General features: G+C 59.6%; 50 protein-coding genes and 1 pseudogene. 20 read left to right on the top strand and 31 right to left on the bottom strand.

Annotation, left to right across the window (positions count from 1 at the left end; genetic code table 11):
* The first annotated feature begins 133 nt into the window (after positions 1–133).
* The 6 genes from KHO33_RS36655 (at position 134) to KHO33_RS36630 (ending at position 4,630) form a co-directional block, all read left to right on the top strand.
* Positions 134–349 carry a hypothetical protein gene (locus tag KHO33_RS36655; protein ID WP_211629271.1) on the top strand — a complete coding sequence of 72 codons (216 nt, stop codon included), beginning with the start codon at positions 134–136 and terminating at the stop codon, positions 347–349.
* A gap of 67 nt (positions 350–416) precedes the next feature.
* A complete protein-coding gene (locus KHO33_RS36650; RefSeq protein WP_200567647.1) occupies positions 417–1,637 on the top strand; it encodes a DUF1173 family protein in 1,221 nt (406 codons plus the stop codon).
* 96 nt (positions 1,638–1,733) lie between these two features.
* Complete coding sequence (locus KHO33_RS36645) at positions 1,734–2,186, top strand: hypothetical protein (RefSeq protein WP_200567646.1); 453 nt, start codon at positions 1,734–1,736, stop codon at positions 2,184–2,186.
* Positions 2,187–2,199: 13 nt separating this feature from the next.
* Complete coding sequence (locus KHO33_RS36640) at positions 2,200–3,126, top strand: phage Gp37/Gp68 family protein (protein ID WP_200567645.1); 927 nt, start codon at positions 2,200–2,202, stop codon at positions 3,124–3,126.
* A gap of 84 nt (positions 3,127–3,210) precedes the next feature.
* Positions 3,211–3,882: a Lar family restriction alleviation protein gene (locus tag KHO33_RS36635; protein ID WP_200567644.1), complete on the top strand. Its 672-nt coding sequence runs from the start codon at positions 3,211–3,213 to the stop codon at positions 3,880–3,882.
* A 379-nt stretch (positions 3,883–4,261) separates the two neighbouring features.
* Entirely contained in the window at positions 4,262–4,630 is a 369-nt protein-coding gene (locus KHO33_RS36630; RefSeq protein WP_200567643.1) for a DUF2784 domain-containing protein, read from the top strand.
* A 321-nt stretch (positions 4,631–4,951) separates the two neighbouring features.
* On the opposite strand, the gene KHO33_RS36625 is transcribed toward KHO33_RS36630, so the two are convergent.
* Complete coding sequence (locus KHO33_RS36625) at positions 4,952–5,224, bottom strand: hypothetical protein (RefSeq protein ID WP_200567642.1); 273 nt, start codon at positions 5,222–5,224, stop codon at positions 4,952–4,954.
* Here KHO33_RS36625 and KHO33_RS36620 point away from each other — a divergent pair.
* Positions 5,223–5,882 carry a hypothetical protein gene (locus KHO33_RS36620; protein WP_200567641.1) on the top strand — a complete coding sequence of 220 codons (660 nt, stop codon included), beginning with the start codon at positions 5,223–5,225 and terminating at the stop codon, positions 5,880–5,882. The genes KHO33_RS36625 and KHO33_RS36620 overlap by 2 nt on opposite strands.
* A 570-nt stretch (positions 5,883–6,452) precedes the next feature.
* Here KHO33_RS36620 and KHO33_RS36615 read toward each other — a convergent pair.
* A complete protein-coding gene (locus KHO33_RS36615) occupies positions 6,453–7,619 on the bottom strand; it encodes an integrase domain-containing protein (RefSeq protein WP_200567640.1) in 1,167 nt (388 codons plus the stop codon).
* Between the two features lie 1,141 nt (positions 7,620–8,760).
* Between KHO33_RS36615 and KHO33_RS36610 the strand changes: the two genes are divergently transcribed.
* The 4 genes from KHO33_RS36610 (at position 8,761) to KHO33_RS36595 (ending at position 10,681) form a co-directional block, all read left to right on the top strand.
* Positions 8,761–9,777 (top strand): PRTRC system protein D, encoded by a 1,017-nt coding sequence (locus tag KHO33_RS36610; protein WP_200567639.1) that lies wholly within the window; start codon positions 8,761–8,763, stop codon positions 9,775–9,777.
* Positions 9,774–10,157 (top strand): hypothetical protein, encoded by a 384-nt coding sequence (locus tag KHO33_RS36605; RefSeq protein WP_200567638.1) that lies wholly within the window; start codon positions 9,774–9,776, stop codon positions 10,155–10,157. Before KHO33_RS36610 ends, KHO33_RS36605 begins: the two co-directional genes overlap by 4 nt.
* Before the next feature lie 112 nt (positions 10,158–10,269).
* The gene (locus tag KHO33_RS36600; protein WP_200567637.1) at positions 10,270–10,419 is read left to right on the top strand and encodes a hypothetical protein; all 150 of its coding nucleotides are present in this window, start codon (positions 10,270–10,272) and stop codon (positions 10,417–10,419) included.
* 1 nt (position 10,420) lies between these two features.
* Positions 10,421–10,681 carry a hypothetical protein gene (locus KHO33_RS36595; RefSeq protein WP_200567636.1) on the top strand — a complete coding sequence of 87 codons (261 nt, stop codon included), beginning with the start codon at positions 10,421–10,423 and terminating at the stop codon, positions 10,679–10,681.
* Between the two features lie 68 nt (positions 10,682–10,749).
* Here the strand turns inward: KHO33_RS36595 and KHO33_RS36590 are convergent, their stop codons facing one another.
* The 5 genes from KHO33_RS36590 to KHO33_RS36570 all read right to left on the bottom strand — a co-directional run bounded on the left by KHO33_RS36590 (position 10,750) and on the right by KHO33_RS36570 (position 14,253).
* Positions 10,750–10,974: a hypothetical protein gene (locus tag KHO33_RS36590; RefSeq protein ID WP_200567635.1), complete on the bottom strand. Its 225-nt coding sequence runs from the start codon at positions 10,972–10,974 to the stop codon at positions 10,750–10,752.
* A gap of 107 nt (positions 10,975–11,081) precedes the next feature.
* Positions 11,082–12,221: a primase-helicase zinc-binding domain-containing protein gene (locus KHO33_RS36585; RefSeq protein ID WP_200567634.1), complete on the bottom strand. Its 1,140-nt coding sequence runs from the start codon at positions 12,219–12,221 to the stop codon at positions 11,082–11,084.
* 254 nt (positions 12,222–12,475) lie between these two features.
* Positions 12,476–13,318, bottom strand: coding sequence for a hypothetical protein (locus KHO33_RS36580; protein WP_200567651.1), 843 nt, complete (start codon positions 13,316–13,318; stop codon positions 12,476–12,478).
* A 10-nt stretch (positions 13,319–13,328) separates the two neighbouring features.
* On the bottom strand, positions 13,329–13,757 hold the full coding sequence (locus KHO33_RS36575; protein WP_200567633.1) for a hypothetical protein: 429 nt from the start codon (positions 13,755–13,757) through the stop codon (positions 13,329–13,331).
* 130 nt (positions 13,758–13,887) lie between these two features.
* Entirely contained in the window at positions 13,888–14,253 is a 366-nt protein-coding gene (locus KHO33_RS36570; protein WP_200567632.1) for a hypothetical protein, read from the bottom strand.
* Between the two features lie 440 nt (positions 14,254–14,693).
* On the opposite strand from KHO33_RS36570, the gene KHO33_RS36565 reads away from it, so the two are divergent.
* The 6 genes from KHO33_RS36565 to KHO33_RS36540 all read left to right on the top strand — a co-directional run bounded on the left by KHO33_RS36565 (position 14,694) and on the right by KHO33_RS36540 (position 20,132).
* Positions 14,694–15,410, top strand: a complete 717-nt coding sequence (locus KHO33_RS36565; RefSeq protein ID WP_200567631.1) for a nuclease-related domain-containing protein — start codon at positions 14,694–14,696, stop codon at positions 15,408–15,410.
* Between the two features lie 384 nt (positions 15,411–15,794).
* The gene (locus KHO33_RS36560; protein ID WP_200567630.1) at positions 15,795–17,048 is read left to right on the top strand and encodes a hypothetical protein; all 1,254 of its coding nucleotides are present in this window, start codon (positions 15,795–15,797) and stop codon (positions 17,046–17,048) included.
* A 42-nt stretch (positions 17,049–17,090) separates the two neighbouring features.
* A complete protein-coding gene (locus KHO33_RS36555) occupies positions 17,091–18,278 on the top strand; it encodes a FlhC family transcriptional regulator (RefSeq protein ID WP_200567629.1) in 1,188 nt (395 codons plus the stop codon).
* Complete coding sequence (locus KHO33_RS36550; RefSeq protein WP_236074797.1) at positions 18,265–18,450, top strand: hypothetical protein; 186 nt, start codon at positions 18,265–18,267, stop codon at positions 18,448–18,450. The genes KHO33_RS36555 and KHO33_RS36550 overlap by 14 nt, the downstream gene beginning before the upstream one ends.
* A gap of 4 nt (positions 18,451–18,454) precedes the next feature.
* Positions 18,455–18,823, top strand: coding sequence for a hypothetical protein (locus tag KHO33_RS36545; protein WP_200567628.1), 369 nt, complete (start codon positions 18,455–18,457; stop codon positions 18,821–18,823).
* 412 nt (positions 18,824–19,235) lie between these two features.
* Positions 19,236–20,132 carry a spore germination YkwD domain-containing protein gene (locus KHO33_RS36540; protein WP_211629269.1) on the top strand — a complete coding sequence of 299 codons (897 nt, stop codon included), beginning with the start codon at positions 19,236–19,238 and terminating at the stop codon, positions 20,130–20,132.
* 792 nt (positions 20,133–20,924) lie between these two features.
* Here the strand turns inward: KHO33_RS36540 and KHO33_RS36535 are convergent.
* Genes KHO33_RS36535 through KHO33_RS36470 form a run of 14 tightly spaced genes read right to left on the bottom strand, consistent with a single transcriptional unit; the run spans position 20,925 to position 35,810 of the window.
* The gene (locus tag KHO33_RS36535; RefSeq protein WP_200567625.1) at positions 20,925–22,076 is read right to left on the bottom strand and encodes an ATP-binding protein; all 1,152 of its coding nucleotides are present in this window, start codon (positions 22,074–22,076) and stop codon (positions 20,925–20,927) included.
* A gap of 11 nt (positions 22,077–22,087) precedes the next feature.
* A complete protein-coding gene (locus tag KHO33_RS36530; RefSeq protein WP_200567624.1) occupies positions 22,088–22,726 on the bottom strand; it encodes a type 4 pilus major pilin in 639 nt (212 codons plus the stop codon).
* An 8-nt stretch (positions 22,727–22,734) separates the two neighbouring features.
* On the bottom strand, positions 22,735–23,865 hold the full coding sequence (locus tag KHO33_RS36525) for a type II secretion system protein (protein ID WP_200567623.1): 1,131 nt from the start codon (positions 23,863–23,865) through the stop codon (positions 22,735–22,737).
* The gene (locus tag KHO33_RS36520) at positions 23,862–26,108 is read right to left on the bottom strand and encodes an ATPase, T2SS/T4P/T4SS family (RefSeq protein WP_200567622.1); all 2,247 of its coding nucleotides are present in this window, start codon (positions 26,106–26,108) and stop codon (positions 23,862–23,864) included. The genes KHO33_RS36525 and KHO33_RS36520 overlap by 4 nt, the downstream gene beginning before the upstream one ends.
* A 16-nt stretch (positions 26,109–26,124) precedes the next feature.
* Positions 26,125–26,880 carry a hypothetical protein gene (locus tag KHO33_RS36515; RefSeq protein WP_200567621.1) on the bottom strand — a complete coding sequence of 252 codons (756 nt, stop codon included), beginning with the start codon at positions 26,878–26,880 and terminating at the stop codon, positions 26,125–26,127.
* Positions 26,867–28,195, bottom strand: a complete 1,329-nt coding sequence (locus tag KHO33_RS36510; RefSeq protein WP_200567620.1) for a hypothetical protein — start codon at positions 28,193–28,195, stop codon at positions 26,867–26,869. The genes KHO33_RS36515 and KHO33_RS36510 overlap by 14 nt, the downstream gene beginning before the upstream one ends.
* Positions 28,196–28,203: 8 nt before the next feature.
* Positions 28,204–29,832 (bottom strand): type II secretory pathway protein, encoded by a 1,629-nt coding sequence (locus KHO33_RS36505; protein WP_200567619.1) that lies wholly within the window; start codon positions 29,830–29,832, stop codon positions 28,204–28,206.
* 3 nt (positions 29,833–29,835) lie between these two features.
* Positions 29,836–30,396, bottom strand: coding sequence for a toxin co-regulated pilus biosynthesis Q family protein (locus KHO33_RS36500; protein ID WP_200567618.1), 561 nt, complete (start codon positions 30,394–30,396; stop codon positions 29,836–29,838).
* Positions 30,393–30,824 (bottom strand): lytic transglycosylase domain-containing protein, encoded by a 432-nt coding sequence (locus tag KHO33_RS36495; RefSeq protein ID WP_200567649.1) that lies wholly within the window; start codon positions 30,822–30,824, stop codon positions 30,393–30,395. The genes KHO33_RS36500 and KHO33_RS36495 overlap by 4 nt, the downstream gene beginning before the upstream one ends.
* Positions 30,824–32,110 (bottom strand): TrbG/VirB9 family P-type conjugative transfer protein, encoded by a 1,287-nt coding sequence (locus KHO33_RS36490; protein WP_200567617.1) that lies wholly within the window; start codon positions 32,108–32,110, stop codon positions 30,824–30,826. Before KHO33_RS36490 ends, KHO33_RS36495 begins: the two co-directional genes overlap by 1 nt.
* Positions 32,107–32,925: a transglycosylase SLT domain-containing protein gene (locus KHO33_RS36485; RefSeq protein ID WP_200567616.1), complete on the bottom strand. Its 819-nt coding sequence runs from the start codon at positions 32,923–32,925 to the stop codon at positions 32,107–32,109. The genes KHO33_RS36490 and KHO33_RS36485 overlap by 4 nt, the downstream gene beginning before the upstream one ends.
* Positions 32,918–34,225 (bottom strand): TrbI/VirB10 family protein, encoded by a 1,308-nt coding sequence (locus tag KHO33_RS36480; RefSeq protein ID WP_200567615.1) that lies wholly within the window; start codon positions 34,223–34,225, stop codon positions 32,918–32,920. The genes KHO33_RS36485 and KHO33_RS36480 overlap by 8 nt, the downstream gene beginning before the upstream one ends.
* A gap of 8 nt (positions 34,226–34,233) precedes the next feature.
* Complete coding sequence (locus tag KHO33_RS36475) at positions 34,234–35,112, bottom strand: TrbG/VirB9 family P-type conjugative transfer protein (protein WP_200567614.1); 879 nt, start codon at positions 35,110–35,112, stop codon at positions 34,234–34,236.
* Positions 35,109–35,810, bottom strand: coding sequence for a type IV secretion system protein (locus KHO33_RS36470; RefSeq protein ID WP_200567613.1), 702 nt, complete (start codon positions 35,808–35,810; stop codon positions 35,109–35,111). Before KHO33_RS36470 ends, KHO33_RS36475 begins: the two co-directional genes overlap by 4 nt.
* A 909-nt stretch (positions 35,811–36,719) precedes the next feature.
* Between KHO33_RS36470 and KHO33_RS36465 the strand changes: the two genes are divergently transcribed.
* Positions 36,720–37,190, top strand: a complete 471-nt coding sequence (locus tag KHO33_RS36465) for a hypothetical protein (RefSeq protein WP_200567612.1) — start codon at positions 36,720–36,722, stop codon at positions 37,188–37,190.
* A gap of 74 nt (positions 37,191–37,264) precedes the next feature.
* Here KHO33_RS36465 and KHO33_RS36460 read toward each other — a convergent pair whose 3' ends face one another.
* Together KHO33_RS36460 and KHO33_RS36455 are read right to left on the bottom strand one after the other, a co-directional pair.
* Positions 37,265–37,516, bottom strand: coding sequence for a hypothetical protein (locus tag KHO33_RS36460; RefSeq protein ID WP_200567611.1), 252 nt, complete (start codon positions 37,514–37,516; stop codon positions 37,265–37,267).
* Positions 37,517–37,719: 203 nt separating this feature from the next.
* Positions 37,720–39,117 carry a replication initiation protein gene (locus tag KHO33_RS36455; RefSeq protein ID WP_200567610.1) on the bottom strand — a complete coding sequence of 466 codons (1,398 nt, stop codon included), beginning with the start codon at positions 39,115–39,117 and terminating at the stop codon, positions 37,720–37,722.
* 1,122 nt (positions 39,118–40,239) lie between these two features.
* Here KHO33_RS36455 and KHO33_RS36450 point away from each other — a divergent pair.
* Positions 40,240–41,448 (top strand): ParA family protein, encoded by a 1,209-nt coding sequence (locus tag KHO33_RS36450; RefSeq protein WP_200567609.1) that lies wholly within the window; start codon positions 40,240–40,242, stop codon positions 41,446–41,448.
* Positions 41,445–42,422: a ParB/RepB/Spo0J family partition protein gene (locus KHO33_RS36445; RefSeq protein WP_234480837.1), complete on the top strand. Its 978-nt coding sequence runs from the start codon at positions 41,445–41,447 to the stop codon at positions 42,420–42,422. The genes KHO33_RS36450 and KHO33_RS36445 overlap by 4 nt, the downstream gene beginning before the upstream one ends.
* 3,840 nt (positions 42,423–46,262) lie before the next feature.
* On the opposite strand, the gene KHO33_RS36440 is transcribed toward KHO33_RS36445, so the two are convergent.
* From KHO33_RS36440 to KHO33_RS36405, 8 genes and pseudogenes are all read right to left on the bottom strand, one after another.
* A protein-coding gene (locus KHO33_RS36440; RefSeq protein WP_095422244.1) for an IS5-like element ISRme6 family transposase occupies positions 46,263–47,080 on the bottom strand; the annotation gives its coding sequence in 2 pieces (ribosomal slippage) (positions 46,263–46,732 and positions 46,732–47,080; 819 coding nt in all).
* A gap of 170 nt (positions 47,081–47,250) precedes the next feature.
* Entirely contained in the window at positions 47,251–47,694 is a 444-nt protein-coding gene (locus KHO33_RS36435; RefSeq protein ID WP_200567608.1) for a TetR family transcriptional regulator, read from the bottom strand.
* The gene (locus KHO33_RS36430; protein WP_200567607.1) at positions 47,672–49,516 is read right to left on the bottom strand and encodes a tyrosine-type recombinase/integrase; all 1,845 of its coding nucleotides are present in this window, start codon (positions 49,514–49,516) and stop codon (positions 47,672–47,674) included. Before KHO33_RS36430 ends, KHO33_RS36435 begins: the two co-directional genes overlap by 23 nt.
* Positions 49,509–51,149, bottom strand: coding sequence for a hypothetical protein (locus KHO33_RS36425; protein WP_200567606.1), 1,641 nt, complete (start codon positions 51,147–51,149; stop codon positions 49,509–49,511). Before KHO33_RS36425 ends, KHO33_RS36430 begins: the two co-directional genes overlap by 8 nt.
* Complete coding sequence (locus KHO33_RS36420) at positions 51,146–52,165, bottom strand: tyrosine-type recombinase/integrase (protein WP_200567605.1); 1,020 nt, start codon at positions 52,163–52,165, stop codon at positions 51,146–51,148. Before KHO33_RS36420 ends, KHO33_RS36425 begins: the two co-directional genes overlap by 4 nt.
* A 137-nt stretch (positions 52,166–52,302) precedes the next feature.
* A complete protein-coding gene (locus KHO33_RS36415) occupies positions 52,303–52,611 on the bottom strand; it encodes a hypothetical protein (protein WP_200567604.1) in 309 nt (102 codons plus the stop codon).
* Positions 52,612–52,713: 102 nt separating this feature from the next.
* Positions 52,714–53,574 (bottom strand): ATP-binding protein, encoded by an 861-nt coding sequence (locus KHO33_RS36410; RefSeq protein ID WP_234480836.1) that lies wholly within the window; start codon positions 53,572–53,574, stop codon positions 52,714–52,716.
* A gap of 28 nt (positions 53,575–53,602) precedes the next feature.
* Positions 53,603–55,057 (bottom strand): annotated as a pseudogene (locus KHO33_RS36405) (integrase); the annotation flags it as partial.
* Positions 55,058–55,168 lie beyond the last annotated feature (111 nt).

Genomic DNA, 55,168 nt, shown 5'->3' with positions numbered 1-55,168 from the left:
TTCTTTACGTCCGTCTCATCTCATGATGTTCAGGGTTAAGTTCCAAACTTCATCCTATTTGATACCGAGATAAACACCTCCGCTGGAACCCAGATATAGCGGGACGTAACAGTCATGGACGCCAACCGTGGTCATGGCAGCGGCCCTGTATGCGCTGGTGACCGTCCACCTCGTCGCCGGGCTCATTTCAACGATCCGGAAAAGCCGCGAAGAGCGGGAGCTGGCGATGATGGCCGCGCGCTATCCCCAGTGCAACGTCATACGGCTACGGTCCGGCGAATGGTTCCTGACCGACAAGACAACGGGACGAGAATATTCGCCCAGTGAAGTCCATGGCGGCCAGATGTGACCCGCGATTTGTACAACTCCTTCCACGGCCGCCGCGCGCGGCCTTTTTCTATGGTGCAGAGGCAACCATGTCCCAGGTATCTTTCGATGGCGGTGAGTTTCCGCTCAGTGACGTACAGGAAAATCCGGCCCGCTACGTGAAGCGCCTCGAGCGCGCAAAGGTCACGCCCGGCTACGCGGTCTGCCTCTGCGAGACCCACGCCGCGCCGCTGCAGCTCGTGATACGCCGTTACGGCTCGCTTCTTCACCTGGCCGGTTGGCCCGATGACGGCCACCGTCACAAGCGCGGCTGCGCATTTTTCAAGGATCCCGACGTCACGAAGCCGGCCAGCGGTGCGGACACGAAAGCCGCAATCTTCGCGACGCCCACCGGCCTGAATGTCAAACTCGACGCCTCGCTCACCCTGCGGGAAACCACCACAGGCTCACGCGGCTCGCCCGCGAAGCCGTCCAGCCGAGCCAGTCGCCGCTCAGCCAGCCTGCTTGCATTCCTGCAGACGCTCTGGGTCGAGGCTGGCCTTAACCAGTGGACTGGCACGAGCACGTCCCGGCACTGGGGGCAATGCAATGCCCAGCTCCTCGCCGAGGTCGGCACCGCGCTTATCAATGGCGCCGACGCGCAGGATGTCCTGCACATCATGCGTCGATTCGATGAAGCCGATCGCGTCGCGATCAATGCGGAATTCGATGCGTTCATTGGTCGCCTGACCGTCGAAGAAGGGACGACGAGGCGAGGACTGGTCATCGGTGAGATCAACGAGGTTTCGCCCACGCAGTATGGTCACGCGCTTAGCCTCAGACAGAGCGCACGTAAGTACTACGCTAGCACCAGCCTGATCGACCACGCTGCGCGAACCTATCCGCACGCATGGCGCGCGCTCGGCGATCGCGCCGCTCGGGTCATCGCCCTCCTTCTCGTTGAACGCACACCCAGAGGTCACCTGAAGCTCGTCGATCTAGCGGTGATGCTGTGCTCCCGCGCGCTCCTGCCATGCGATTCCATGCCCGAAGTTGCCATGGCCAACAGGCTGGTCATGGAGGGCCGGGATTTCCAGAAACCTGTTCGCATGAGCGACGGCGACGACATGCTGCCCGACTTCGTGTTGTGTGATACGGCCATTGACACCCACGTCGAGGTCTATGGAATGAATGGGGTCGACCACTACGAAGCTCGCAAGGAAGAAAAGCGCGCTCTGCGATCTGCACGGCAGATCCCGGTCGTCGAATGGAACGTGGATCGCGAGGTCCTGGATGCTGTCCGGCTGCCACCCGCCAGTAAACGTCGCTAGCCACAATGGCCAACGCCGGCCGCTTGACTTCCCTGTGAACGAGGCACACTCAGTGCATACCCGTCCCTGAGCGGGCGACATATCATCGGAGTTCGTATGCAAGGCAAGACGTTCTTTCTGGAACGCGCGATCTCGCGCTCGCTCGACTGGGTCGGTCGCTACCCGGCACTCAGCTGCGCATGTCATGATCCGCAGTCCATTTCCGGCGGTCGCCAGGTGGTGGTGGCATCTCTGTGCGGCGACGGTGTGCGCTGCGTCTTCTTCAGCGCCGTCGGCTCGGTGCTCGATTTCACGGCAACATGGTCTGAACTCGAGCGCGCAAAGACATGGTGGTACTTTGTCCAGCGCTGGTATTTCTGGATCGTTCCCGATCAAGAAACCATCGTCAGCATCAACCTGACGGCGGCACCCCTGGATCACGTCATCGCCCCTTTCGTCTCCGACCTGGCCAGCGACGATACGTACCTGCGGTGGCTCGACAGAATCGAGGCCCGCGCCCGGCAGTCTGGGACGCTCGCCGCCTCGGCGCTCGCCACTGAAGCAGTTTGACCGGGAGCGGACAATGGGCGCGAATACTGCAATTGAATGGACCGACATGACATGGAGCCCTTGGGAGGGTTGCCAGAAGGTCGGTCCGGGCTGCGACCACTGCTATGCCGAGTCCATGAACCGTTGGTTGCGCCATGGGGAAAACTGGGGACCGGGAGCCCCTCGCCGTGTCTACAGCGACGCGCATTGGGAAAAACCTGTGCGCTGGAACGATGCCGCGGCGAAGGCGGGCCAATACCGGAAGGTCTTCCCGAGCGTATGCGATCCGTTCGACAACGCCGCACCCGACGGTCAACGCGAACGCTTCGCCCGGCTCATTCGCGAGACGCCGCATCTCGTCTGGATGTTACTCACCAAGCGGATCGGGAATGCCGGCGCGATGCTCGCCGATATGTTTCCGCAAGGCACGCCGGAGAACGTCTGGCTCGGCGCGACCATCGTCAATCAGGAAGAAGCCGACCGCGATATTCGCAAACTCGTCGACGCACCGGCGAGCGTGCGCTTTCTGTCGATGGAGCCTCTACTCGGCCCGGTCAACCTTTACGACTGGATCGGTCCGTGGGGCAGCCCGGGCGAACTTCAGGCACCCCCGATGATCGACGGAATTTTCGTTGGGGGTGAAAGCGGCCGCGGTGCGCGGCCGATTCACCCTGCCTGGGTTCGGTCCCTGCGTGATCAATGTCACGCTGCTGGTGTCAATTTCCATTTCAAGCAATGGGGCGAGTGGGCACCGGGAAATAGTTGCGCAGGCAACGATCTGATTGAACGTGATCGTCGCAATATTCGCAGCGGGTTCTTTGACTACAACGACCACTGGAATGCTCACGGACCCAATCCCTTTCGCCAGACGATGGACCGGATCGGCAAGCGCAAGGCCGGGCGCGAGCTCGACGGGCAGTTGCACGACGACTTTCCTCCGATTATTGCAGTAAATGAATAATACCTTTCAGGTTGTAACTCCTGCTTTTCGCGCGTCCGATGTCCAACGATAATCACACTAGGTAATGACGCGCGAAAACCCAAAATGTACGAACAGCTCTATCCATGCGATCACTGCGGCGGACGCGGCACCGCTGGATTTTCACAACGTGTCGTCCCGGACATTGGCGAAGCCGGGTTTGACTACGGGCAATTCGGCCGCCAGGCTGGACCGCCCAAGATTGGCGACACGCTGGCTCGCCCGGCTTACGCCCCGAAAACCGAGAAGCTCGCGTGCATCTATTGCGCGGACTGTGGGATGAGCACGCCGTGGATCGCAGTCGGCAGCGACGAGCACGCGGCCCTTGATGAGTGTGGGAAGATCTGGAATCGTCGGCTCAATCGCCCGAAAGTGACGGCCGGCGACTTACGCCAGTTCATCGAGAAGGAAGTCGGTGCCTGCGACGCACAGATGATCATCAATCTGCTTGCGCGCAATGAAGAAGATTGGGAGACACGCGGCCCGATTTTCGCGATGCTCGCGCAGAGGCTTGTCGACGCTTCCATATCGACCAACGATTGCTGGCCGATCCAGCCACTTTTGAATGACGCTGCGCGCTGGCGCAAGCTGATGCAACTCGTAAAGTGGGTGGATATCGACGGCGAGCGCTATGCCCAGTTTCCGAGGATTCCCACGCCTTCCGGACATTCGGATCTGGTGTTCGAAGACCGCGTAGCACTCGCGGTCGATGCGATGCCCGATCGGGACCGTTGGTGAGACTTCCTCCGACGCCCGGCCGGACAAACGCGTGGACACCGGCCAGTCTCGCCACAGCGCCCGCAAATGCCAACGCCAGCGAACGACGTTGGCCCAATACTCCTCGAAACACACACCGTGGATCGCGGCACGGGTGTTGCGATTCTTTGATCCCCACCCAAAGGCTTCGGAGGCTTGCAACGGTGTATAGCTCTCGCTGAAGGCTTTAGTCGGCCAGGAACAGGCACTCGAGCGCCACGTGAGAATTGGCGACAATCTGGTGGAGTATGGGTACCTCGTTTCGCTCGAGGGTCTTTTATGCCGAATGATCGCTCTGAAACTACCGTAGGCGGTTCCGACATTGAGTCGGCGTTGGCGATATCGAACCGGACGCCGTATTATGAACTGGCTGGCCAATACCGTTCTGGTTTTGCACGCGCTGATCGTCCTGTTTATCGTCGGCGGGTTAACCGCTATCTGGACGGGCGCATGGTTGAAACGCGACTGGGTACGCAACCGCGTGTTCCGGATAGCGCATCTCACAGCGATAGGCGTCGTCGCGATTCTCGCTGTTCTTGACATACCGTGCCCGCTGACGGACCTCGAGGACTGGCTTCGTATCGGACGCGTCGGCCCGCAGGGGTTCGTGCAGCGCTGGGTAAGCTACTGGCTTTACTACAACTTACCGGGCTGGGTATTCGCGATGGCCTACGCGGTGTTCTTGCTGGTCGTAGCGGTCACGTGGTTTCGCGTCCCGCCGCGCTCATGAGGCGTCGGCATGGAGAGCGTTTCCGCTGTTGCGCCTTGGCCGCCCCACGTGCTGCTTGCCGATCTTCTCGCCGATCGTCACCACGATCCGCTTGCCTAAGGAACTTTGGTTTTCGATGAGGTCCGCGTTGTTTGCGCCAACCGCTACTTCCGGCTTCGGCCAAGTGCTGCCGTTCCTCTGCTAGCAACTTAGCCGTGCGACCGACTGCTATACCCAGAAAATGCGCCGGTGGCGGTGCCGCCACTCGCTAAGATAAATCGGCGCAGGTGCCTTTCACCCAACTATCTTCACTCAGCGCCTTTATGCGACGGCTTTGTCTGCTCACAATCGGCAACGGCCTGTTTGGGATATCGTTGCCTCATTGGAATAGGAGACGACATTCATGACTTCCGAGACGTCGCCGTCACATGGACCCAGCACTTCCCCGCCGCCCGGCCCGACGGCATCACCGACGTCAGCGAAAGCGCCAGGGCCGGCACCAATGCCGACGTCAGCGCCGACCGCGACGCCGACGCCCGCTCCGACACCAGCCTCAGTTTCTGCGCCTTCACCCTCGCCGAAGTCATCGATCAAGGGGAGGTTTTGGAACTTCATGTTTGGAAAGCCGAACCGCGAGACGTTTATTGCGATTGCCGCCGCGGCGTTCTCAGCCTGGTCCGCATATTCGGCGTACCAGGCCAACAAAATGAAGGATGACGCAATTTCCTACTCGGCCAAGGTGACGAACCAATGCCAATTCGAATACCACGGAGGCTCCCTCAACGGCATGGCGGCGTTGTGCTGGACCGTGACGATTTCGAACACCAGCGATCGCCGCCTATCTATCATTAGCGCAGACCTCGAAAATATGAACGGCGGTCAGCATACGCAAATCGGCGGCTTCGATACGTTGGAGACGATGGATGGGAAGAGCCTGGATCTTCCCATCAGCTTGGACAGTGGTGAAGCGAGGACAATTCTCGTCAAAGCGCCCATGCTGTTGGAGAAGGGGGTGAACGATGCGCTTCACAAGGCCGAGGACGATAAGCATCTCGATCTGTCGAAGATGAAGCTCAGCGAAGTCAACACCTTGTTGGGTGAGCAGAATACCGACCTGCTGGGCAACAAGGTGAAGCTGACGGTTTTCGATCAAAATACGTGGATGCGATCCATCTCCTCTCCGTTCAAGCGCGCCGAGAATATGCTGACCCTGACGACCGGGCGCGGGGTGAGGTTCACAATAAGGCTTGTCGACCCGCCCGACTTGCATTGAACGGCGAGGGCAAACATAGACCAGCTTTCCATAGAAGAGCTTTCCACGGCGTAGGGTTATGCGATTGTCTTTGTCAACGTGAAGGCGATGCAGGACAGAGGGATAGATGGCCAGTTGCGCTAACCAGGCTGGCTGGTGATCTTTTGGATGCGTCTCTATCGACGCCGCTGCCTATTCGGTGCGAAAGACGTTCGAGAACAAAGGGTTTTCGATCGGAATCGATCTTGCTCCGGCCGAGTATTCCATGGGCGGCGACGGAACACGTTCGCGACAGGTAATCGCCAATCCGATCTCGAACGTTGTCAAGATCACGGCCTCAGGCGGGATCATTCGCATGGATTGACAGGACCACCCTGAAAAGCTGCCGTCGAGTCCGTGGCGGCTGGAGCGGCGACTTTGGGTCGATTCCAGCCTTCAGGGCGCGGAACCGATAAAAAAATAGCCGGCTACAAGAGCCGGCTTTGAAAGGATTCTGGCGTTTTCCGAGGGCCATCACCAGAACCTGAGAGACAATTCATTGTGCCTGTTCCGCTCCTGCCGGGAGAGGCATGTGAGACGCTGTTTTGGGTGTCATTTGTCGGCGCGACCCGTGTCCTGTGGGGAAGATGCGTTTGCACCAAGGATCCGATACAGCGCCTGCCTTGAAATGCCCAGTGCCGTCGCAGCGTGACTCTTGTTACCGTTGCCGGTCGCCAACGCAGCGCGCACCTGCTCTACCGTTGGCAGCTTCTTTTGCAGGCGATCCTGCTTCGCGAAAGTGGACAGATACGCGTTCGCCTTGGTCACGCGGCTATGCCCGGCCGCTTCGACCACGCGCCGCATCGCTTCCAGGTGATCCTCGCGATCGGGTTTTTCGCCGGCGCGCTTCACAGGTGCTGGGACGCCAGCCACCCGCGCATAAAGCGATTGAAGAAACCCATGTCGCAGGCCGTGACTGGTAACACCGAGGCCCTTTCGCGTCACACCGTGCTTGTCCAGCACGTAGTAGTACCAGTCCCGCCACTGCTTGAGCGTCCGATCAGCCGGCACAGTTGAGCCAGTGAAGCCATTACTCAGACGCGCTGCTTCTTCCAGGATATCCAGCCTCGCCTCGATAGGCACTTCGCGCGGTCGACCGCCCTTCGTGCCGCGCGTGACAGCGAGTGTCTGCGGATTGCGAGCCGCCTCAGCGGGCCGGAGCATGAAACTTTCTTCAACCCGTAGACCAAACGCAGCCTGCAACTTCAGCTGAACCGCAGTGTACGGGCAGGTTCGCGCAATCTCCTCGATCTTTGCCACCGCATCAATGCCATGCGCTTCCCATGATTTGTCCTCGGTCGCGATATAGCTGCGCACGAGGCCGTGCTCGCGACGATCAACATAGTCCGCCAAGGTGCCGACGAGGTTCGGCTTGGCCATCCAGTTCGCGAGTGCACGTAGATACGTCAGCTTGTTTTCGATCGTGCCTCCGCTTTGCTTGCACGCCACCCAATGCGTGACGAGAAATCTGATGTGCTTGTGCTTCAGCGACCACGGCGTCTGCAACGCGTAGCCGTTCTCCCTGAGTTCCGTGAAAGCCTTGCACAGCGCTGTCGCTCTCCTCTCCTGCGTTTTGATCGACAACGCCTTGTTGCTAATCCGACTCGTGCTGTGGATTTCAGCGACATGCCTGTCGAACAGGCCCAGCAGTGCGTCCCGGAATTCCGGGGTGAACCGGTAAACGCTAACCACCGCACGTACATTCAGGATTGCTGCCATCGTTGACGCTCCGCGCGACGATACCGCCGCAATGTTGTTTATCGCCCCTGGAATCGCAGCATCCCTACCTGATGCCGTACTTCGATCCAGCGGCCATCCGTTTTTCCGCTCTGGCGGCTGCGCCTTAACCCCGGCGTGGGGTACTGCCTTCCTGACCTTTAGCGATTTCCACCGATCAGCCAGATGCATGGGAAGAACATGCGGTCCGACCGTCCAATCTGCTGCGTGCCGGCGTGAAGTGCGCTTCGCGCAACCCACCACCGAGCTATCGCGCCCGACCTCCCGGTCGTGGCGCTGCGAATCGCTTCGCGTGATGCAGCTTCGTGGCTACCCTGCCAGCGTGACGCATTGCGCGTGTGGGCCGCTCTCCGCTTCGCGGTAACGCACCCCCGCTATGTGCCGGGCAATACCTGATACGCGTTTGTGTACGGCCGCGCGCGCCGTGTCCTCTTCCGTCAGAGAATCGCGGTTCTCCGGTGTATTCCGGACCGCAGGAGTTCCCCCGCCCCCAAGCACGTTCATCTCTGCCGCGGTGTATCGGGCTTCGTGAACGTACCCAGCATTCGCTGAAAGGGCGTGTGCAGACGCTCATGAGCATGCGGAAAGTGTCCGGTGTCCGGTCTCTCCACATGTCCTCATTGCGTCACATCGCGGCAAACCGCCGCCGATCGTATGGATATCGCACTGTCCAGGGGTCCTCATGGTGGACCATCATGGACTTGATCTGATTCAGAAAAAGGCCGCATCACTGTGCGGCCCGGTCACTTGCTGTTTTTTGGCCCATTGCGAGCCCAAAGGTATGGACGTGCGAGTGCCCAGCACTCTGTATCGATGCGTCATGGACGCGGTAGGTATGCACAGGATACGACTGCGGCCGCCGGGTGTTCGACCAAAAGGTGGGCTGAACCTGCTGGCTTTCGTCGACTTGACTTCGCTGGGGGCTCGCTAGACTGGAAACCAGGCAGAACTGACAGAAAAGTGTCAGTTCGACCAGTAAACCCGTCGAACCATCCGACCTGACACTTATCTGTCAGATATCTGATAGTTCGGCGGCTTATGCCGATGTGAAGCTGCAAGCTGATACTTATCTGTCAGTTTTCTGTCACTTCGGCGCGGACCTCTCAAATCGAATGGAGTCATCTTGAAAACTTCCGTCTTCGCAGTCGACGTCGGCTATGGCAATACCAAGTACGCTCATCGCGCGGCGAGCGGCACCATCGCGACCGGCATGTTTCCCTCGCTCGCGCCGCTTGCGGCAAGCCGCGCGCTGTCTGGCTACGGCGACGGTGTCCTCGTCTCGCGCAAGGTCGCGACAGTTGTGATCGACCAGATAGAGTACGAAGTGGGTCCCGACGTATCGCTCACGGCGGCCTATGGCAACACCGGCCGCGCATTGTCGAATGACTTCGTTCTCTCCGACAACTATGCCGCCCTGCTGGCAGGTGCGATCCACTTCGCTGGCGTCACGCACATCGAGCGCCTCGTGCTCGGCCTGCCGGTCCATAACATGAAGAAGTACGGTACGGCGCTGCGGGACCGCTTTACCGGAGCGTTCGACTACGGCCCGGGTCGGGTCACCATCGAGAAGGTCGTTGTCATACCGCAGCCGCTCGGCTCCCTCGTCGCTGCGTCGGCCAACCGTCAGAGCGAGTTTGGCCGCGACAGCGCGCACCTGGTCATTGACGTGGGCTACTTCACGACCGACTGGGTATACGCGAATGGCTTCACGATGGACGACAAGCGTAGCGACGGCATTCCGGGCGGCGCATCACAGATCTACCAGCGCATTGCTGCGCTCATATCGCGCGACCAGGACGAACAGGTCGAAGATATCGAGCGCATCGACAAGGCCGTGCGCGAGCGCAAGCCTTTCTTCTTTTACGGCAACGATATCCATCTCGACCCCTATCTCGAACAGTCGCAGCCGGTGATCGCAGGGGTCGTGAAGGAAATGCAGAACAAGGTCGGGCAACTGACGAGCGTGCGATCGATCATCCTGTCCGGCGGCGGTGGCGCCCTGTACGCGCCCGCGATACGCAAGGCGTTCCCGCGCGTATCGCTCGAAGTCATCGACTCGCCGTGCATGGCCAACGCCAAGGGCTTCCTGATTGTCGGCGAAGCTGGCCTGACCCGCGAGCGTGCGACAGCAAAAGCATGAGCGAGAAGTTCGACATGAAGGTGGTCATCGATCCGGTGACCACGCCGCTTCTGCACGCGCGGCTGGCTCAGGCGAAGTCGTATCGCGAGCGTGCTGCCGTGTTGCGGCACCTCGCCGAAGCCGCGCTACGGGGTGTGCCGGCGCAGACCGCGAGCAGCATTGTCGAGACAGCGGCGACTGCTTCGACGGCTGCATCGACGCCCGCCATGTCATCGCCCTATACAACGTTACCGTTAACTGCCAGTAGGAATCGTCCGCCAGCGGAGCCGGCTGTGTCCATGTTGCCGGTCGCTGCCGGCGCCGAGCCCAGCAACGAGCAAGGGAGCCTCGATGGACACAACGTCGAGGCGCTCGCCGACGCCTTCGGGGGGTATTTTTGAACTGATGTCGGGAGTCGCTTGACTTCAGTTTGCAGATGGCAAGATAGGTCATGACTTCGGTGTTCATCGCACGACGTGCGGTGCACCGAGGCAAATATAAAAGGAGAATCACATGCTCGAACTGATCCAGATCATTCGCAATGGCCTGCCCCTGAACGAAGCCCACACGTGGCTCTTTTTCGCGACCGTGCTCGCCGCGGCCATTGCAGGTGCCTACGCCGGAGCGGCCGCGCACGCATCGTATGAAAAGAAGGGAGGCTGACATGACGCTGATGAACCGGGCTGCGGCGTGGTACGCGAAATTCAACGCCCTGTCCTTCTTCGCGCGCCGCGCGATCATCTTTTGCGCATCGCTCGCGCTGTGGTGGTTCGCTGCGATGTTGCAGAGCATGCACTTCGACAATGACCTGTGCGTCGTGATGCTGCTTGCTGGCGCGGCCGGCGTGCTGTGGTCAAGCGAGTTATGGCGACTGTGGAAGGTGTTTGCTGCGATCGTCGTCATCTGTCTTGCGATCATGCGATGAGCAGCGTCTCGGCGAACCAAAAAAAACGGCTCCCCCATCACTGGGGGAGCCGCTTTGCTTTCAGGGTTTCAGTGCGGCCGCGAGGCAGCAGTAACAAGTAGACGATGCGCGCAGAAATCCCACGCCTCCGAAAACGTCTGATCCCGGGCAGCGAACTGCGTGTTGCCCTGCGAACGACGGTCAATCACATCGAACGAAACGGCATCTGACTTGCCGACGGGTTGCCGGCCGCCACTTGCACCGTTCGTCGCGATGATCGAGTATTTACCCACGAGAATCTTGAACGAGGCCATTTTTCCACTCCAGAAAAAAGCCCGGCGAAATACTGCCCGGCGGGGAGTATCCCCACCGGGCGAGTTGATAGTCAGCGGCGCGATGCCGCGTTCAGGTTAAAGAGATATCAGGCGGTTGCTGCTAGCTGTGCAACGGTCCGGCTGGCCCCTTGCGTGGCCGATAACCGAACATTGATCCTGCAGCGCGTCATCCACTCGTCAGCGAAGTCGGTTCCCCGCAGACGCGGACGATGAACGATCGCGGTAAAGCCTTCTGCCCGCAAACGCTTCACCAGCTCGATCCCGCCAGCGACACCGACGGACTTGCCCGTACGGGCATCGACGGCGTCAAAGTCGACAAAGATGTGCACCACGCGAATGCCAAGGCCTTCCGGAACCACGAACTGCCGAAGCAGTCCGACGTTCATGCAATACCACATGGGTACGCCAGTCAGCATGTGCGCGGCGCACGCCGTTTCCAGTCCTTCGGCGACACCAATCTCTCCGTTCTTCGGCTCCATCAGACGGACAGCACCTCCCGCGAGCGGATTGAGCGTCATGTCGTTGAGCTTCGAATCGAGGATCTCGCCGTCGTCAGAAACGATCGCCGCCTTTGAAGGGCTCGAGCGCTCGAGAAAGGTCCGGTGCAGCGTGCCAAGGCTTCCGTTTGGCAACTCGTACCGCGCGAGAATGCCCGGCCAGCTGCCAATCACCTTCCTGTCGTGCCAGTACTCGAGCATGCCAAGGCGCAACGCCCGGGAGGGAGCCATACGCAATCCGGGCACCCGCGCAGTGAGATAGCGCATCGCAAGATCGTTACCAGACATCGGCGACGCCGCATCCCACATTAAGTTGAGGCGGTTCGAAATGAACTTCCGGTCAGGCTTGCGTTTGGGTTTCGGCGCTGAGCCTGCAACGGCCGGGCGCGCTGCGCGCGGTGCGGGGCCCCCATCCAGTTGACGCATCAGCCGGTACAGCCCCATCCGGTTCACTCGCGTGATCAGCTGAAGGCCGTCGCCAGCCATCGCCTCACCGTTATTGCATTTGCGGCAGATCCAGTTTCCCCGCCCACGCTTGTTATCGTAGGTGAAGCGATCGGTGCCACCGCAGACAGGACATGAACAGGCGTTCCCGGTGAGACGGTCCGCAGGCACGCCGTAGCTCACGAGGAGCGAAATCCATTGCTCCGGGGAGAGCGAAAATTCGCGAAGTTTTCGCTGAAGCCACTCGTACTGCTCGGGCGTCAGCTCTCTTGCTCTTACAGTCATGAATCACTCTCCTTGAAGTGAGTGGGTTTGGTCGGTGCCTGAGACAGGCGTGAAAACGCATGCTCAAAAAAACGGTCCGCGCGTGAGCGAACGGCTTTTTTCAGCAGACGTGCCTTTCAGAACAGGAGGGGACGGCGTATGAAAAGGGCGGAAGACCCGTCGCAACGACACACCCGGGGGGGTGCCGTGCAAAGGTGAGGGGTTACGGGAGAGGCATCAGGAAACGGTGAGACTTTCCGGGATGCCAGATTCCCTTATCGGGTAATAGACCAGAGCCACTTGTCCCACATGACCTGCTTTCCGTCGACGATCTTCGGCGAGCCGTCGGCCCGAATGGCAGGCACCTGGATCTTGCGCAGACGGCGAACTGAAACGACATCGCCAACCGAGCAACGGCACTCGGCAATCGCTTCCTTGAGACCTTCTCCCTGGAGCGTCCTTTCGCCGGTCGCGGTTTCGACATGGATCGCGAACGAATCGTAGAAGCGCCCGGGCCGCTTGCGATCCGGAAACTTCTCTTCGCCCCACGACACAATGCGCCCTCTGACGCTCGCCCCATCGTGCCCAGAAGAACGTCGCTCGCGCGAGGGCTTAACGCCGGATGCGTCGAAGGGCTCGTCGCTTTCGTTTGCCGCGACATGCAGCGCTGCGCTGCCTGCCTGCGGAGCGCTTGCAACAGGCTGGCTGGCACCTGTGCTGGTTCCACGGATCGCTGCGGCCAGTGCTTCCTTGAGCGCACAACGATGGATGCGAATCTGAAACCAGTGCGGGATCAGGTCCGGAACGATCTTCATGCCGAACTCGGTCTGTTCGGCGTGATTGTCAAAGGCCGGCGCGAACTCGACAATGTGATCGCCCTCATCGACAAAGAGATGCGGGACATCACCGATCGTCACGACGGTTTCATTCTGGGCGCCCTGCCCGACTACATGAGCAGGAGCGTTAGGGCGCGCCGCTGGAACCGATGCGTCGGGCGTTTCACGTGCCGCAGGATGCGGGTCCTGTTGCGGCTGGGAAGCGGCTTGATGGGAGGTGGCACTGTTGCCGGGGAACAGATCCGCGAGGACGCGGGAAAAAAGGGTTGCTGGATTCGGCATTGCGGTTCTCCTACAGCAACGTGCCGAAACACGTGCGTTGCAGCTCGCGCAGATCGCGTGCAAGCAACGGCGTACTGAGAATGACGTCCTGCAGCGTCTCGGGATCGACCCCGTTGACCTTGCACACGAAGACGTAAGGCAACGCACCGTCCCAGTACCCCATGATCCATCCGAGCGTCGCGCGGTAGTCGTCCACGTCGATCTTGCGGTTGCGCAGACGCTCCGAAAGGAAGTCGGCGCAGTCCATCAGCGACTCGGGCATGCTGTCCCCCCGGCGGCTATCGCTTGCAAGCGAAATCAATGCATCGACCATCCTGTCGCGCACCGCCTCGCTCCACAGGTGTGGATCGGGCAGAGGGTCGGGTCTGGCCGGGGTGATAACTATCGGCGAGGACTCGCCGAACATGTCGAGCTGCCATGCAGCTACCTGGGTTTCCATGGGATTGCTCCTCGATGCCGGCAATCTCATGGCCCATGCTCGGGAATGGGATTCCCGGCGGGGTTCAGGTGCCGTCACCTGGGCAATAAAGCCCCGGGTGACGGTAAGGACTGGCGATAGCCTGACGAGCTCAGGTACCGGTCTTGAAGGGGATAACGACGGCCGACTTCGCGTACTGCTTCGTCGACGCCGGTTTGACACTGCTGTCGTTCGATGCAGCCATACCCGTCATTGCAGCAGCCTGTGCCTTCGCCTGGGCAGCAACACGCGCGGACGCGGCGAGCTTCTCAGCTTCGACGCGCGCAGCTTCGGCTTCCGCTTCTGCTGCGAGGATGGCCTTGGCCTTTTTCTTCATTGCCGACGCGAGCCAGGCGCCGCCGAGCAGGAAGAGAAAGACCCCAATGACAAACGACTTCGATGCGAAGTACACGATGAGACACAGGGCGAGTAGCTTGCCCGGCGTTTTAGTCGCGTCTTTGAACAGGACTTGCACCATTTTTCTCTCCAGAAAAATTCAACAGGGAATGTCCGGACCAACGTCCGGTGGTTTCGATGCTCGATGAGCAAGGAAACACGGCGCGAAGCGCTTTCGTGCGGACCCGTTAAGGGCGCGCACGAAAGCACTGGCAGACCGGCATGAGGGGGAAGTTGAGAAACAGAAGGACGCGCGCGATCAATCGCGGCAGATCGATGCGTCAGTAGACGCCGTTGAACAGGATCAGATTAGCCGGATCGGCTTCAGCGGAGAGGCCAAATGCTTGCGAAAGTCGTGCAGCTTTGACGCGTGAGGGACCGCTCCGGCCCGCGTCGCCTTAGCCGGTTCAGACACCTAACCCGGAATGCTCGACAAAACCGTATAGCTTTCCGGGATTCCGGTGACTTGACTTCACCGCAATCCTGGCAGACTGAACCTGTTACTTCTTCAGGAGCAGGGACATGCACTGGATCATTCTTGCGGTGGCGGCTTATGTGGCGTGGTGTTTTGTGTCGAACAAAGCGGGCGCGCGCGTCGCGCGCCCTGCTTCCCTCTCCATTCCGAGCCTTCGGAGCGAGCAGAGCGGCGACGAAGGCGAGGCGAGGGTTCAGGCAGAGCTTCGCGCCGCGCTGTCGTGGCTGTGTGGAGATGACTTCTATCTCCATGACGGCCCCCTTCTTCTCAACCATGCGCCGGGCACGGAATTTCCGACAGCCGAGGTCGACCACCTTGTCATTACGCCATTCGGCATTTTTGTCGTCGAAACGAAGAACTGGACAGGCCGGATCATGCCCGGGCACGACGACTCTTCTGTCGAGCGTGTGAGCGCCGATGGACGTAGCGAGGCACGCCGTTCGCCACTCGCCCAGAACCGGTCGAAGGTCCGCTTTCTTCGCTCCATCCTGCCCGCTGTCTGGCCGGTCGAAAGCATCGCCGTCTTTCCCAACACGAACTGCGCCCTATCCCCGGAGCTGCCCGTCAACCTCATGCGCATTGACGATCTCCGGCAGTGGTTACGCACCCGCATGGCGTCCCACGAGCAGCGAAGCCGGGTTCGAATCAACGTAGTTTCGGCCCGCGCCGCTCTGTTGACGCTCGCGGAAACGGGGCCGGATGCCATACAGCGCCACCGGGATAAATTGAGGAAAACCCCTAGAAAAGTTACCGGCTCTTACTAAAGTTTCAGTAATTGTTGCCGTATCAAACTTTTGCGGATCGAAAATGGCCGGCCTCCCTAATCCCGGAAAGCTATACGAATCTGTGCTTCTTAGCGACTTTTCTACCTGAAAAGGACGCTTATCCTAGGGCGTGCGCGTGACGAAGACAGTTTCCTGCCAGTCGAATCCGCAACGCAGAGACCAGAGCGTGAACAAGAACCAAAACACGAAAGGAGTTCGTTGTATGAAAACTGTAGTGCAATCGAAGCTGTTGTGTAAGCGCTCTCACCGTGCGGGATCATCTACCCGCCTGGGCACCCGACTGAATCCGCGTGGCCTGCTCCCGTTGGCGCGGCGCTAATCGCGCCCTGGCGCTATCCCACGACAATTTTCTCCGAGAGCAACATGAGCAATCGCAACGACATTGCAACGGCAGCCGACGACGACTTCGATCCGACGCGCCCCGAGGGTAACGAAAACAATAGCGGCAACGACAGCAACCGGATCGAGCGGGTGCTTCCCCTCGCCTTCGCGCACGTTCCGTCCGAGATAGAAATCAGCCAGTTGGTCAAGCAATTCTTTGGCGGCGAGGAAATCGGCGATGCGCTGCGCGCTGCGATCGCCGAAGAGGCTGAGGAAGTCGCGCACTCCACTCGCAAGATCCTACTCGAGCACATGCGCATCGGCGGCTCGTTCTATCACATCCGGACTCGCGTCGAAGCCCACTTCGTGAACACTCTCGGCGACACCAAGCAGGTCCGGAACAAGGCGGCCGAACTGGTCTACAGTTTTCTCGAAGCGACCTTCCGCAAGAAGCGGGACTCCGTCTATCTGTATATCCGTTGCTACGAGCGGTTCAGCACGAACAGCGGCGCAGTCGAAATGCTCTCGATCAGCGATATGCAGTTGCTGGTCAACAAGGACGATGATGTCGTCGCGATGGTTATCGAAGCGAAGCGTGAAAATGCTGATCTGAGCAAGCGCGACGTCGCAAAACTAATTGCGCAGTTCGAGGATCGCCTTTCCGAAAAGGACAGCGCTCTCGCAACCGTGACGAGCCAGCTCGCCGAAATCTATGGCCAGCTTGACGACGCCAACAACGACAACGAACGCCTGACGGCCGAGGCCCGGCGTCTGACCCAGGAATTGCAGCAGGGCAAGGAGTCTTTGCGCAAGACGATGGTCGATCTGAACAATGCAGAACAGGCAACGAGCGGCCTTCAGAGTGAAATCGCGAAGCTTGAACGCGAAGTCACGAACAGGACGCGAGAACTTGCCGATGCGCACGCGAAGGTGCAGATCAAGGAAGTGCAGGTCGAAGTCACGCCTGAGGCCATCAGGAATCTGGAAAGCGCGACCGAAGACAAGCTCACGGAACTCAAACGGGTGACGGCCGAATGCGAAGCCGCAAAGGCGCGTCTTGCCGAACTCGCAGAACGCCGGGCGAAGGAGGAGTCCGACATCCAGCAGATGGAAGCCGTCGATAAGCGGGTATCGGGTCTGATCGAGAAGTTCGGCTCATTCATTCAGGACTACCACAGCGCACAGCTGGTGGTGACGGCCGACGGTTCGATCAAGCGCTACAAGGGCCTGCTAGGCGGCCTTGCCGATCTCGTTGGTAAGTTTCACGGGGAATTGGTGGCCGCCGTTCGCACCTGACGCCGCGGTCATTAAGTAAAGAGAGATAAAAAGGAAAAAGCGGTGAATAACAAAGAAAATTTTCGGGCAATCGACCGGCTCCACGTGCCTGATTGGCTCATCGACCAGATTCAGGTGGTCAACTTCAACCTGGTCGACCATCTGAAATGGATGCTCAAACACGACGGTCGCTTTAACGAGGTGTTCAACGTCGAGCGAAAGGAAATCGAGCAGCTGCAACTGAACCAGTCGTCCCTGCGAAGCCTGCTGCGCGCTCCATTCCTGATGGTCGAGCCGACCCTGCAGTCAGTCGAAGACTGGCGCTGCTTTGTGGACAGCACCGCGACCACCGTGGCCGTCGACGAACTGCGTCGCAAGACACCTCCATTGGATTCGTTGCTGGCCTACGCAGTGAACCAGCAGAACGTTGTCTTCGTGTCGTTGATGACGCAGGTACTGAGCGTGAGCGTCCTGAGCGCGCCTCTGCTCGGCATTTCCACGGAGTTGGCCAGGTATCTGATGTCGGTCCCGACTCATAAGCTCAACCTTGCCGTGACACGCATGAAGGAGCTTCCCCTCTTCCGCTGGCGCTTTGACAGCCCGACGTTCTGGTACGAGTTCACAGCTAGTACGTTGACGGACGAGATCGTCGCCCATCAGATCATGCTCACTTCGCCCTCCCGCGTGGGCAATCTGCCGTATGCGGCACAGTGGGGTGAACTGCGTCTTGGCCGATTGAGAAACGAAGCTCTCGCAAACGCGATGATGGCATACGGACTTCGGGCCTCCACGGCATCGAACCTGTTCAGTCTGAACCAGCACCAGATGCGTATCCGGTATTTCGAGATCAACGGCAAAAGCTCGCCCTGCGGCAACACGGCAACGTCGCTCTCATGGTTTGTCGAGTCGCCGGCCCACCGGCTACATGCGACCGTCTACGCGTGGCTGTATCGTTCGGCGACAGCCATGGGTGCCAATCCAGCTGAAGCCCTGCTCGCGACAAACGATGTCTATGACCGTCTATTTGGCGGCAACAGGCTCATCATGCCCGACCGCGGCTGGAACCTGATCCGCTCGATGGCCGCTGATACGCGCCTGACGGTCGCACCTTGCCGCGGATGTGGGACGCACTACGTCGTCTCGAACACCGACGCGAAAATAGAGATGCACAGCCGCTTCCACTGCCCTGCCTGTATGCAGCAACTCGGTGCGCGCAAGCGTGCTGCCCGGAGAAGCCGTGCTGACGCCTGACAAGAACAACGTCCGTGAACTGCCAGCAGGTCTGGTCGTTTTCGACACGGATGGACATGCGCAATTCGGGTGGCAGAACCCCGAGACCGGGGCCTACTACGCCGAAGCAGATGGAAGGATCATCGCCAATGCTGTTGGCGCGGTGGCCTGGCATGCCGGGCGTATTCACTAGGCATATGGACGACTTCGACTACATGGCGCCGGAGAGCAGCGCGGCGTGGCTTGAGGGACGCGGAGACGGTCGTTTTGAACAGTACGAACGCTTCTATCAGAGCGAGCGAGCCATCGATGCCGCGGCCTTCGACCTCGAAAAGACCAACGAGGGATATGGCAAGTGGGCGAGCGAGCAGAGCTCCCGCTTCGTCTCCATGCTTGCCCAGCCATGGGTCGGTCGCGTTGCCATTGCGCTTTTTACAATCTTCATGGCGGGGCGACTCGTGCCGGAACTCGCGCGAGTTCTCCCTGAAGCGACCGGCTTCGGGCTCGTCGTTGCATTCATCGGGCTGAGGGTTTTTCATCGACGGCGCAAGCGTAACCGTCGTTGACGACCCCGACCCCTCGGCATCTGTCGAGGGGTCTAATCTTCGGCTGGTTTTTGCCGTTATCAATAAAATGTCGACGCCGGTAAATGGGCTACCGGCAACAAGCCGTGACGGACCGAGAACACGGCGGTGAACGTCGACTTGACATCACTCAGCGCCAGATAAGATGAAATCAAGGTCGCGCAAAGGGCGCGGCCCAAAACAAAATCGAGGAAATTGAATGAAGAACAATAAGAAAGCACTCACCGCACTTTCGATCGCCGCTGCGTTCGCCCTGTCTGCGTGCGGCGGCGGTGGTGGTTCCAGCAGCTCCGGCTCCACGACCAATTCGAGCGGTTCTTCGACCGGTTCGTCGAGTTCGCCTGCGGCATCGGTGGTAACTTCGGTCGCGACGCCGACCTATACCAGTGGCACGATGCAAGCGGCAGCGTTCTCCCAGTTGAATGCCTACCGTCTTGCAATGGGCGTGGGTGAGCTTTCCCAGGACACGATTCTGGATACGTCGAGCGACAAGCACGCGCTCTACCTTGTTACGAATTTCGCAAACGGCAGCATCACGGCCGTCACGCACAACGAGATATCGACGAACGCTGACTACTATGAAGCGACACCTCTCAGCCGTGCCGATAAGGCGGGCGCCCCCGCAACGGAGTGGATCAGCGAAAATGCCGCCGTCGGCTTGACCCAAGCAACGTCTACCGCCTTCGCTTCCAATTGCCTCGGCCAGTTTCTGAATACGGTCTATCACTTGCAGGACGCAACCGAGGTGCAACAAACCATCGGGATTGGTTTTCAGCAAAACACCACGCAAGGCACTTATTCCTGCGTGTTGGACTTCGGCCAGACAACAGGTGTCAGCGGTACACCGACAGCTAATGGGTTCCTTCCCTCCGCCGGTCAGCAAATGGCGACGACGGCAATCGCACATGCGCCACTCGCCAACGAAACCGGCGTGGCACGCGCAATGACGGCGGAGACCCTAAATCCGGCACCGGATCTGGCTTCGCCTGGCCGGCCTGTCATGGTCCGCGTAACCGCCGCCAACGCCGGCGATGTTCTGACCGTGACAAGCTTCACGCTTACGCCATCAGGCGGCACGGCCGTGCCTGCTCGGATCATCGTTCCGTCCGCTGCGCTCACGGGTTCGACTTCGAGCGCCACGGCGGACGTGAACAGCGCGCTTGCTGCGGGTGTTGCCTTCCTGCTTCCTCTAGCTCCACTTGCGGCAAATACGACTTACACGGTGACATTCAACGGACAGCGGGACGGAACACCAATTAGTGCCACTTGGACGTTCACAACGGGTAGCTAGACATCACAGGCTACTAAACGAAAAAGGGAGCAACGCTCCCTTTTTTTGGCCTTCAATCAACCTCCATTGGTCTCGTATTGGAAGTTGTAGTATTGGACACCCAACACATTGGTTGTGCCCGGAGTCACCCAGCATGCCACGGTTCCACCATAAGAGTCGCCTCCAACCCACATGTCGACCATCGCCGTACCAGGGTTCGGCGTCCCTCCCGCCTGGTAGTTGATTTGTGCGATGTTCTGCCACGGGAACGAATTGAACCACGCCGAGTAGGTGTCGTTAACGGACCCGTACGTCGGGCCGCTCAACGAGCCAAATATGGTTTGCCCAGCCGCAAGATCACTCGACCAGTGCATAAACGAATTGTCCGGCGTACCCCAGGGATCAACCGTTGCCGCTGCGCCGAGACAAACCAGCGATTCCGGTGTGCCGGGTGGAATGCCCTGCGCTGGCGGCGGGACGGCGCACCCGATTCCGACCCAGTTTGATCCGTTCCATGTCGGCGCTGCAGTTTGTGTGAAGCCGGTGGGACAGGTTGGCGGTGCCTGATAATTACACTGTGGCGCGGAGTATTGCGACCCGATCCATTGCGCCGATGCGATGGTCGTCCAGCCTGGCTGGTTGGGGCACGTCGGCGCGGCTTGCCATGCCGTCGTCAGGTGGCCAACACACGTCGAATCCTGATTGTTCACGGAGCACCTTACCGGCCCCGCCATTGCGTCACTGCCGGCCAGAAACACGCCCACAACAAAGGCAATCCTCGCAAAGATGCTGACGAACCTCATTGCACTCCCCTCAATACGTACAGTAACTGACGGCGACGGCCGTCCCTTGTATGACGGACCCTGAGCCATCCGTTATATAGACGGTCCACGGCCCCGTGCCCGCCGTCGGATAACTGATCACGGCAGTTGGATCGGTGTACATGCTCTGGCCCGACACAACGAGTTGCGGCGTCCCGCCCGCAGGGCAGTTGGGGTTCGGCACAAACGTGCCGTTGCCATTCGGGATCTGCGTGTAGCCGTACCACAGCTTGGGGCCGCCTACCGGCATCCATTGCAGGACGCCCGACACGTTCTGACACGACAGCATGAGACCCGAGTTGTCGCTCGCCCCGGTCATCGCACTGACCTTCGGGCACGACACGCGGGGCCACCCGACGTTCCCCGTCGTAACAGTTGTGCCGGCGCTAACCGTCGTCCCGGCTGAAACCGCGCCGCTCGCGGCTACTGCTCCGGTCGCTCCGACGTTGGCGGCACTGACTGTTCCCTCGGCGTCGAGGTTATGGACGTTGTGGAGGCTGACGTGGTTGACGTTCTGGTCGCCGGTCCACGTCAGCGCGCCATCGCGCCGGATATAGACCGAGTTACCGTCCGAAGCCGGACCGTTCGTCGCGAGAACAGCGCCAGCCGGACTGCCAGGCAGCGGATTGGACGCATTCCACGACCCGTTAAGCCCCGTTATGGTCCCGGGATTCGGCATCTTGGAGAAGCCGAAAGCGTTGCCGCCCGCCTGCGCGATGATCGAAGCACCGATCACGTCAGGGTTGCCACCACGGGTTACCGGCATTGACGGATACAGGACGTAGGTGACATGGCAATCACCTGCGCTCACGGAACAGGTCGATGGACCGACGCTCATGCTGACGACGTACACACCGCCCCAGAACGGCCCGTTGGCGTGCGGCTGCTGGAGGTTGCCCTGCGTGAACAGCTGATTGAGCGTGGGCAGCTCCGTTGCAGGCACAACATCCACCGGGCCGTTCTGTGTGAGCGTCGCGTAGTTATTGGTGACCCACTGGCCAAGCGCAGCGTTGATGACCGCCTCATTCTGCCCTTCAGCCGTCAGCACCTGTGCCCGCCGCTTCGCGGCATCTTCCTTGATGCCGACGACCGTCATCAATGCGGCAGCAACCAGCACAACCACCATCTCGACGATGCTGAACATGCCCAGCGCCCTTAATTATTGTGGGTGGCGTACATGCCGATGCTGGCCGTCGCGCCCGCCGAACTGCACGTGGTGCCCGCTGTCGCCCCGTTGAATGCGGTGTTCGGGTCCGAGATGGTCGTCCCATTGACGGTTACCTTTGCGTAAGCGCCCGCGACCGCGCCAACCGAGAGCGAGCAGACCGTGCTCGGCACCGGATACGTCACAATCATCGCATCGTCAGTCGACGAGATTGTTCCGGGGACAGCGGTCACTGCCCCTCCAAAAATTCCCGTCAGCACGCCCGTCGACGTGTTCACGCGCGAATTCGCCGAGTCGAAAGCGTGGTTCTTCGCAAGGCTCTGCTGGGTCTCACCGGAGAAGTCCACGTCGCTCGACGTGGCGTCCTGGATGCCGCTGCGAAAGAGTTGCGCCTCGCTCTTGAACTGATGCGCGTGGATACGATCCATGACGAATCCGCGGCCCTGATACACGACGAGTGCGAGCAGCGCCGCACCCGCCATGACGGCCGCGCCTTCGATGAGCGACAGTTCACCCGACTGCCGGCGACGCCGTGCCATCGAAATGAGCGCCGACTGCCGGTCTGACGATGCCGGCAGGACCGCAGCCGTCGAAGAGTTGGTCTTGAGAATTGCGATGTTCTTGTTCATTTCTTTCCTCAGTAATTGGCGCCAGCAGACGATGACGAGTCGAAGCTGACAGCACCGGTCGCGACATACGACCCGATGCCGAAAACGAAAAACAGTGAGACGGCAAATCCCAACAGCACGTAATGCGTAATCCGGGCGTTGCGCCGGACAGTCGCCATCACGCGGTCAAGCGAATTGCGTCCCAGCGCCTTGATGGCCTCCACGAACTGGTCACGGCCCGCGGCGTCGGCGATGGTGTCCATCACCGTCTCAGAAAAGATTCCCGTGTCCAGCGCGCGCATCGTCTGGTCGGGATGCTGGGTGAGCCTGCGGCCCATCCGCTTTAGATGCCATTTGAGCCACGGATCTGCGGTCTTTGTGAGCCGGTCGAGCGACGCGCGCAGCGTCAGGTTCGAGTCGAAAAGGCCTGCGAGCGAGACAATCAGCAAAGCGGCGCGCAGATCACGACGATTGCGCCACATCAGCGGCATCGCATCGACCCTGTTGCGCAGATGGCCGGTCCAGCGCCTGAGCGTGTGGAAATACCCGAAGACAAGGCCTCCGACGATCGAACCGCTCAACCACCAGTAGTGGTAGGCGAACGAGTCGAACGCGTACAGGGCCTGCGCGAACGGAGACCATTCGGAGACAGGCTTTGTGTCGGCGACGGCGGGAAAGATGGTGCCGCCGAAGAGCATCGCGTACAGGTACATGTAGATAATGAGCAGCGCCGGATACGCCATCTGCAACGATGTTGTGGTCGCCAGCACAGCCTTTGCGTTGGCCGCCATCTCGGCGAGCTCGAGGCCTCGCACGGCCGCGTCCTGTTGGGTCGATGCGCCTGCGATTTCCAGCAGCGCGTATTCATCGGTCGGGATGTATGGTCTCATCGCATGGGCGAAGTTATCGCCCGCCACCATCCGTTTGCCGATCGCCTGGAAGACAGGCCACGCGAGTCCCTTGCGGTCGCGGTGACGCTTCTCGAGCGTCGTGAGCCGCTCCAGCAGCGTTTCCCGGTTGCGCAGCCCTTTCGCGGCCACATCGAGCCGCGTTTCACGATAGAAGCCTTCGCGCAGCTTGCTGAAGCGCCAGGTCGCCACGCGCATGCGTTCCTTCTGCGGCAGCATCATGAAGAGCGTATAAACGAGCCCCCTTATCACGACGGCATCCTCCCGTCACGGTCTGCGTAGATCCTGTATTCGTCGAACGAGCGCATCGCCGTATCGATGAAACGCGGGTCGATGATCCCCTGCGACGCCTTGTAGAGTGCGTGCTCGTAGATCGTCTTGCCCGTCATGTCGTCACTGTCAAAGCCGGCGACACGGCTCGTTCGCCACACCTTCTCTGCACCACGCCAGTCGCGCACCGCCACGAGGTCGAGGAACTCCAACGTCGGCCGGAAAATCTCCATCGCGAGCGTCTGCCCTTTCGTGCCTGCCGCCACCTTTCCCGCACGCGTGAAGAGGCCTTTCAGTCGGCAGTGTTCGCAACCAGCTTCATCGCGGCATGCCATCGTTGACGTGTCGAGCCCAAACTTCCCTTCCAGCGTCTGGACCTGCTGCGCCGTCAAGACGCCCCGCGCCGGCACCTTGCAGTGCGGGCACAGCAGCGGTATCAGCTTCTGGTTGGCCACAGCGTTCACGAACTTTTCCGACGACACCTCATCCATCGGCAACTGCAGACGCCCGCCGGCGAGCCGCATGAATGCGCCGATCGCGCTGTCAGCGTGCAAGGTCGTTCTGACCGGGTGACCGGTGAGTGCCAGCTCCGCCACCAGTGCCGCCATCACCCGGTCACGGATCTCATTGACCGTCAGGTCATCCGGGTCCATCCGCATCAGCGTGCGGATGACCTCGGCGCCTTTGCGGCTCGCGTCATCGTCCGATTCGTCCGGCCGGCGCGGTATCGAGATTTCCGAAAGCCACGGATGCGGGAACTCGGAGGGTTCGCTCACGACATACTGCTTGCGCAGATCGCGCGACGAGAGCATGTATGAAAGCGCGCGCAGCAGCGTCGATTTGGCTGACCCGGTTTCACCCGTGAAAATCGATACCCCGCCACTCACGTTGCACAATGAGCCGAGTATCTTCAACTGGCTGCGCGTGAGGCCCATCTGTTCCGGCATCAACAGTTTGAGGTTCCGGAAGTTGCCGTCAAGCAGGCGCAGAGCCACGTCAAAGCCGCCGACGAGCGGTGAACTCTGCCATCGGATATTCAGAATGTCCGTGTGCACAACGAGCGGGATCATGGCCGACTGCGGCGCGCTCGGCTGGAATGTCTCGCCCGAGTTTGTGTTGCGTGCGACTAGATCCTGATAGGAAGCAGACAGCGCGCGACGCACCAGCGACTTCGACAGTTTGCGATACGTGTACAGGTCACCGTTGACCCGGAAACGCACTTCGACGTCGTCGTTGAAGTCGCGGTACTCGTAGTGGATGTCGCCTGCGCCGTATTCGTGGGCAGCTTCTGCTACATCGCGAAACGTTCCGATCGCGCGCGACGTTTCCGGGACGATGGCCGCCGAGCGGTTGCGCTCGCGCGCGTAGATCGCGGATATGACGGCCTCGCCCGCGATCATCTCTTCATGCACCTTGATGTCGGCGCGCTCAAGATCCTTCAGATACGTCGGATAGAGCGCAGACTCATGAAACGATTGAGTGGTGAGGACAATCGCCATGCCCGCCTGGACCTCGACGGCCACGAACTCGCCGCGAGCTGCGTCAGTAATGCGCAGGGTTGCGTCGGCGCCGCGTTCGCTCAGGATTCGTTTGAACAGGAGAGCATCGGCCGAAGCTAGCTGAGGCAGTCCGGGGGCGAAATACTCTTCGCCCAGTTCCACGACCGGTGCGGCATCCGCGTGAGCCCCGTGAACTTCCCTGGCTGGCGACGCGGTGGCGTCCCCCACATCTGCTGCAGGCATTCGGGCGGCCGTGTCCTGTTCAGCGTGGGTAGCCACAGGGCGCTGCGCGTCCTCCGCTAATCCTGTCTCACCAGCAGCGGTTGATACCGACGCTGCCGATGCATTGACAGTTTCGGCCGTTTGCGCGCCAGCTTCGTTCGCCGCGTGTTCGCCCCGCACTTCGAACGCACTGACTTCCGGTACAGGCGGCCGACCATGCAACTCTTCATCATCGTGCACGTCGACGTCACTGATGTCCGCCGATCGCAGTCTCATGCCAAGGGTCATCGGCTGCCCGGGCTTTGTCTCGACCGGTTCGGCTTTTACCCTGGTGCTTTTGCCCGTGAAACGCGGCTCACGGTCGCCAGAGTCCAGTTTCTCCGAGCCCGCGATCGGCATGGACGACGCGGATTCTTCCGAGAAGCCAGCCCGGAACGCGCGCAAGCGCCCGAAGATGCCGCCGGTGGACGGCTCGTTCTTTTCTATGCCAGAAAACATACTCATGATTAGCGTCCCTGTGTTACCGGCCAACAGCGGAAAGAGGCATCGACGGAGGCAGCGGGCCCGAGAGATCGGGCAAACCACGACCTGCCAGCCCAATTACCGCCGGTTGCTGGGTGTCCTGCGCGGGCGTGCCGCCGCTGATCGTTTCCGTCCACGTGCGCGCGCCCTTGCCCGTCCCTTCCTCAACGGTCACAACGAATCCGTCGACACGCGTCACGGTCCAGCCGTTGAGCAACCTTGTGCCCACATGGGCGGGATACGATGCATTGCGGTATTCGTAGAGCACCGACTGTCCGCTCAGATCGCTGAACGCGCCTACGAAGCGCACCGGCTCCGAGCGCGGGCGCGAGGAAGCCGGGTGGATGGCCGCGGGTGCAGGGGCGTTCACAGGTGTCGTGACCGGGGGCGCGCTGTTGAGCGACAGAGCGCCGGGCTGCCCTCCGGGGTTGCCGGCGAGTTGACGTGCGATGGACGATCGCGCGATACGGTCCACATCCTCAATGGAAAGGCGGGGCTCCGACGGCGCGGGCGCAGCCGCAGCCGACCCAGGCAATGCGGCCGCGGTCTGTGAAGCTGCGGACTGTGCGACGACGCTCTTGCGGGCGGATGCGCCGCTGGCTGGCGATTCTGCGCCTAGGTCGAGGTCTGCCGAAGGCAGGTACGCATTGACCGTTTGCGTATGCGGCGCCGTCGTCTTCGGCTGGGCATGGGCCACGCCTGACGCAAGCATCAAGGCGCCCGCGAGCATCGGCAGGCCTTTAGTTGAGAACATAATATTTGCCCCTCGCTGTGAAATGGATACCGTTCTGTACGTCCGTCCCGCCGTTTTGCGATCTGCTGGCGCCAGGCTCTCCCAGCTTCAGCGCAACGGTCATCGTGTCCAGCGTCATGTTCGGCGGCAGCCTGGCCAGCAATGGCGACTGCCACCGCAAGCCGCTGATCGTCCATTCACCCACACGGATCATCTGCGCCGGGCGGGAATCGGTTGTGCCCATCGGGACCGCGAGAAGCGGCTTCGCAGGTTCCAGATGCACGGTGTAGCCGTAGCTGTCGAGTTCGAACGGTTTGGCGGAAAGCTTTTGTGGCGGTGTCTGCAAGGCGTCGATCAGCCCCTGCTCGGTGGGCCAGGTGCTCTGGTCTTTGTCTGCCACGAACGCGACAGCAGGAATCTGCGGACCGCGCGCGCCGGCATGCAGGCCGTCGGCATCAAAATGCAGCGGGCGCATCGCTTCAGGGGCCACCTGGCGAAGATCATCGAAGCTGCCGCCATACCGGCGCAGGATCTCGGCGCAATAGCCTTGTGTGCCGCACACCGCCTTCTCGAACACCCACCCTCCGACGACCGTTTCGCTGTTGCCGAGCGTCGCAAGCAGTGCCGGCGCAAGCAGATTCGCGCGCGGCATCTTTGCGGCGAAGGTCTGACGCACCAGCGCGGCGTACTTCTCCTCGAACGAGGGTTCTCGCGGTGCAGGCGGCGCAGGCGGATTGAGGACATCGGCCAGCTGCATGCCACCAAAAACGAGCGCGGCGCCGATGACGAAAATCGGCACAATCGACGGAACGCTGGCCGGCACCTTGCTGACCCGGGCGCTTCTACGCGCATCGAGTAGCGCTGCCGCACCAAAGCTCTCGTCCACGTCCCCTACTCCCGGCCCGGAGCCGAGCGTCGTGAGCGCCAGGTTCAGCTTCAGACATTCCTGCTCGATGGCGAGCTTTCTGTCCCGCGCCTGCAATACCGTGAGCACCTCATCGCTGCGCACGACACCGCGCACAACGAAGACCACGTGCACGCGCTGATCGTCCTGCAGCAGAACGACCACAGCGGCTTTGCCCTTCACGCGGTCATGCTGGGCGATGCGCGCGGCGCCCGAGTACAGTTTCGCGCCCTTGATCTCCGCCATCTCCGGCGCGCAGAAGCCACCGATGACGTCCTTGCCGATCCTGTATTCGACGTAATGGGTCGCGCCGAAATCATCGGCATAGCGACGGCGTTCGGCCCGCATCTGCCGAGATGGATAGGCGCGCCACTCCAGCCCGAAGACGAGACGCGCGTTCTTTTCGCGCGGCAGTGGATCGGTAATGTGCATGCTGGTGCTCACATCGACGGGACGACCGACGCCGTCAGCATGATTACCTGGAAGGTCTTCGCCTTGTTCCAGAGTCCCGTGATACCGGCGATGCCACCGTTGGTCGTGCTGTCAGCGTGGTCCGTCATCTCCCCGTACAGCACGACGGTCTGCCCGTCCGCGAGCGCGACGATCTGATCGTCCTTGCTGCCGACCGTGTGTGCGAGCTGAATCGTCTGCTGCGTCTGACCGGAGCCGACCGACTTCTCGGTAAAGGGGCCGTTCAGCTTTGAACTGTCGCTCCAGTAGGCAAGCACGATCTGGTTGTGATCGTTCACCGACGGCAGGATGTTGACGAAATCGCCAGTCGTCACGGTGCCCGGATTCAGGCCGGGAACGCCGCCCGAAGTTGCCGTCAGGCTGCCTGCGGAAGAAGTCGTCGATCGCAGGTAGTCGTCGCTCTGGAATGACGCGATCGATACAGGTAGACCGTTAAGCGTCAGCTTCGTCTGCGTGTTGTCCTGCACCGTCCGGCCGTACTGGTTAAGTGCATTGATAACGGCATTCGTTCCAGTGAACGGCGCATTCGGACGCAGCACCGACATGCCCAGCGTGCCACCTCCAGACGAGAGCGACGTGGGCGAGGCGAAGCTGATTGCGTACTTCGCAAGACCACCCTGGATGGCGTTGAAAACTACATCGGCGTTCGCGCCCGCCTGGCTGCCGCGATTCAGCGCAATCTGCAGGGTGCGCACGCGGATCGCGACCTGACGCGTCGATACCGCGTTTTCCTGTGCGAGCAGCTTGCCCATCGCATCGGCGGCTTCGCGTGTGTCGTGCACCATGACCAGTCGGCTCTGCGGATTGACGTTGACCCGGCCCATAGGCGTGCGCAATTTGTTCAGCGCATCCGTAATCGACTGGATCTGGTCGAACTCGCCTGCACGCCCCGTCGAGGTCTGCGCAGAGAAGGACCCCGTATCACCGCTTCCCCCACCGCCGCTGCCGTTCGCCTGATTGCCCGTGGAAGTGTCCATGCCCTTGGACATGGTCGACTTGATGGAGACCTTGCCCGGGATGGCGGCAATCTGGTACATACGCGTCACGAAGCGCGTGATATTGATCGTCGAACCATCGAACGACCAGTCGAGGCCAAGATCCTGCGTCATCCGGGTCAGGTATTCGCCCGCCGATCCGTCGAAGACCTGGGCATAGACCGGCTTCTCATAATTGCTGCCGCCTGCGCCGCCCGATGTGGTCGAAGCCTTGCCATCGGACGAGCCTCCCTCGCGCGGCACCAGTGAACTACGCGGCACAAAAACGTCCGGGCTCAGATGAACGGCATAGCCAGTCGCGCCGGAAACGAGATTGGCGATCTGGTTGATATCGAGGTTCGCCGGCATCGTGATGCGCTTCTCGCGAAACGTCGCCGGCAGCGTCGCTTCATAGGCGACCGGCACCAGGCGGTCCCCGAGGAACGCTGCCGGCACGTCTTCGACGAGCGCCATCGAGCCGGGCAGATTGCTCATAGCCGCGCTCGCCGCGCCATTCGCCGCGTCGTAGGCCGAGTTGACATCTCCCTGAGTGACAGCGCAGCCAGCAATGACGAGCGAACACGCACCAGCAATCGCAGTCTTTAAAATGGAAGCGTGGCGCATCGGTTACTCCTGACAGTTGGCCGCGCGTGCCAAGACGCGGATGACGTTGTTCGAATGACGGCATACGCGCGTAGGCACCCGCATATGGTTGGTGGCCCTCATCACCTGCGTGAGGACGGACGTGAAGTCGCCCGAGAACGTCGCATTGAATTCGAGCGGCAGGTCATCGTCGACCTTCCACGCGAGTTGCCAGCCCTGCGTCTGCAACCACCGGTCGAGCGCGTTGCGCAGATTGCGATCCGATGGCGATACGGAAAACGTGAGCACACCGCCGGAAGCTGCTGTTGCCGTCGGTAGAACAACCGGAGCCACGGCCATCGAGGCGGGTGCGGGGGAGAGCGGCAACGCCGAAGCACCCGCAGTTGCAACGGGCGGCTCTCCTGCCACATTGCCAACCGGAACACTGGAAAGGACCTGCCAGCCGTCGCCGGCGGGCGCGGCGACGCGCGACTGATTGAGGTCGGTCGCCGCGCGCGTCCATGCAGGCCCGGCCACGAATAGCATTGCTGCGAGAACATGCGCGATCACGCGCGCCCGGTCATTACGTTCGGTGGTCACATTCATTGTTGTTGCCCCAGCCGCTGCAGGCGGCGATTAATGGCGTTGGCGTAATTCAGCTGCTTCCACGGCGTTGATGCGTTGTAGGCTCCGACGGCTTTCCAGGTGGGGCCGAACCGCCTGATCTTTCGCGCAAGAATCCACGTGCCAACGTAGGCATTCACGCACGCGTCAAAGAGGTGTTCGCGACGAATTCCATACCGGGCAAGCCCCGGAAGTTCTCTCGAGTTCACCTGCATCAAACCGATGTCTTCAGTGCCGTCGCTGTTCATGTGAACCGCGTTGGCTCTCATCTGGGATTCATGCTGCGCAATCGCGCGCACGAGTTGACTGTTGATGTGCTGGTACGCCGCAGCGTCATCCAGGCAGTCTGCGTGCGCGAGCGACACGCAGACTGCAGCCACGGCACCAGCGAAGAAATGAATCGGGCGCATCACGATTTCGCCACCGCCGTTGTGGCGGACACTGTCGCCGGCGCGAGGCGCTCGAAATACTTCACGTCGTGACGCCGCGTGACATTGACGGTGGTGCCATCGGCCGTCACGATGAACTGGTCCGCCGTGCCGTTGAACATGTAGTAGCGGCCCTTCTGCTCGCCCGAGCCGAGGTGCTTCACATCGCTCACATGGACCTGCACGACCGAGTCGGCGAACTTGAAAAACGTCTGACCGTCGCGGTCGAACACCGCCTCCAGATGCGCAGCGCTGGCCGCGTCAAATTCGTACACCGTGCCCGAAGACCGGCCCAGCTCAACCGTGTGCGTACCGTCCGAAACCATCATGCATTCGGCGCGATCAACCGTCATGACACCAGTTTCGTTGTCCCACTTCGGATGCAGCGAGCGACCGTCCATTGTTCGGAAGGTCAGTTCGGTTACCGGCTTTGCCGCAAAGCGGATCTGCGTGTGCGTGTCGTCGCCATCGCGGATCGCCTGCGCGCCGAAGTACTGCGCGAGCAACGATGCTTGCGGCGCACCGCTTGCCGCGCCCTCCCTCGCTGCGACCGTCTGCGCGATCGCGTCCGGTTGCGATTTCTGGCCGGCAGCGTAGTTGAGTGCGCCCGACTTCGGCGCGTCGCGGTGTAGTCTGATATGACGCGTCGTGAAGTCCACGTCAGCGTAGAGACCGCATTGCGTCATCAGGCGATCAAGCGCCTGCATCCAGTTCTCGCCGGACCGCGTGGCGAAGCTGCTGCTTTCAGTCAGATCCACGTCTTTCTGCGCCGACCCTGTCCAGCCTTGCGGAGCCAACGCTTTCACGACTGCGGCTACAGGCATCGAGCCTTTGAGCACGCGCACGGGCTCAAGCGACTCGTGCGTGCCGATCAGGACCAGTCGATTCGTGAAACCGTCGAACGCGGATGGCTGGTCGTCGCGCAACGATTCGAGCGGGCCGCGCGCACCGGCACCGATAAACGCGTTTGCCTTCGTCCATCGAGCGCTCGCCGCGCGTCCGGCGACCGTATATGTGAGCGTTTCCGGTGTGCCGTCGACAACAACATACGGCCCTTCCTGATGACCGCCTGTGGCCGTGATGACCTGGCCGGCGCGTGGCTGGATGTACGTTTTGAATCCGTCGTTGAATATCAGCGCGGGGCGCTCCGCAATGCCACCCGCGATCTCGTAGTCAAAATCGAATGGATCGGTGTTCGCGGCGTGCGACGCCACGAACACAGACAGCGTGGCGCAGGCGAAAGCAATGCGGGAAACAGTGTGCTTCATAGTCCGGCCTGGATCTGGTTGAGGTGCCGCGCAAAGCGCGCGAGATACGCCTGGCCCGGGACCGGATTGGCGCTGTGGTAGTAGGCGATCGCCTTCGCAACCGAATGCGTCTTGCTGTAGTTCTCGTTGAGAATGTCTTCGGCGACATGGATGCTCGTGGCGGGCGCGAGCGCATCCCATGGCGAGGCAAACCGGTGGGCGTGGTACCCCCAATTTATCTGCATGATGCCGACGTCGAAGTCGCTGCGGCCGTGCGCGATCAGTGACTGCACCACGCGATAGGCGTCCTCGCGCGTACGAAAGAAAAAGCCCTGCCCTGCGATGTTCAACGTCCACGGCCAGGCGCGACCGTTGCGGCCCGACTCGTTCAGCGCGATGCCTGCCAGCACCTTCGCATCGACGGTCCTATGCATGAGGTCGAAGGGCGCGGTCACGCTCGCGCACGCCCATCCGCCGCGCCCTTCCGCGATCGCCGCCTGCGCTTCGTCATCGAGGGCTACCGGCTGCAGCCAGCCTTTCGACACAAGCAGACGCTCCAGCGGCACATCGCGGGCGTCGACCGTTACAGTGATGCCGGTGTCGGGGCTGCTCCCGACCGGCTGGCCAACAAGGGGCGCCGCCCACGACTCAAACGCGCGCAGGCCGCACCAGAACACGGGCTTACCGTCGAACGAGGCGAGCACGCGCGCGTTGCCGTGCGCGAGCACCACGTTCGTGGGACTGATAACCTCGGCGATCGTCGAAGCCGATGCGACGTTCGCGGTCGCGCACAGCAGCGTGCAGAGGAGAAGCCGCGCAACCAGTCGCTTATTCATCGCGGTACGGCTCCAGCACGATGTCACGATTGACCTTCAGCATGAAGCGGCGCTTGCCTGGATCGTCGGTGATCGTCGGTGGGATGTTCTTGTAACGCTCCAGGATTGATTGCGCGGTCTGTGCGGCGACCTGCCCGCCCGTGCTGCCCACCTGGGTGACACCAAGCGGGCCGGTCGTCGTGCTCGTGTCGCCGCCATCGTACTTACGCAGCAGGATCGCAACGAGAAACGAGGTCCCGAATATCTTGAAGAAGTGGTTGTTGACGTCGCCCGAGAAGCCCGCCGCGCCGTCACCGTCGGCGCCCTGCGCGCCATAGAGCGGCACGTGCTTGCCGTTGGGCAGACGCAGCTCGCTTGCAGCAACAAGAATGCTTTCCTGGCCGGGTTGGATGTCTGAACTGTACGGTGCGGTGATGAGACTACCCTTCGGGATCATCAGGCAGTCGCCCCGGACGCTGTCGTACACGTCGCGCTCGACAACGAGCGCAGCCGTACCCGGGCGGTCGGAATTCAGCTTCTCGGTGGCGAGCACGCCAATGTGGTGCGGCGGCGACAGCACGCAACCGCGCGCCTGACCCACAAAGCCGCCCCGAGGAAAATCGCGCCCGTTATCCGACTGCGCTGACACGTTCTTCATGAAGGCGCTGTCATGATCCTGCGCCGAATAGGACCGTGCTCCGCCCTGTTGACCACCGACTCCGGCAGCGGAAAGCGCGGCCGCGACGCGGTCACCTACCGAGCCAGCTGCGGCCTGCTGCGCGGCAGCCTGTTGCGCCGCGACCTGTGCCGGCGTGGGGATGCCAGCAAGCTGGTTCGGCTGCTGCGTGCCGGGGTCCTTAGCCTTCAGCCCTGCCTTGAAGATGGGAGACGCGTAGATTGCGTCCTCGTCAGATTGCGCCTTCATCGACTGCGTACGCTGATCGTTAAGAAAGCCGTCGGAAGTCAGCGACGGATCGCCGCCTGAACCCGGCGCAGAAGCCGGCGACTGGGCAGAAGCGCGCGCCGCGGCGGCCGCACGTGCTTCGGATGCAGCCATCTTGTGTGCGGCACTGAGCTGGTCCTCGATAGTCTTGTCGAGATCCTGCGTGCTGTTGGACCGGTCCACCACTTCGGCGGTCTTGGCCTTCTTCAGCAGTGCGGCTTCGTCGTCGGCCTTCGCGTTCTCCTTGACCTGGTAGTAGAAGCCAAGGGCGCCAATCATGAGCGACGTGATGAGGCCCGCCGCTATCAGCGCGTTCCGTGGCGACTTGCCCTTGAACAGGGCAGCCTGCACGCCCGATTGACCGTTCTGCTGGTTCATCGTCAGCCTCAGAAGCCGAACAGACCCGGACGGCGCCGCTTCACCGTCACTTCTTCGTTGGGCGCGCGCAGCACGATCTCGCTCGCCATCTCCTGCACAACGATGTACTGCCCGCGACGGATGAAGTTCGGGCTGACGGTGTCGCCGTGGTCCTTGACCAGCGGCACGGCAAACGGCGCTTCGGCGGGAAGACGCAGCCACACCGACTTGCCGTCGTCAAAGACAGTCTCAGGCCGGAACGACGCAGAGCCAGACACGGTGTAATCAAAATTGAGCTTGTCAGGCGAAACGCCGATCGGACCGGAATTGGTCCCCACGCTAACGTCGTCGCCACGCGAGCCACCGGCGTCGTTGGCCTGGTCGCGCGCGCGAACCTTGGCCATGACCGAGCCCGGGTAGTTGAAGCGCACCGTTTGATAGAACAGCCCCCCCATCGGAGACGACACGAGCGTCATGTCGTACTCGCGGAAATTCGTCGTCAGGTGCAGCGTATTGACGAGCCCGGGCTTGACCGGCTTCACGAAGATGTGGTTTTCACCATCGGTATCGATCACCCACTGGATTGAATCTCCCATAGCCGGATCTGTCGTGAGCTTCTCGCCCTTCGCCAGCTCTATCGTGGTGTTCTTCAGCGGCGCGGTCATGATCCGGTAGATCTGGTCGCGGCTGTACGGAAACACCGCCATCCGCGCGTCGCCAGGCATGGTCACCGGGTCCGAACCGGCGTTGTACGGATTAACGGGACTCATCGGATCGCTCATCGCCGTGGCGAGATCGAAAGATGCCGGCGAGCCCCCTTTCCTCGCAGCGAAGACGGGCGACGTGGCGGCGGCCGCGCACGCGAAGGCGGCGACCCACAGGGCGAGCGTGCGGGAGGCGATCATCATTGGGTCTTCTGGATGGAGAACAGCGGATAGAACAGGCCAAACGGGTTCGAGCCGAGCGCATCTTCGGATGCGGGCGGCACGATCTGATAGCGGAAGGTCAGCGCGTATTTCTGGACGACCGGCTTGTCCGTCGGCTGCTGGGTTGTGCTCGTGCTGAATTCGACGACCGCTGTTGAGTCTTCGAGCAGCGCGACGTTGGTCACGCGTGGCTCCCTCACGAGCTTGGGATTAAGCGTGATCGCCTGGAATGGCGCGTCGGCTTTGATCCAGTCTGCGAACTGGTTGCGCGCATTCCCAGTCATCATGGCCTTCACGCCGTTGATGTTGCGGGCCATGCGCGATGACTGGATGTCGTCGGTCAGCACCGGCTCGATCGTGAACCAGCGCTCGACGGTTTCACGCAGCGCCGTGCGAATCGCCTGATCGTCAGGCCTGTACGAGGTCAGCTGCGTGACGACAGGATGTCCATTGACGTCAGAGGACACGCCATACGATTTCACCACCGACGGCGCGGGATTGCGCGTGTAGACAGCCCCGCCCGCAACGAAGATCAGAAGGAAAGCGAACGTCTTCCAGTGATTCGCTTCGACACGCAGGCGCGTGCCCATGTCGAAGATGATCTTTTCGGGATCTTCTTCGGAATAACCGCCTGGTGCGGTGGAGAGAGCTACCTGTTTCTTGCTGCGGAATAAGCGCATGACGAACGATCCATTGAGGCCGACTCAATTGAATCAGTCCGGAGGGGAATCGGGTCATGCGAAAGATGAGCGTTTTACGTCCGCTTTCCACCATTCAAGGGGTTGGCAGCGCAACGGTTTAGCCGGTTCAGACACACTTCCCGCAAAGCTGCGGTATTTCGTCGGCTTTTAGGGGTCACTTCGCGGTGAGAGCCGTGTAAGGTCACTTGAGAGTGGTCCCGTTGAAAAATATTTTGCACGTGCAAAACTAGGGGAATTCGCGCCATCTTCGAGACGAAGACCAAGAGAAATTGTTGTGCATTCAAAGATTTAGTCCGCCCATTGGGTGCTGCGACGCCGGCGACGGGTGTCTGAACCGGTTCAGACTCCTTTTGCTGATTTTGCAATAAACGACCGCGGCATACCGACCCATTCGGGTCCGATTGTTACGAATCAATAGAGACAACAAGACTCGCCGAGTTACAAGGCGCCACAAAGGCCCGGCGCATGGGTGCCCCTCTGCATTCGGATGCACATCCGCGCCCTGATGTCTTGGCGTGGCCGTTCTGCTTTGTTGAGGCGAGGAGGATCTTAAGGCGGCGCAGATAAGCGGGAAGTCTGCAAGTTTAGAAACCTGACAGCGGATCGTGGAACAAGTAGTGGACGGACGCCGAGATTTCGCGCCCGCTTCTGCTTGGCACGGGGCGCCAGAAAGTAAGCACCGGCCAAGCGCTTTTATAATCCTCTGCAATTCGCGAAGGATTTCGACTCCGGCCAGCACCCGTGGCGCTGGCCCATATTTTTTAGTTGACACAGCAGCCAAGGCCTAAATTGGAAATAAATAATCTTCCACATCGTGACGTTCTGACTCGCCACACGGCGGCTGCGTATCATCGGCGGCTGAAGCAGGACAAGGCGCCCATCTTAGAAATGGGTCGATTCTATCTTTCCATGATTGAGCGAAATGTCTGGCCAAGCCAGACCGCTATGGCTTTGGAACTAGGCGTCTCGATATTCCAGATCTCGCGCAGGATTAGCGCGGCCCGCTTGCCTGAATCGGTACTCGCGTTGTTTGCCACAAAGACAGCCCTCTCGTTCTCGCATGTAGCGACACTGCAAAAGCTACTAAAAGAATTCGGAGAAGCCGAGATCGTTAATCGATCGAACTCGGTATCGTCGGGTGCCTCAACAAGCGAGATTTTGTCGATCCTTGCGACCGAAAAAGGATCTTCGCCCAACGGAGTCAGGATAAGCAGGGTCAAAGGCCAAAGTTATCTTCGACTTGACATCCCCAACGTGGCGGAGATCGCGCCATACCTGGAAAAAATCGAGCAGATGCTGAATCTCTTGCTGTCGGCCGGCGGAGCGAGCACTTGGGGACACAGGTCGAAACTCGGCTGAAGCGCCGGCGCTTCAGCGAGAACTGCCGGAAGCGAACGCAAAAGCCAGTAAGGCTAGTTAGTGCGCCTTTACGTCTACTTGCGTTGCACACGTCCGGCTTTTCTAAGTTCGCCGGCAACAAAGGAGCCAAAGGTATTGGCGATATCCGGAAAGGTCAGGATGTTCGCCTCTGTTACCTGGGCAGGTCCAAGCATCTGACGTTCAATCGCCCGGAGCAAGTGCACGGCAACCCTCTCACTTCGGAGAAAGGAAGAATTGCGTGGAAGTTGCGGACGCTCTTCGAGTGGCATCCGCAGCTGTTCCATGTACTGGCGGAACACCGCCATGGGCGCCCGGTCGCTGCCCCCGACAAAATAGAAAGGCAACCAAGGCGAACCACTCCACAGCTTGGGTCGGATGCTGAGGGTAGTTCATTCGATTCGAAACGCCCTTCAGATTCGTTCACTGCCGCCCTCGGCAATGCCCGCCGCGGCCACCTGCGCAACACGCCTGCTGGTGACCTGCCCCGCTCCCGTTGATTTTCGACCGGTTAGGCGCGCGTTCGAGCCGCCTTGGGTTTGTTGCGCAGGTACACAAAATGATAGAAGGCGAAGGAAAGATCCGCGTGGGTGAGCACGTCTGCTTCGCCAATGGTGGCTATGTTGAACTTGAGACGCTTGATGGCCAGCTTACCAGAGGGAGATGCAATGTACGCGCGCATGAAATCTTTCCTCGCGCGCGCGTCAGCTTGGTCGAACGCTTCGCGACCAGCGCGGACCTCGTCGGCTAATCGCAGCTTGGCTTCTTCCTCACGAGCTGCACTGTTCGCTTCAACGGCGATTCTCGTGTTGACTCTGGCAGTCACCTCTGCCTGTTCTTCCGTGGCTTTCTGGGCCAGTACCGTTTTCATCCGGCGCTCAGCCTCTGAAAGCTTGTAGCCCTCAGTGATGGCCTTCATCAGATAGCCGGAGGGACTCTTTGTCACCTTCGCGTCATCAATCTTCGCGCGGGTGTATTCGATTGCATCAAGGATGCGTTCATCGGACCAGATGGCGCGGTTCTGCGAGATAATATTGAACTGCTTTTCGGTGAAGCCAAATTCGGTTTTCAGCGTAGTGTAGGTTTCCTTCAACCCAATTAAGCTCGCGCGGACGGTGTCGGCCCCTTCCTTCCTGGAAAGCCTGAAGCGTATCCGGTCAATCTTCTTGGACTTGGGGCTTTCGGTGCGAGTCTCGTAGCTCAGCTCGATGTCAGAGACCTCGTTGATCTGCTTTACCGCAGGCTCGAGACTGTCCCGCTTGAAATATTTGAAGACCGTTGCGCTGGAGCCCGCTTTGCCTGGCCAGTTTCGGATCAAGTCAATTTCAAACCAATCCGTGATGCCGTCCGTCACGTATGCAATGACGTGGTCGTAGATTGCACGTGCGTAAGTAAGGGTGAAGGCCGACGTGATGCGAAGGCTCAACCAGTGAGACTTTTCCGGGTCCTTAATGTGGCGGATGAGCGGTTGCGGGACTTCAAATGTTATGCGTCCTTTGTCGATACCGACAATGCCGAGCAACTGCACGGAAACCCATTTTTCGTGTTCTGGCGAGGTGCTACCCTGCGGTGCCGCGGACACTTGGATGAGTGCCTTCTGTGCTTCGGATACGACTGCTCTCAGATGCTTGTAGTTGTAGCTGTCGTAACGCATGAGCCACCGGAAGTAGCTCAGTTCAACGTCGTAGTATTTGGGTGTTGTTGACTCCTGCGCCACGATGAAATGCGCTGCATCAAGCAAGCGACGCGCTGTGACTCCGACGTCCGCGACATCAACGAAAACGTTGTTCCGCTGATAGCCGATTTCCTTGGTTGACTTATGGATTGGCGTGTCGGTCGCCAACATCTCCTCAAACAGTTCGAGCGACATCTGGCGCGATGTGGCGCGAGCCGATACGTCAGTGGACATCGTGGCCCTCTTCTATTGGTTGCTAGCCGCGGGAGACTCTAACACGCGTAGGTGAGATGTCAAAACAAGAAGGCTCACCATGAAAACGCTGCTTCAACAATTCGGCTCACCCACCTTCGCAATCAGTCAAGTCGACATTTATGCTCACCATTGCGCCACGAGCATGCTAGCCACTTCATCGTCGAGCGGTTGGTTTTGTATTTTAAAGTCTTAGAAATAACGAACCCACGAACATACAGAGAAAATCAAACTCCCGAAAAAACAATGAGTTAACCCGAGAAAGGTGAGTGTTTTTGTTTCAGAGGTGAGCCCTTTTGCGGGCAAAGGTGAATGAAATTCACCTACGAGAGTGAAGTGTTTACCCGCGCAGGGTGAGGCTTCCTGTTGCCGTCGGCATGATGGTGAGATGAATTGTTGAAGCCTTCCTCGAAGCCGACAATGCGTTATGTGCCGGGGGATTCCAGCGATCATCCTTAGAAGGTGGTGAGATTCTTTGTTGATGACGGTGAGTAAATTTGTGTTGGCTAGGGCAACCCACGGTCGGACCAAGAGAAAAGCATTATTGCCTCGGTGGTTAGGGAGTATCCCCGGCTGTGCCCGATCTTCCGGCGTGGTGATCAGGAGAGTCGTGGGGGGCCGCCAAGTTGTGCTCTCCAGGCCACGTGGTGAGGGATTTTGCGTAATCGTCGCCGCCGCTGATCCATGGTGAGCTGAATTGCGAGGTGGGCCAGCGAGGCGAGTAATGGTGAGAAATCTTGTGGGACGTCTTGTCGTTCCGGCTGGTTTTGATGCACAGCAAGACTAATCGCGCCCTATCCATGTTTCGGCTCGGACTCGCTCGCCTCTTGTTGTACCGTTTTCAACAAAAGTTCTCACCCACCTTGCGGACCGGGACGCCACTGGTTCAACAATTTCCCTCACCATGACATTTCAAAACGCATGGATAGAACCCTCCAATATCGACACGAGATCTTCCCACATTATGAAATAAATAGACATTTTTGGTTTCAAGATAGCCACTTAGCTCAGTTTTCTAAGAACTGAGGTTAACTTAGTGGCACTGTTTTGTATTTTTCTAGTATTCTACGCTTTGTCTCGATTTCGGACTAAACCTTAAAAACCATGTCTAAAGCAGAATTCCCGGCAATAACGCGAAGAGTGACCTTGGGTGAACTTGCGGGCTTCGCGGAGACGCTTAACACGCTCACTGAGGACTTGCGCAACAGTATCCTGACGCCAAAACCTCGAAAAGCGGCCCCATCGTTCACTACGGCGGAGGTCGCCGAGCTTTGCGGATTGGATCGCACGAAGATTCATTACCAGGCCACAAGGGACGGGAGCACGTTGCCGGCGGGTGAGGCATCGGGTACTGGTCGTAGCCGCCATTTCACACTGGCCGAGGCACGGACTTACGTGCAGCAACTTTCCGAAATATACCAGTCGCCGCTGGTCACTGGGTCGCGCGGTGCGGACGGAAAGGTCATTCTCGTGGCCAACTTCAAAGGCGGTTCGACCAAAACAACGACGTCTATGTGTCTTGCGCAAGGATTGTCGCTCCGCGGTCGGAGGGTGCTCGCCATTGATCTGGATCCGCAGGCATCACTTTCCGAGCTTTGCGGACTGTATGCAGAGAAGGAGGTTGATGAGGATTCGACGGTTTTACCGTTCATCTACGACCAGACCATCGAAGGCGGACTGTCATCATTCGTCAAGCAGACCTACTGGGACGGTTTGGATGTCATCGCAGCACACCCCTCATTGTTCAGTGCGGAGTTCTACATCCCATCGATGCTCAAGACCAAGCCCAGCTTTCAATTCTGGGCAATCCTGCGGGAAGGTCTCGCGCCGCTTCGCAGCCAATACGACTACATCATCCTCGATACGGCGCCTTCATTGTCCTACCTGACGCTCAATGCGCTGATGGCTGCCGATTCGATGGTCATGCCGCTGGTTCCGGAAAGCCTCGACTTCATCAGTTCGGTGTCGTTCTGGGGGCTGTTCTCCGACATCGCGCGTAACTTCATGGAGAAGGAGGCCAACAAGGCCTACGACTTCATTTCTGTCATCCTTTCAAAGGTCGATAACAGCCCGACTTCGTCGGCATCTGTGGTTCGTCCATGGACTCAACGGGCATACGGTGATTGGCTGTCGACAACCGAAATTCCGGCAAGCTCGGCGATGAGTAGCGGCGCGCTTGCACTGTCGACGGTGTTTGACCTGAGCAAGAAGGACGCGAGTTCGAAAACAGTCGAGCGGGTTCGCCATCCGCTCAGGGAATACTGCAAGTGGATTGACGACATGTACGTCGAACAGTGGAGGCTCGGCAAATGAACATCCGTGCTCGAATGGCCGAGCAGACCGCCAACCTGCGGGCTGCTTCAGATATCCCGAAGGACGAGGTCACTGCCTCCAAGCCAACAAACGATAAACCGAAGACCGGGCCAGGGATGGCTGCCGCCTTGGCCGCGGCCAATATTAAGATTCAGGAGTTGGAGACGCGCGGTGCGCAATCTGTGCTGCCCGTATCAGAGATAGTGCCGAATCCGTGGCAGCCTCGGAGGGTTTTCAACGAGGCGAAACTATCTGAACTTGCAGAGTCCATTCGCGAGGTCGGGCTGCTACAACCAATCGTCGTTCGCCGTGCAGAGTCTGCCTATCAGATTGTTGCGGGCGAACGGCGCTGGCGCGCACACAAACTAGTCGGACTTGAGGAAATCAAAGTCCTGGTTGTTGATTGCACGGATCAGGATATGGCCGTGCTGGCGCTGGTGGAGAACATCGGTCGGGATGACTTGGCCGACTATGAGATTTCCATCTCCATTCGCCGTACCGCAAAAGAATTTCCGAATCGCACACGCTTGGCCGAAGCAGTCGGCATGAGCCGGCGAGGGCTTTACCGATACCTCGCATTCGACGGCCTACCCGCGTTCATGACGAACGATCTCGATATCAATCCCACGCTCATTGGTGGCAATGCCGCCGATGCGATTTCGAATGTCATCAAGAAACATGGTGAGAATGCAGTCGCTGCTGCCCGCGAGCTTTGGCCGGATGTTGTATCGGGAAGTCTGGACCAAGGTAAGTATGCGCCGGCAATTGCTGCGTTGCTCGGCCGTCGTGCATCTAGCACAACGGCTCGCGAGCGTTCAATTGAGAAGTTCTTTGCGGGAAATACTCACGCCGGCAGCATTACCAAGGACGTGAACAGCTTCACCGTAAAAATCAAAACGGGCGTCCTCTCAGATACACAGGAGACCCGGATTCGTCAGGTCATCAGCGAGTTGTTTAACGGCGATCCCTCTTGAGTGAAGTCATCGCCAATGGATCTGGAGCCCGCCTCGATGCGGGTTTTTTTTCGGCTGCTTGATTCCGCATGCTATATCGCGGCCGCTTTACGCGACGGGGATTCAGCGCGCGGTTTCTTGAGTGGTCGGCCACAAATCCTGGCGTATCGGCGGCGCATGGTGGTGAACGAGAGTGTGCTACTAGGCACACTTTTCGGATGAGCCTTAACTTGCGAGGCGACCCGAATCGGCTGACCAGCCGTAAATTCGCCAGGTCCGCACGACGTTAGCCACCCCGCTCCATCAGCTGCGGGGCGACGAAAGAGTGTGCTACTAGGCACACTCTTCGGCGGAGGCCTGTTTGCGAGGTAACCCATGTCGGCCGCCCATGCGCAAATCCTCCGCAGGTGCGTTCCACAAAGCGACAGGCCCAAACATAACCCTCATATTCGGCTATGCGGCCATTCATATCTAATGCTGTAGGGGAGTAGAAACGCTCAAACTCGCTCGCCATGGATCGTTTTTTAGCCTACACATAAATGAAAGTCTTCTGGACACGAGCATGCTGCAGCGCTCTGAATCACATTGCTCGGAACTCCTTCGGCCGCAGCCTGAAGGTACAAACGTGCTGGAATGAGTGTCGGAAAACTTCGTGTAGCGACATCCGGTCAGCTCCGTAACGGCCGTCTATACCGACCAGCACCCAGTTATCGCCCAGTCAACCAGACGCAATGCCGCGCGCTGAATATCTGTCTCGGCCACCGACGGCATACATTCCGTCTGCCATTTTTGTACGGAGCGCAAAAAACGGAGCAAGAAGGGGCGCAGCGGACGCTTGGATAGAACTGCAATCGAACTCCCGGTGCCCCAATGCGACCGGATGGCTGGCACGTAGCAAGGCTCATTGGAATCATATGTTCCCTTTTGCGCGCCTCCCTCCCCCGGTCCACCGCAAGAACGGAAGATCGGTTCAGTGCCTGTGCCGTGCATTGAAATCTGAAATTTGCCGTGTATCGCGCCCGAGGCATCTTCTCGCCACAGACTTGAGACATCGGTAAGCAGTATTAACTCGCGGGTTACTTGCCATTGCTTTGTTGCAGCCTGCCCACATCCGAGATCCAAGAAGCTCTGGACTGTTTCCCATAGGCCACCTGACAATGCGTCGCACATTTTTTTTAGTTCATCGCGCTCGAGAATTATTGGGTCCATCGCAGCCTTCCATGGGTTGGCCGCCATCAAGCCTAGGTGCGTCCAGCTCCCGACCCAACGAAGGAAGCGCCTCAACTCTTTTGTGTGGGTACGCAACGATGCGCCGGGTCTATCCAATGCCAATGCGCGGCGTCGAGCGTCGAAGTCCCTCCTGCCTTCATCCCGCGTTGAGACCAGCGGCCGAACCCACATGCCGACTCTCCGATTCCTTTGGGCCGGGTTGCGACCAGCGCCGCAGTCTGGTCGACCAGTTGACGCTGACCTTCGTCAGCCGCGCGGCTCCGAGCGTCTAAGCCGAGAACGGATGAGCCATGCTTGACCTCCAGTTTGACCAAGGCGGCCAGCATGCGGCAGAGGCTTGGATCAACCCATATAGGCGTCGGATCGTCGCAGCCCTCGGTTTTTGCGAAGTAAAACCGCGCGATAGTCGGCGCCGGCGCGCGGGCAAAATGGGGCAATGCTGCGAAGTCGCTATCGACGATAGATGCGAATTCGCGAGATGGTATGAGTATGGTTCGCTAAGGCCACTACCTATCATTCGGAAGTTCCAAAAGCCGCCTGAGGCGTGCGAGTGGACGCAGCGGCGTGAAGGACTGCATGACAGCAGATCTTCCAATCGTCCACGACGTGAGGCTGATTTCCCCAAAGGGTTGAAAAGCTGATGTGAAAAGCCAAACTCAAGGAGGCATATCGTCGCGGGCCCTCATTGAACCGCGGCGATGATCCTTTCCTGAATGTTCTTCCTTGACTGTTTGTCGTGCAGGGTTGCCATCTCTCTCCGCTGGATTATGCGATGGACCCTCCAGCGGTCAATCCAAGGCTCCTCGCTTGGAGAGTCTGAGACCCTGTCAGAATTCAACAAGGCTTCGAAGACGTATGACGTCTGCTGGCCACGGGCCATCGCGGATTTCTGAAAATATTCCGAATGATGGTCCCTCTAGTCGAATGCTCGCCGGGACTCTCAGTAAGAACGGGCGACATTGAAACCCAACCGTTGAGCAACTGGGTGACCGTCATGTTCGTATCAGAAAAGATCTTGTTGAGCCTTGGATTGTAGTAACAGCCACGCGTCATGATCCGCAAATAGTCTTCGGGTTTGGATGGCCGATCAACAAAATATCTCCGTCGTTGGTTAGCCGGTTCGTGGTGGGGTACTCTGAATGCCGCGAAATGGAAAGAAGCCTCCATATGCCCCGCAATTTATGGCAGCTGTCGGATAGCGTGGAATGGAAAGAAGCCTTGATATGACCCCATTTTAAACTCATCGAGCAAGGCTGCGACGCGGCAACGTCGACACCTTCACTTCGCAGTCGGAAGAAATGAAAGCCCCAACTCGCGGTTGTCGGACGGAGTGTCTGAATTCATTCGGAGTGACGATTGCAGGTGAAATTGAGCTTCCGTGAAACATCGACCATCGAACCAGGAAACCTGGGAAAGCCTATGCTGACAGGGTAGTGCGGGTCCTCTGTGACCCTAATACTCCTAATGTTTCACGACGAAGTGCTCTGCGGGGATCTGTAGCCGGTCGAACCTCGGCTGACTTTTGGAGGGCGCACGCCAACCCGAATGACATGTAGCAAACACTACGTATTGTGTAGTGCGCCATGAGCTCAGGAAATCTCCCGCCCTAGCCGTAGAACGTATTAAATCTGTCTCTATTGCGTCATTAAATCTGTCACCTCGCGTCGGCGCCCTAAAAGTGCAACTAACCGTCATTCGCGACAAACCCCTTCCTCTGGCTTCGCCACAAACTGTTTGTCAAAAGAGGGGGCAGTCTGCCTTACCGGCGGACGGCACCGAAATGCGGCCATTACCCGTTCGACACATCCGGGGCATCGCTGCCTAGTCGTAGAAGCATTCGCTCCTGGATCGCGAGGCGGTCCTGCCGTCGCATCGCCGGCGTCGTCGAACGGACCGGGAGGCGCCCATAGCAAAAATGTGAACGACACCAGACGCAACGGAATGGCGCTTCGATCACGCTGCTGTTGATCATGAACGGACTTTGCCGGCGACACTGCGGACATCGCGTCCGGAGTCTTTGCCGATGGACCGCACAGCGATGTTCCTCCGCAAGCTGATGCAGCACACTATGGTAGCCGTGAGCCGCGCACTGCCGGCAATACCTGAAAGACGCGTGGTACCGATCGCCCGGCGTCCTGCCGAGCAACGATGTGCGCAACACGTTCACAGGTAGTCGCAGCAGTCGGCGAAGTTCGTTGAGATCGATCGCGCTTCGTAGAGGGATCACTCCTTCGAGTGGATCAGCGTCGGGGCACATCAGGCGCATCAGCACATCGCCTGACAGTGCGTTGGCGCAGGCAAATTTTCACAGCATCGAGACAAGGGATTCGCCCGGCATGAGCCAATCAGGATTGAACCTGCAGCCCGGCGGCCTCCCGGGCTGCCATTCGTCAAATGTCAGAATAGGGAAGCGCACTGCCTCGAGCGCTTCACAGCTACGCTGTTGCGAGCACGCGTCCGGTAGCATGGCGGGACTGGATATAGCCGCAGTGCTGTACGGCGTGGGTCCACAAAGCTGGCTCCGGGCAGTAACCGGGCGCATCCTTGATCTCGCTTTCCTTGAGGACAATCTCGACGGCGCGGACGAACGACTCCATCTGAACAGATTCGTACTAACAGTTAGAGGCCAGTTCAAAAAGGCTGCTCCGTACGCCTGAAGATGTTCCAGCAGACGAGGGCGCAGCCGAATTTCAAGAATGCTTCGTGAATGTCAGCTCGACGATCGAAACGTATGCGAAGACGACGGAAGTTGTGGAGCCACGAGTGAGTCCGTTCAACGACCCAGCGGAATTTTCCCAGACCACTGCCATGTTCAGTACGGCGCCTTGCGATCACCGGTTTGATGCCGCGTTCGCGCAATCGTTGACGATGCGGATCGGAATCGTAACCACGATCGGCATAGATGACTTTGGGTCTCTGAAGTGGTCGGCCGCGCGTGCCGCGGATCGGGGGAATCGCGTCGACGAGCGGCAGCAACTGGGTGACGTCGTTGCGGTTCGCGCCGGTCAGGATGGCGCTGATGGGAACGCCATTGGCGTCTACGAGGATGTGGTGCTTGGAACCGGGTCGCGAGCGATCCGTGGGGTTCGGGCCAGTTTTTCGCCCGCCCCAACGGCTCGTACCGACGAGGAATCGACGGCAGCGTATGAAAGATCGATCTGCCCGGCCTCGCGCAACTTGTCGAGCAGCAGTTCGTGTAGTCGATCCCATACTCCTGCTTTGCGCCAGTCGTTCAGTCGTCGCCAGCAGGTCGCGCCGGAGCCAAAGCCCAATACGGTCGGCAGGTAGTTCCATCGCAGACCGGTTTTCAACACGAACAGAATGCCATTCAACGCCGCCCGATCCGATACGCGCGGGCGACCAGGATGCTCTTTGCGCCGGGGCTTGGGCGGCGGCAGTAACGGTTCGATCAGTGTCCACAATTCGTCATCAATGATCGGCGCTTCCATCCCTTGGGTTCCATTGTTCAGGCATCCAAGGTTAACAGCTTGCCGAGAAAGTAAACAGCCCCCTCAGGGGTTTTTGAACTGGCCTCTTAGTTACGCGTGAGTGAGTGAATTTGCAGGGCAATTTTTAACTAACCATTTTCGCGCACCTTGCACTCCGCTAACGATGACTTTTACTCGGTCTTCCGCCCGAACGGAGCGGTCAGCACCTTGCCCTCGACTATACCTTTGAGTATCCGGATTTCCACTCTCAGCGCTTCATTCACCGATGCCAGATCAACAATTTCCTTGTTTTGGTCGGCGATCACCTCGTAGAGCCGGGTGGTCGTCGCCCGTTGTAGCTGCAATTTCTGATGCTTGTCGTCGCGCTGTGCCCGTGTGGATTTGTTGAGCAGGGCGCGGATGTGTTCAGCGAAGTCTGGATAGGTGTTATGGATCAGGGCGGGCGTCACCCCGGCTTCCTTGGCGACTGCCGCAATCGACACTTTCCTGCTGGCGCGTTGCAGACGGTTCAGGGCCAGCTGCAGCTCAGTCTGCGTTCGCCTACGATCACGCCGGCGGGGCGGTTTGACCGCTTCCGACGGGGCCGCGGCGCTAGGAGTTCGCTTCGCTGCCATTCGGCTCTTCTCCCGGCAGTTCAACGCCCAAGTCGTTGAGCACTCGTGCGGCTTCTTCAAGATCGCGCTGGACCCGCTTAACGTCGCCAGGACCCAACTTCCTGGCCTCTTCAAGCAGTTCCCTTTGGTGACGGTAGGTCTCTTGCCAGAAGGGCTTGAAATGACCGTCAATGATTCCGTTGCGACAGGTTCCGCAGCGCCCCTTTTCATAGATGCCGGAGCCGCCGCAGCCCGCATCCTGCGCCAGGCACCACGCATGACCCGTGCTGCGAATGGTGATCCGGTCCGATGTTTCCTCGATCATCGCCTTCCGGTCTGGAAAGTCTTGCGCGCGCAAGGCCATGATTTTATCGCCGGCCCCGCCGGCCAACAATTCCTCACCTTCCAACCACCCGGTGATAGTCTGGATTTTGTGCTGCCGCGTTTCCTCCAGAATTTCGTCGTAGAGGGCGGCGTCCTGGCGCGGGTTGGCAGCGTATAGCTGGGTCATGTTGATCGATGAGTGCTTGAACTGCTCCTTGAGGAACAACAGGCCGCCCAGCCGATGCCGCGCGAAGGAATAGGCATATAGCCGCCGCATCTGGTGCGGCGCCAGAGCCCAGTCCACTCCGGCGGCCTTAGCAAACGTCTGAAGTGCATCGCCCCATCCGGTACCGGACACCAGAGAAATGCCGCGAGGGCCCTTTCCAAGAAACAGCTTCCCGAGATTGGCGCGGGCCTCGGCGATCTGCTGCATGCGCCCGTGTGTCCTCTCCCCTTGATTCGCTTCCCACCCCCGCAACCGTTCGGCCAGCCCCATTCGATGTGGTTCGGACCAGCGTTCCAGGACGCGCAGAACGTCGTGGCCCATGCTCGGCATCAAAAATTCGACGACACCTTTCTTGGTCTTGTGTTCGAATGACTTGATCCAGTGAAAGGTATAACCGTTCTTGATCTCGGTACGCCCGGCACCAACTTCGATGCCAGATAACTCAGAGCTTCGCATACCGGTCAGCACTCCAAGAAGGTAGAAGCAGGCATTGCGGATTGCGGTGATCTCCGGATCCCGCCACGCAGCACGCCTGCCTGCATCTCGCTCATCCAAAATGCTGTCGGCGTTGTTCAGAATGGTTTCTGCATGAGTGAAGAAGGCTTGTGCCGCTGCAGCAGGAATCAGAGGTGTTCTGCAGTCCTTTTCGCTGGCCTTCCTTGCCTGTCCAACGCGTCCCGCCATTTCGGTGGCGGACGAATTGGGCCATGGATGGAAACGCAACCGATCAGGATGCTGATCCCGAAACGCGTAGAGTCTTTCCAGAGTGAAGAATTTACTCGCTAGCGTACCGCTCACATGGCCACGATCTGTCTGGTCTCGAACGTAATTGGTGATGTGAATCGGATGGACATCAGCGAACGACGAGACGCCCACTGATTCCAAATACCGGAGGAACACGGCGAGATTGCCCAGGAAGTTTTGCAGCCGCGCCACGCCGGGCGGGGTAGCGCCCTCGGTTCCTACCCGCCAGTATCGAAACAAGACCGCTTTACTCGCCTCTCGGAACGGTTCAGGGATACGTGACCAGTTGAGGCGCTTGCTCCCTTCAAGAGTATTTGGTGTACTCACGAACGGCCACATTTCCCATACCAAATCGCCATAACGTGAAAGCACACGCTCTTGTCCGCTATCGATGACGGCCGAGATGACGACATTGCGGCGGGTCGTCTCGTCGAGCCCGGCGACACTCAGGGGCTGCTCAATCAACACCCCATAGGCGTTGGTCAGCGCCCGCCCCGCTGCGCGCTGAAGATACGGTCCGGTGACTGCGAACCGGTGGGCTTTAGCCATGTTCGAGGTCTGTCAAATCTGGGTCGATCACGTACGATTTCCAGAAGATATGCGGATCGACGCGTGCGCGCTCTTTGGCGGTTTGCACCAGCGCCAAATCAAAACTGTCCGCAGTGAATGAGTCAATCAGGCGCATCGTGTGATGAAATTGCGTGCGCCAGTCGCTGCTTCGGGCGCGATATTTTTCCCGCTCCAGAAACCAGTAGAAGCTGAAGAGCCGATGCAGGTCGTCCGGGGTACCGACGATGGCATAGCTGCGACAGGAGAAGCAGGTAAAGAAGTCGTCGCAGGGAGTGCCGTCGCACGGGGCCTTGTCGCCGTAATACGGATCTTTGCACCCACCCACGCGCGTCGCGGTGATCGGCACGATGCGGATTACCTTACCGTTATCATCGCCGTGCTCGCCGTTGCGGTAGATCTCGGGGAGCGCCTCCCCGACGAAGGTTGCATCCTCGCGCATCGAGTTCGTGCAGGCGAGGTAATGATTGTCCGCAACCTGCGGTGTGTGACCCATCAGCGCAGCAGTGACGATGAGGTCGCCGCCACTGAGTTGCCAGAGGCGGTCTTCCATGGTTTTGCGTAGACGCGATGGATTGATCTGCAGGGGCGCGCCGTCGTCTGCCTTGAGTTGATGTCGATCGATCAAGGCCTGGATGCCGAGACAAAGTGCGGATCCGCTCAACCTTGTGAGTTCGCGCGAATTGCTGCCAACTCCCGTTCTGATATAGAGCCAGACGAAATCTTTGAGGTCGTCGCGCGCAGCATCGGCGAGAGGCTGGGTCATCGCCAATACCTTCCGTACGAGTCCGACGCCGTCCATGGCGACCGCCAAGGGGCGGTCTTCCTCTTTGGAGAAGCGCAGGCTCCTGATCTGGGTTGCATTTCCGCGCCGCTTGAAGGTCTCCAGCAGCATCATGTTAGGTATAAACGGATGCGGTTTTAGGCAATTCCGCTTCATTTCCAGAAGCGGAGTGGTATTGGCACCGGTGCGCACAGCAATTGCCAGCAGGTACACAATCAGCGCCGCCGAAGCAGTGCCGTTGAACTGTTGCTTGTGAATGGCGATGATGTCGTCGCGCAATGCGGCGGCCATCCGGGCGCGCTCGCTGGTCGAGAGCGGTGTCGCTCCCTTTTGTCGCGCATTGCTGTGCGGGAATGGATTGGCGGGGAACAGCTCCGTGCAGCCCGGCACCACGTCGCGACGCTGGAGACCGTTGAGCACGGCCTTGGTTCTCGTATAAAAGCTCCTTTGCGAGGTGTAGGCCCAGTCCGTGTGGTCGCTAAGCCATGCGATGAATGCAGCGATATGCTTTCGCTCCAACGTCCCCGGCTGACATGGCACCCCGGCCATGATCAGGAAGTTAAAGAAATGGACCAAGCCATGGACCCAGTAGCCACGCACCGTCGCCGGGGTGGCGCCGCCGCCCGCGAGGAATGCCCGCAGCTGCGTGGTGCATGCCCATACCCAGGCGTCGATGCCGCGGCCAAGGTAGGCAGACAGGTCGAGTGTGCGTTGTGACGTGGCATTGCCCTTGGCCGGAAGTATGACGGTGGCACCGCCCTGCTCCACGCCAACGGGGGCGATCGATACTCGAAGAGGAGCCGCGGCGTGGCTTTTGCGACTTGTTTTCACGGTTCCGCATCTGCAAACAGTTGATCAATCTCATCCTCGTGGGCGAGCACGAGGTGGCCTTCCAGCGAGTTGATCATATGAAGGTAGATCGCCGTGGTCGTGACGTCCGAATGACCCATCCGGTCGCGCACATACAAGAGAGGCTCTCCTTCGAAGGTCCTGCTCTTGCGCAGGCTCCAAAGCAAAAACGTGGCATAGGAGTGTCGCAACATGTGTGCAGTTACATGGAATCCTACTCGCCTCGAAAGTGCTGCGAAAATAGCGGTCAAGGCTGCTTTGGTGTAAGGCGTGCCGTGCTCGGTGAGAAACAGGGTGGGAAATTTTTCTCCATTGCAATGATTCCTCTCGCGCATCCGACGGTGTCGAACACTGTAGGTGTCCAGTTCCTCCATCAGTTCATAGGGCATGTCGATGCTGCGAGGCTTGTTGTTCTTGATCTCCATGTCGCGCGGGTCAAGATTCAATCGAATTTTTTGGTTCGAGCGGAGATCCTTCCGGCGACTGGGGTCGAAGACATACCCTGGCTTCTCCGGCCAGGTCCGACATTCAATCTGGCGCAAGCCCGAACGAAGCATCAGGGAGAACATGAGCCGATGGGTAAGGTTCGGTAGGGCCTCATAGCAAACCTTCAGCTGTTCCCTGGTCAGGATTCTGATGGACTGCACTTGCTGTTTCAGCAGGATGCTTGGCGACTTCACCTTGCCGCTTGTGGCGTCGACATGCGCCAGAAAACCCGGCTGCCGACGGGTATGGATCGAGACCAACTCGAAGGGCAGGCGATCAATGTGGCCCCTCTTCTCCGCCCATTGATAAAAGCGGACAATGACACGCAGTCGATTGTTGATGGTCGTATTCGCAAGCCCGACCGTGCCCTTCGACCAGTCCCGATATGCTTCAAGTGCACTCGGCATGCCGGCCGGGCCGCGTTGCACCCAGTCCAGACCGTTGGCAAAAATAAAAGCAAAGAAGTCGTACAGCGCCCGGCCATACGAATCCCATGACTTCGGACTGCTCACTCGGCCATTCGATGTTATCAAGTCCCAGAGAAATGACTGTGCGGGTTCCATTGGCTGGCCGCCCGTGTTGAGCAGCAGCGGAAAGCCCTTCCAGACTCGTCCTGCAACGACTAATTTCTCGTTTGCGAGGACGTATCTCACAGCACCTGCCGAAGTTTCGTGATGGCCTGCCTGAAATCCAGGGCAAGTAAATGCATGGCAAGATCGATACCGCCGCCACCACCTCGCTGGAGCCGTGTATCGAACCATTTTTGGCCAGTGGTTAGCAGCTCAAATTCGCGGTCCCCCACCCGTAAGTGCCAGCGGTGCGTATGACTGTCGCGTATCGGAATGAAGCTCGCGTCCGCTTTGACGTAATCGACCAGAAGCGGAAGCAACGCCTCGCAGCCTATAGATCGATACCTTTCCAGTTCAACGGCGTCGACTCGCCCTCGCGTGAATCCCATTCTTCGCCTCCGTCTCGCCGAAAAACCAAACGCCGCTACTCGTCTGTAAAACAGACTTTGCTACTCAACAACAAGAGGGTGCGCCTCTGGGATCAGCATATATCAAACGTGACTTTTGTCACTAACATATTTAAGTATCCTGATCATCGGCAGGTCGAGGTTGCCAGGTAAGCTCGCCTTGTGATGTGCAGCCTCGAACGTCTGCCATAACTGGCGGGCGTCGCTCACCAGGCGATAGCCGGCGTCAAACGCCTCGGGTACGTAAAAGCGTGTGAAGCTCCAGGGAGTGCCCTCCGGATAGGCCGTCTGATCGTAACCATTCAGGCATGTGGCGACGTCCTGGGCATTGCGGATACCGTAGAACGCGAGCTCGTCGACCATGAGGCGAGCAACGATCTGCGTCTTGCCTGCGAGCTGCAAGGCGGTCTTCTGCGCGAGCAGTTTCTCCTGCCCGACGAGAAACGTGAAGAGCTTGATCTGCTGGCGGTCAAGCACGTCATGCACGTCTCGCAGCCACTCGTATTCATTTTCATTGAACCTCTGGGCCTCGTCGAGGAACATGAGCACGGCATTGCTTCCTGAGCGCGCGGCTGCCTCGCGAATACGCAATGACAGGCGCGAACGTTTGGCCGAACTGGTGCCGGCGTTGGGTGCGTGATCGCCTACCGCCTCCAGCAGTGTCGCGAAGAAGGGGCCCTCTGCATGCCGCGGCTTGTGTTCGCACTGCGCATGATAGGTGGTTATCTTCGGGTACTGACGTGCGAGGAGCAGCCGAACGTATTCAATGGCCCGTGTTTTACCAACCCGCGACGGCCCATAGATGAGCGCGCCCATGATGCGGTAGCGCAGGCAGCGCGTGACGAGCTCATAGAATACCTCGATCGCCGGGGTGGCAAGACGATAGTTGCCGGTGACGAGTGGGTGCAGCGATGGATCGACCGGACGCGGGATCTTAAGCGACATGACACACCTCGCAGCTTGAACAGCGGAGTTAAAACACCTGACCGGTACCGATCGAGAGCTTTCGCGGCCGAACCACCATGCGTGGCTTAAGTTCATTGACCGTGGTCGCTTGCGGATCCATGCCTGATGCTGTGCCCGCTGTGACGGTATCTGTCCCGGGAGGGCGGGGCGGACCGACGGGAGTGCGACGAACAGTCGGTGCCGATCCGAGCAGGCGCGTCGCATGAGCGAGCTCCGTCGCAGCTTTGCGCGTTCTCTTCGCCTGCCTCATCTTCTCGTCGACGTAGGCTTCAATCGGGTCGAGACCGAGGTTAGCGTTGCCTCGCCGCCTGCCCGGTTGCCTGAGAATCTGCTGACGCAGTTTGAGGTTGTGTGGTACCACACGCCACGCGCCTTGCGCCTCGAGTACGCCGAGCTCCATGCCGTCGGACAGGAAGGCGCGCACGGAGCGCAGGTCGTCGGCGTTCATGTAGATCAGCAGATGCTGACCGATGAGGTGTGCACTTGTCGCGAGGACATGGTTTGTGTAGCGCACGCCAAACAGATTGATGTGCGGACGCACGCCCTGTTGAAGGTAGGCGCGTACGCGGCACTGTCGTGCCGACTGCATCAGGCAGAGCGTCCGACGCTGGTGTTCTGCCAGCCAGACGAGCATCGTTTCCCTGCCCCGCACGAAGTACTGCATCGCTTCCAGCGGAGTCGCGTTGTTGAGTCCCCGGTGCGGTGTGCCGTTGTAACCTGAGATGGCGTACTCAACGAGTTCCACCAGTTCATCGAGGGAGACGTAGAGACGCAGATCGCCTTTCGGATCCGAGAGCGCCCGGCGAAGGTCACGTATATGAGAACCGGTGTATCCCGGCAATCGTGAAGACAGCCGACTGGCAATCGTGCCGAAGAACCGTTCGATGTAGGGCCGCTCGTCCGGACTGTGTTTCGGTCCGGCATCAGCGAGGCAGCCGACGAATTCGCACAACGCCGTCATCGTTTCGTCGGCGAGGTTGGCCTTCGCGTTGTCGAGCCTGATCCACTCCCAGGTCACGTAGCCCAGTTCAGGCATCTTCCCTGACGGAAAGCCGTCGTGCGGTCCATACGTGAGGCCAGGTATTGTGAACGTTCGCGGGCAGTGAGGCGTCAGTGCATTCTCGATAGTCTTGATGACGTCGTAGCGGCCATATTCCCTCGCTAATGCAATATGAAATCCGATCACGGCACGCGTGCAAACGTCGATAATCACCAGCAGCCGCACTCTTTCCATCTCGAATTCATGCGCGAAACCTAGCGGGTCGCGCACGACCACCTTGAGACGGACGTCCAGTCGGTGACCGTCGAACTCGACGACCTGATATGGCCGGACCGCTGCGGGAGCACCAGTGTCGTCAACGCGCGGCAGGCCTTTGAGATGCGTGGCGCCCGTGGAGCGTGCAGCCGAGCCGAAGTTTTGCAGCATCTCGGCCTTCACCCGTCGCGAAAGCGAACGGATCGCGAGAGCGCGCCATTCCGGGGGCTGGAGCTTCTATGCCGCCTCCTGTAGCGTCGCGGCCTCTTCGTCTCTCATTCCGGCAAACCAGCGACCGAAGGTTTTCCGCAGATCGTC

The sequence above is a fragment of the Paraburkholderia nemoris genome, assembly GCF_905221015.1.
GTDB classification, from domain to species: Bacteria; Pseudomonadota; Gammaproteobacteria; order Burkholderiales; family Burkholderiaceae; genus Paraburkholderia; species Paraburkholderia nemoris.
The sequence above is the reverse complement of the archived record's forward strand: the minus strand, read 5'-3'. Positions and strand labels throughout refer to the sequence as shown.

Bases quoted from the DNA above. Each gene is read 5' to 3' on its own strand.
- KHO33_RS36655 (WP_211629271.1), top strand. From the start codon at position 134: ATGGCAGCGGCCCTGTATGCGCTGGTGACCGTCCACCTCGTCGCCGGG.
- KHO33_RS36650 (WP_200567647.1), top strand. From the start codon at position 417: ATGTCCCAGGTATCTTTCGATGGCGGTGAGTTTCCGCTCAGTGACGTA.
- KHO33_RS36645 (WP_200567646.1), top strand. From the start codon at position 1,734: ATGCAAGGCAAGACGTTCTTTCTGGAACGCGCGATCTCGCGCTCGCTC.
- KHO33_RS36640 (WP_200567645.1), top strand. From the start codon at position 2,200: ATGGGCGCGAATACTGCAATTGAATGGACCGACATGACATGGAGCCCT.
- KHO33_RS36635 (WP_200567644.1), top strand. From the start codon at position 3,211: ATGTACGAACAGCTCTATCCATGCGATCACTGCGGCGGACGCGGCACC.
- KHO33_RS36630 (WP_200567643.1), top strand. From the start codon at position 4,262: ATGAACTGGCTGGCCAATACCGTTCTGGTTTTGCACGCGCTGATCGTC.
- KHO33_RS36620 (WP_200567641.1), top strand. From the start codon at position 5,223: ATGTTTGGAAAGCCGAACCGCGAGACGTTTATTGCGATTGCCGCCGCG.
- KHO33_RS36625 (WP_200567642.1), bottom strand. From the start codon at position 5,224: ATGAAGTTCCAAAACCTCCCCTTGATCGATGACTTCGGCGAGGGTGAA.
- KHO33_RS36615 (WP_200567640.1), bottom strand. From the start codon at position 7,619: ATGGCAGCAATCCTGAATGTACGTGCGGTGGTTAGCGTTTACCGGTTC.
- KHO33_RS36605 (WP_200567638.1), top strand. From the start codon at position 9,774: ATGAGCGAGAAGTTCGACATGAAGGTGGTCATCGATCCGGTGACCACG.
- KHO33_RS36600 (WP_200567637.1), top strand. From the start codon at position 10,270: ATGCTCGAACTGATCCAGATCATTCGCAATGGCCTGCCCCTGAACGAA.
- KHO33_RS36595 (WP_200567636.1), top strand. From the start codon at position 10,421: ATGACGCTGATGAACCGGGCTGCGGCGTGGTACGCGAAATTCAACGCC.
- KHO33_RS36590 (WP_200567635.1), bottom strand. From the start codon at position 10,974: ATGGCCTCGTTCAAGATTCTCGTGGGTAAATACTCGATCATCGCGACG.
- KHO33_RS36585 (WP_200567634.1), bottom strand. From the start codon at position 12,221: ATGACTGTAAGAGCAAGAGAGCTGACGCCCGAGCAGTACGAGTGGCTT.
- KHO33_RS36580 (WP_200567651.1), bottom strand. From the start codon at position 13,318: ATGCCGAATCCAGCAACCCTTTTTTCCCGCGTCCTCGCGGATCTGTTC.
- KHO33_RS36575 (WP_200567633.1), bottom strand. From the start codon at position 13,757: ATGGAAACCCAGGTAGCTGCATGGCAGCTCGACATGTTCGGCGAGTCC.
- KHO33_RS36570 (WP_200567632.1), bottom strand. From the start codon at position 14,253: ATGGTGCAAGTCCTGTTCAAAGACGCGACTAAAACGCCGGGCAAGCTA.
- KHO33_RS36565 (WP_200567631.1), top strand. From the start codon at position 14,694: ATGCACTGGATCATTCTTGCGGTGGCGGCTTATGTGGCGTGGTGTTTT.
- KHO33_RS36560 (WP_200567630.1), top strand. From the start codon at position 15,795: ATGAGCAATCGCAACGACATTGCAACGGCAGCCGACGACGACTTCGAT.
- KHO33_RS36545 (WP_200567628.1), top strand. From the start codon at position 18,455: ATGGACGACTTCGACTACATGGCGCCGGAGAGCAGCGCGGCGTGGCTT.
- KHO33_RS36540 (WP_211629269.1), top strand. From the start codon at position 19,236: ATGCAAGCGGCAGCGTTCTCCCAGTTGAATGCCTACCGTCTTGCAATG.
- KHO33_RS36535 (WP_200567625.1), bottom strand. From the start codon at position 22,076: ATGTTCAGCATCGTCGAGATGGTGGTTGTGCTGGTTGCTGCCGCATTG.
- KHO33_RS36530 (WP_200567624.1), bottom strand. From the start codon at position 22,726: ATGAACAAGAACATCGCAATTCTCAAGACCAACTCTTCGACGGCTGCG.
- KHO33_RS36520 (WP_200567622.1), bottom strand. From the start codon at position 26,108: ATGAGTATGTTTTCTGGCATAGAAAAGAACGAGCCGTCCACCGGCGGC.
- KHO33_RS36515 (WP_200567621.1), bottom strand. From the start codon at position 26,880: ATGTTCTCAACTAAAGGCCTGCCGATGCTCGCGGGCGCCTTGATGCTT.
- KHO33_RS36510 (WP_200567620.1), bottom strand. From the start codon at position 28,195: ATGCACATTACCGATCCACTGCCGCGCGAAAAGAACGCGCGTCTCGTC.
- KHO33_RS36505 (WP_200567619.1), bottom strand. From the start codon at position 29,832: ATGCGCCACGCTTCCATTTTAAAGACTGCGATTGCTGGTGCGTGTTCG.
- KHO33_RS36500 (WP_200567618.1), bottom strand. From the start codon at position 30,396: ATGAATGTGACCACCGAACGTAATGACCGGGCGCGCGTGATCGCGCAT.
- KHO33_RS36495 (WP_200567649.1), bottom strand. From the start codon at position 30,824: ATGCGCCCGATTCATTTCTTCGCTGGTGCCGTGGCTGCAGTCTGCGTG.
- KHO33_RS36490 (WP_200567617.1), bottom strand. From the start codon at position 32,110: ATGAAGCACACTGTTTCCCGCATTGCTTTCGCCTGCGCCACGCTGTCT.
- KHO33_RS36485 (WP_200567616.1), bottom strand. From the start codon at position 32,925: ATGAATAAGCGACTGGTTGCGCGGCTTCTCCTCTGCACGCTGCTGTGC.
- KHO33_RS36480 (WP_200567615.1), bottom strand. From the start codon at position 34,225: ATGAACCAGCAGAACGGTCAATCGGGCGTGCAGGCTGCCCTGTTCAAG.
- KHO33_RS36475 (WP_200567614.1), bottom strand. From the start codon at position 35,112: ATGATGATCGCCTCCCGCACGCTCGCCCTGTGGGTCGCCGCCTTCGCG.
- KHO33_RS36470 (WP_200567613.1), bottom strand. From the start codon at position 35,810: ATGCGCTTATTCCGCAGCAAGAAACAGGTAGCTCTCTCCACCGCACCA.
- KHO33_RS36465 (WP_200567612.1), top strand. From the start codon at position 36,720: ATGGGTCGATTCTATCTTTCCATGATTGAGCGAAATGTCTGGCCAAGC.
- KHO33_RS36460 (WP_200567611.1), bottom strand. From the start codon at position 37,516: ATGGCGGTGTTCCGCCAGTACATGGAACAGCTGCGGATGCCACTCGAA.
- KHO33_RS36455 (WP_200567610.1), bottom strand. From the start codon at position 39,117: ATGTCCACTGACGTATCGGCTCGCGCCACATCGCGCCAGATGTCGCTC.
- KHO33_RS36450 (WP_200567609.1), top strand. From the start codon at position 40,240: ATGTCTAAAGCAGAATTCCCGGCAATAACGCGAAGAGTGACCTTGGGT.
- KHO33_RS36445 (WP_234480837.1), top strand. From the start codon at position 41,445: ATGAACATCCGTGCTCGAATGGCCGAGCAGACCGCCAACCTGCGGGCT.
- KHO33_RS36435 (WP_200567608.1), bottom strand. From the start codon at position 47,694: ATGGCAGCGAAGCGAACTCCTAGCGCCGCGGCCCCGTCGGAAGCGGTC.
- KHO33_RS36430 (WP_200567607.1), bottom strand. From the start codon at position 49,516: ATGGCTAAAGCCCACCGGTTCGCAGTCACCGGACCGTATCTTCAGCGC.
- KHO33_RS36415 (WP_200567604.1), bottom strand. From the start codon at position 52,611: ATGGGATTCACGCGAGGGCGAGTCGACGCCGTTGAACTGGAAAGGTAT.
- KHO33_RS36410 (WP_234480836.1), bottom strand. From the start codon at position 53,574: ATGTCGCTTAAGATCCCGCGTCCGGTCGATCCATCGCTGCACCCACTC.